General features: G+C 56.1%; 52 protein-coding genes, 1 tRNA gene and 1 pseudogene (1 of these 54 running past the window's edge). 24 read left to right on the top strand and 30 right to left on the bottom strand.

The features are described from left to right. Positions 1–44, bottom strand: partial view of a nitrate reductase gene (locus tag ENI00_RS05945; protein WP_304100287.1) — the start only. Its footprint begins 2632 nt before the window's first position; the window shows 44 of its 2676 coding nt (coding positions 1–44); it begins with the start codon at positions 42–44; its stop codon lies beyond the left edge, outside the window. Between the two features lie 432 nt (positions 45–476). Here ENI00_RS05945 and ENI00_RS05940 point away from each other — a divergent pair, with 432 nt between their 5' ends. The 3 genes from ENI00_RS05940 to ENI00_RS05930 are packed head-to-tail and all read left to right on the top strand — an operon-like array spanning position 477 to position 3763. Next, positions 477–1865: a CmpA/NrtA family ABC transporter substrate-binding protein gene (locus tag ENI00_RS05940; RefSeq protein ID WP_304100284.1), complete on the top strand. Its 1389-nt coding sequence runs from the start codon at positions 477–479 to the stop codon at positions 1863–1865. Positions 1866–1888: 23 nt separating this feature from the next. Next, a complete protein-coding gene (locus tag ENI00_RS05935; protein ID WP_304100281.1) occupies positions 1889–2884 on the top strand; it encodes an ABC transporter permease in 996 nt (331 codons plus the stop codon). A 12-nt stretch (positions 2885–2896) separates the two neighbouring features. Continuing rightward, positions 2897–3763, top strand: coding sequence for an ABC transporter ATP-binding protein (locus ENI00_RS05930; protein ID WP_304100278.1), 867 nt, complete (start codon positions 2897–2899; stop codon positions 3761–3763). 8 nt (positions 3764–3771) lie between these two features. Here the strand turns inward: ENI00_RS05930 and ENI00_RS05925 are convergent, their stop codons facing one another. Continuing rightward, complete coding sequence (locus ENI00_RS05925; RefSeq protein ID WP_304100276.1) at positions 3772–5076, bottom strand: nitrate regulatory protein; 1305 nt, start codon at positions 5074–5076, stop codon at positions 3772–3774. A gap of 335 nt (positions 5077–5411) precedes the next feature. On the opposite strand from ENI00_RS05925, the gene ENI00_RS05920 reads away from it, so the two are divergent. The 4 genes from ENI00_RS05920 (at position 5412) to ENI00_RS05905 (ending at position 11112) form a co-directional block, all read left to right on the top strand. Then, complete coding sequence (locus tag ENI00_RS05920) at positions 5412–6653, top strand: NAD(P)/FAD-dependent oxidoreductase (RefSeq protein ID WP_304100274.1); 1242 nt, start codon at positions 5412–5414, stop codon at positions 6651–6653. Between the two features lie 31 nt (positions 6654–6684). Then, complete coding sequence (nirB, locus tag ENI00_RS05915; protein ID WP_304100269.1) at positions 6685–9192, top strand: nitrite reductase large subunit NirB; 2508 nt, start codon at positions 6685–6687, stop codon at positions 9190–9192. Positions 9193–9232: 40 nt separating this feature from the next. Further along, positions 9233–9601, top strand: a complete 369-nt coding sequence (gene nirD, locus ENI00_RS05910; RefSeq protein WP_304100267.1) for a nitrite reductase small subunit NirD — start codon at positions 9233–9235, stop codon at positions 9599–9601. Between the two features lie 113 nt (positions 9602–9714). Continuing rightward, positions 9715–11112, top strand: coding sequence for a WS/DGAT/MGAT family O-acyltransferase (locus ENI00_RS05905; protein ID WP_304100264.1), 1398 nt, complete (start codon positions 9715–9717; stop codon positions 11110–11112). On the opposite strand, the gene ENI00_RS05900 is transcribed toward ENI00_RS05905, so the two are convergent. Then, a complete protein-coding gene (locus ENI00_RS05900; protein WP_304100261.1) occupies positions 11105–11512 on the bottom strand; it encodes an NINE protein in 408 nt (135 codons plus the stop codon). The genes ENI00_RS05905 and ENI00_RS05900 overlap by 8 nt on opposite strands. Positions 11513–11536: 24 nt before the next feature. Further along, positions 11537–12322, bottom strand: coding sequence for a class II glutamine amidotransferase (locus ENI00_RS05895; RefSeq protein ID WP_304100257.1), 786 nt, complete (start codon positions 12320–12322; stop codon positions 11537–11539). Positions 12323–12579: 257 nt separating this feature from the next. Between ENI00_RS05895 and ENI00_RS05890 the strand changes: the two genes are divergently transcribed. Both ENI00_RS05890 and ENI00_RS05885 read left to right on the top strand, forming a co-directional pair. Then, positions 12580–13038, top strand: coding sequence for an NfeD family protein (locus ENI00_RS05890; protein ID WP_304100255.1), 459 nt, complete (start codon positions 12580–12582; stop codon positions 13036–13038). 1 nt (position 13039) lies between these two features. Beyond that, complete coding sequence (locus ENI00_RS05885; protein ID WP_304100252.1) at positions 13040–14074, top strand: SPFH domain-containing protein; 1035 nt, start codon at positions 13040–13042, stop codon at positions 14072–14074. Positions 14075–14105: 31 nt separating this feature from the next. Here the strand turns inward: ENI00_RS05885 and yfbR are convergent, their stop codons facing one another. From yfbR to ENI00_RS05870, 3 genes are all read right to left on the bottom strand, one after another. Then, positions 14106–14699, bottom strand: a complete 594-nt coding sequence (gene yfbR, locus ENI00_RS05880) for a 5'-deoxynucleotidase (protein ID WP_304100249.1) — start codon at positions 14697–14699, stop codon at positions 14106–14108. 44 nt (positions 14700–14743) lie between these two features. Beyond that, positions 14744–17560 (bottom strand): DUF748 domain-containing protein, encoded by a 2817-nt coding sequence (locus ENI00_RS05875; RefSeq protein ID WP_304100247.1) that lies wholly within the window; start codon positions 17558–17560, stop codon positions 14744–14746. A 90-nt stretch (positions 17561–17650) separates the two neighbouring features. Further along, positions 17651–18937 carry an MHYT domain-containing protein gene (locus ENI00_RS05870; protein ID WP_304100244.1) on the bottom strand — a complete coding sequence of 429 codons (1287 nt, stop codon included), beginning with the start codon at positions 18935–18937 and terminating at the stop codon, positions 17651–17653. Between the two features lie 235 nt (positions 18938–19172). On the opposite strand from ENI00_RS05870, the gene pdxH reads away from it, so the two are divergent. The 5 genes from pdxH to ENI00_RS05845 are packed head-to-tail and all read left to right on the top strand — an operon-like array spanning position 19173 to position 22097. Beyond that, positions 19173–19808 carry a pyridoxamine 5'-phosphate oxidase gene (pdxH, locus tag ENI00_RS05865; RefSeq protein ID WP_304100241.1) on the top strand — a complete coding sequence of 212 codons (636 nt, stop codon included), beginning with the start codon at positions 19173–19175 and terminating at the stop codon, positions 19806–19808. Next, entirely contained in the window at positions 19777–20607 is an 831-nt protein-coding gene (locus ENI00_RS05860; RefSeq protein WP_304100239.1) for a 4'-phosphopantetheinyl transferase family protein, read from the top strand. The genes pdxH and ENI00_RS05860 overlap by 32 nt, the downstream gene beginning before the upstream one ends. Before the next feature lie 30 nt (positions 20608–20637). Continuing rightward, the gene (locus ENI00_RS05855) at positions 20638–21258 is read left to right on the top strand and encodes a DNA-3-methyladenine glycosylase I (RefSeq protein WP_304100236.1); all 621 of its coding nucleotides are present in this window, start codon (positions 20638–20640) and stop codon (positions 21256–21258) included. A gap of 57 nt (positions 21259–21315) precedes the next feature. Then, entirely contained in the window at positions 21316–21636 is a 321-nt protein-coding gene (locus ENI00_RS05850; protein WP_304100233.1) for a DUF6482 family protein, read from the top strand. After that, entirely contained in the window at positions 21633–22097 is a 465-nt protein-coding gene (locus ENI00_RS05845; protein ID WP_304100230.1) for a DUF3429 domain-containing protein, read from the top strand. The genes ENI00_RS05850 and ENI00_RS05845 overlap by 4 nt, the downstream gene beginning before the upstream one ends. A 222-nt stretch (positions 22098–22319) precedes the next feature. Here ENI00_RS05845 and ENI00_RS05840 read toward each other — a convergent pair whose 3' ends face one another. From ENI00_RS05840 to ENI00_RS05810, 7 genes are all read right to left on the bottom strand, one after another. Beyond that, positions 22320–23762 (bottom strand): aspartate kinase, encoded by a 1443-nt coding sequence (locus ENI00_RS05840; RefSeq protein ID WP_304100228.1) that lies wholly within the window; start codon positions 23760–23762, stop codon positions 22320–22322. A 51-nt stretch (positions 23763–23813) separates the two neighbouring features. Further along, complete coding sequence (ectB, locus tag ENI00_RS05835; protein WP_304100225.1) at positions 23814–25082, bottom strand: diaminobutyrate--2-oxoglutarate transaminase; 1269 nt, start codon at positions 25080–25082, stop codon at positions 23814–23816. A gap of 97 nt (positions 25083–25179) precedes the next feature. Then, positions 25180–25695 carry a diaminobutyrate acetyltransferase gene (gene ectA, locus ENI00_RS05830; RefSeq protein WP_304100222.1) on the bottom strand — a complete coding sequence of 172 codons (516 nt, stop codon included), beginning with the start codon at positions 25693–25695 and terminating at the stop codon, positions 25180–25182. Between the two features lie 149 nt (positions 25696–25844). Beyond that, positions 25845–26795: a hypothetical protein gene (locus ENI00_RS05825; RefSeq protein WP_304100219.1), complete on the bottom strand. Its 951-nt coding sequence runs from the start codon at positions 26793–26795 to the stop codon at positions 25845–25847. Next, complete coding sequence (locus ENI00_RS05820; protein WP_304100214.1) at positions 26792–28198, bottom strand: sodium:solute symporter family transporter; 1407 nt, start codon at positions 28196–28198, stop codon at positions 26792–26794. The genes ENI00_RS05825 and ENI00_RS05820 overlap by 4 nt, the downstream gene beginning before the upstream one ends. A gap of 37 nt (positions 28199–28235) precedes the next feature. Beyond that, the gene (locus tag ENI00_RS05815) at positions 28236–29207 is read right to left on the bottom strand and encodes a radical SAM protein (RefSeq protein ID WP_304100212.1); all 972 of its coding nucleotides are present in this window, start codon (positions 29205–29207) and stop codon (positions 28236–28238) included. A 22-nt stretch (positions 29208–29229) separates the two neighbouring features. Then, positions 29230–31422 (bottom strand): FAD-dependent oxidoreductase, encoded by a 2193-nt coding sequence (locus ENI00_RS05810; protein WP_304100209.1) that lies wholly within the window; start codon positions 31420–31422, stop codon positions 29230–29232. A gap of 343 nt (positions 31423–31765) precedes the next feature. On the opposite strand from ENI00_RS05810, the gene ENI00_RS05805 reads away from it, so the two are divergent. Beyond that, complete coding sequence (locus ENI00_RS05805; protein ID WP_304100206.1) at positions 31766–33406, top strand: acetolactate synthase large subunit; 1641 nt, start codon at positions 31766–31768, stop codon at positions 33404–33406. Positions 33407–33476: 70 nt separating this feature from the next. Here the strand turns inward: ENI00_RS05805 and ENI00_RS05800 are convergent, their stop codons facing one another. The 7 genes and pseudogenes from ENI00_RS05800 to ENI00_RS05770 form a co-directional block, all read right to left on the bottom strand. Beyond that, positions 33477–34034, bottom strand: a complete 558-nt coding sequence (locus tag ENI00_RS05800) for a peroxiredoxin-like family protein (protein ID WP_304100203.1) — start codon at positions 34032–34034, stop codon at positions 33477–33479. Next, positions 33968–34666 (bottom strand): SDR family NAD(P)-dependent oxidoreductase, encoded by a 699-nt coding sequence (locus ENI00_RS05795; protein WP_304100200.1) that lies wholly within the window; start codon positions 34664–34666, stop codon positions 33968–33970. Before ENI00_RS05795 ends, ENI00_RS05800 begins: the two co-directional genes overlap by 67 nt. A 301-nt stretch (positions 34667–34967) precedes the next feature. Continuing rightward, complete coding sequence (locus tag ENI00_RS05790; RefSeq protein ID WP_228704383.1) at positions 34968–35180, bottom strand: hypothetical protein; 213 nt, start codon at positions 35178–35180, stop codon at positions 34968–34970. Beyond that, on the bottom strand, positions 35180–36394 hold the full coding sequence (locus tag ENI00_RS05785) for a YeeE/YedE family protein (RefSeq protein ID WP_304100192.1): 1215 nt from the start codon (positions 36392–36394) through the stop codon (positions 35180–35182). The genes ENI00_RS05790 and ENI00_RS05785 overlap by 1 nt, the downstream gene beginning before the upstream one ends. Positions 36395–36405: 11 nt before the next feature. Continuing rightward, positions 36406–37365 (bottom strand): sulfurtransferase, encoded by a 960-nt coding sequence (locus ENI00_RS05780; protein WP_304100189.1) that lies wholly within the window; start codon positions 37363–37365, stop codon positions 36406–36408. A 325-nt stretch (positions 37366–37690) separates the two neighbouring features. Beyond that, positions 37691–37843, bottom strand: a pseudogene (locus tag ENI00_RS18620) (TVP38/TMEM64 family protein); the annotation flags it as partial. Between the two features lie 95 nt (positions 37844–37938). Then, positions 37939–38493 (bottom strand): carboxymuconolactone decarboxylase family protein, encoded by a 555-nt coding sequence (locus ENI00_RS05770; protein WP_304100186.1) that lies wholly within the window; start codon positions 38491–38493, stop codon positions 37939–37941. 117 nt (positions 38494–38610) lie between these two features. Here ENI00_RS05770 and ENI00_RS05765 point away from each other — a divergent pair, with 117 nt between their 5' ends. Together ENI00_RS05765 and ENI00_RS05760 are read left to right on the top strand one after the other, a co-directional pair. Continuing rightward, the gene (locus ENI00_RS05765; RefSeq protein WP_304100183.1) at positions 38611–39222 is read left to right on the top strand and encodes a TetR/AcrR family transcriptional regulator; all 612 of its coding nucleotides are present in this window, start codon (positions 38611–38613) and stop codon (positions 39220–39222) included. Continuing rightward, entirely contained in the window at positions 39213–39965 is a 753-nt protein-coding gene (locus ENI00_RS05760; protein WP_304100180.1) for a lipo-like protein, read from the top strand. The genes ENI00_RS05765 and ENI00_RS05760 overlap by 10 nt, the downstream gene beginning before the upstream one ends. A gap of 27 nt (positions 39966–39992) precedes the next feature. On the opposite strand, the gene ENI00_RS05755 is transcribed toward ENI00_RS05760, so the two are convergent. Continuing rightward, positions 39993–40616 carry a YbhB/YbcL family Raf kinase inhibitor-like protein gene (locus tag ENI00_RS05755; RefSeq protein ID WP_304100177.1) on the bottom strand — a complete coding sequence of 208 codons (624 nt, stop codon included), beginning with the start codon at positions 40614–40616 and terminating at the stop codon, positions 39993–39995. 139 nt (positions 40617–40755) lie between these two features. Here ENI00_RS05755 and ENI00_RS05750 point away from each other — a divergent pair, with 139 nt between their 5' ends. From ENI00_RS05750 to ENI00_RS05740, 3 genes are all read left to right on the top strand, one after another. Beyond that, positions 40756–41088 (top strand): ankyrin repeat domain-containing protein, encoded by a 333-nt coding sequence (locus tag ENI00_RS05750; RefSeq protein ID WP_304100175.1) that lies wholly within the window; start codon positions 40756–40758, stop codon positions 41086–41088. A 25-nt stretch (positions 41089–41113) separates the two neighbouring features. Further along, complete coding sequence (locus ENI00_RS05745; protein ID WP_304100173.1) at positions 41114–41854, top strand: spermidine synthase; 741 nt, start codon at positions 41114–41116, stop codon at positions 41852–41854. 462 nt (positions 41855–42316) lie between these two features. Continuing rightward, the gene (locus ENI00_RS05740; RefSeq protein WP_304100170.1) at positions 42317–43627 is read left to right on the top strand and encodes an NAD(P)/FAD-dependent oxidoreductase; all 1311 of its coding nucleotides are present in this window, start codon (positions 42317–42319) and stop codon (positions 43625–43627) included. Between the two features lie 118 nt (positions 43628–43745). Here the strand turns inward: ENI00_RS05740 and ENI00_RS05735 are convergent, their stop codons facing one another. The 6 genes from ENI00_RS05735 to ENI00_RS05710 all read right to left on the bottom strand — a co-directional run bounded on the left by ENI00_RS05735 (position 43746) and on the right by ENI00_RS05710 (position 51325). After that, positions 43746–45089: an HD-GYP domain-containing protein gene (locus tag ENI00_RS05735; protein ID WP_304100167.1), complete on the bottom strand. Its 1344-nt coding sequence runs from the start codon at positions 45087–45089 to the stop codon at positions 43746–43748. 83 nt (positions 45090–45172) lie between these two features. Beyond that, positions 45173–45424, bottom strand: coding sequence for a formate dehydrogenase subunit delta (locus ENI00_RS05730; protein WP_304100165.1), 252 nt, complete (start codon positions 45422–45424; stop codon positions 45173–45175). Then, on the bottom strand, positions 45421–46299 hold the full coding sequence (gene fdhD, locus ENI00_RS05725) for a formate dehydrogenase accessory sulfurtransferase FdhD (protein WP_304100161.1): 879 nt from the start codon (positions 46297–46299) through the stop codon (positions 45421–45423). Before fdhD ends, ENI00_RS05730 begins: the two co-directional genes overlap by 4 nt. Continuing rightward, positions 46280–49216: a formate dehydrogenase subunit alpha gene (gene fdhF, locus ENI00_RS05720; protein ID WP_414674217.1), complete on the bottom strand. Its 2937-nt coding sequence runs from the start codon at positions 49214–49216 to the stop codon at positions 46280–46282. The genes fdhD and fdhF overlap by 20 nt, the downstream gene beginning before the upstream one ends. A gap of 1 nt (position 49217) precedes the next feature. Beyond that, the gene (locus ENI00_RS05715; RefSeq protein WP_304100158.1) at positions 49218–50777 is read right to left on the bottom strand and encodes a formate dehydrogenase beta subunit; all 1560 of its coding nucleotides are present in this window, start codon (positions 50775–50777) and stop codon (positions 49218–49220) included. A gap of 17 nt (positions 50778–50794) precedes the next feature. After that, positions 50795–51325, bottom strand: a complete 531-nt coding sequence (locus tag ENI00_RS05710) for a formate dehydrogenase subunit gamma (protein ID WP_304100155.1) — start codon at positions 51323–51325, stop codon at positions 50795–50797. Positions 51326–51425: 100 nt separating this feature from the next. Here ENI00_RS05710 and ENI00_RS05705 point away from each other — a divergent pair, with 100 nt between their 5' ends. Further along, the gene (locus ENI00_RS05705; RefSeq protein ID WP_304100152.1) at positions 51426–52502 is read left to right on the top strand and encodes a substrate-binding domain-containing protein; all 1077 of its coding nucleotides are present in this window, start codon (positions 51426–51428) and stop codon (positions 52500–52502) included. A 7-nt stretch (positions 52503–52509) separates the two neighbouring features. Here ENI00_RS05705 and ENI00_RS05700 read toward each other — a convergent pair whose 3' ends face one another. Beyond that, complete coding sequence (locus ENI00_RS05700; RefSeq protein ID WP_304100148.1) at positions 52510–54174, bottom strand: L-lactate MFS transporter; 1665 nt, start codon at positions 54172–54174, stop codon at positions 52510–52512. Positions 54175–54426: 252 nt separating this feature from the next. After that, positions 54427–54500: transfer RNA gene (locus ENI00_RS05695), tRNA-Gly, on the bottom strand. Between the two features lie 73 nt (positions 54501–54573). On the opposite strand from ENI00_RS05695, the gene ENI00_RS05690 reads away from it, so the two are divergent. The 3 genes from ENI00_RS05690 to ENI00_RS05680 all read left to right on the top strand — a co-directional run bounded on the left by ENI00_RS05690 (position 54574) and on the right by ENI00_RS05680 (position 57475). Continuing rightward, positions 54574–56289, top strand: a complete 1716-nt coding sequence (locus tag ENI00_RS05690; protein WP_304100144.1) for a potassium/proton antiporter — start codon at positions 54574–54576, stop codon at positions 56287–56289. A gap of 117 nt (positions 56290–56406) precedes the next feature. Further along, on the top strand, positions 56407–56967 hold the full coding sequence (locus ENI00_RS05685) for a L,D-transpeptidase family protein (RefSeq protein WP_304100141.1): 561 nt from the start codon (positions 56407–56409) through the stop codon (positions 56965–56967). Positions 56968–57193: 226 nt separating this feature from the next. After that, positions 57194–57475 (top strand): Lpp/OprI family alanine-zipper lipoprotein, encoded by a 282-nt coding sequence (locus ENI00_RS05680; protein ID WP_304100138.1) that lies wholly within the window; start codon positions 57194–57196, stop codon positions 57473–57475. Positions 57476–57671 lie beyond the last annotated feature (196 nt).

Raw genomic sequence — 57671 nt, 5'->3', positions numbered from 1 at the left:
CAATAAGGGCAAGTGGTTTGCGTGCTGACAGTCGGTTTAACCATGGGATCCACGTCTTGCCCTCTTTGTCTGTGTTGGGTGGTTGTTCCGTTCATACCCGGGGCCGGCTGCAATAACAGGGCCAGCAGCGGCCTGCGGACAAGAAAATGGCTTTAAACGCGGTGCATGGCGCTCGTGGCCCGGCGACCAGGCTTTGACAACCGCTAAACCGATGTGCGGGGTTCGTTTCACAATGGTGCAAAAGACCGCCCGCCTGCACTAAAGCAATCCGGCAAGACCTGTAAAAACACCTTCTGGAACGGTGCATTTCCCCTTACGTGTTGTTTTAAAATGTTTTTTTATCACTGGCACACACTGTGCAATAGCTCAACCGAACATTCGGGACCATACAAATCAAACGGGCAAAGACGCCTGCCCTCCAACAGCGGAGGGCAGGCTTTTTTTTTGCACGAAGGAATGTCACGAGGTAAGAATTCATGAAAACACCCCTGAACATCATCACCGGAACATTCCACCAACTGGTTGGGCTGACCGCCGCGGTTTCCCTGATAACCGTCGCCGGCATCGCCCAGGCGGAGATCGGAGCGCCTGAAAAGCCGGATCTGAAACTTGGCTTTATCAAACTCACAGACATGGCGCCGCTGGCCGTCGCCTGGGAGCGCGGCTTCTTTCTGGATGAAGGTTTGTTCGTGGAGCTGGAAGCCCAGGCCAACTGGAAGGTCCTGCTGAACCGGGTTATTACCGGCGAGCTGGATGGCGCCCACATGCTGGCGGGCCAGCCCCTGGGTGCCTCCATCGGGTACGGCACCCAGGCCGATATCATTACTGCATTCAGCATGGACCTGAACGGCAACGGCATCACCGTCTCCAACGATGTCTGGGAGATCATGAGCCAACACATCCCGACGCAGAACGGCAAACCCGTGCACCCAATCAGCGCCAAATCGCTGAAACCGGCGGTTGAAGCGTCCCTTGCGAGGGGCGAACGCTTTCGCATGGGCATGGTCTTTCCGGTTTCGACCCACAATTACGAGTTGCGCTACTGGCTGGCGGCAGGTGGGCTGAACCCCGGCTATTACGCGCCCCAGCGAGGTGACACCAGCGGCACCCTGAAAGCGGACGTGCACCTGTCTGTCACACCGCCACCGCAGATGCCCGCCACCCTGGAAGCAGGCACCATTCAGGGCTACTGCGTGGGCGAACCCTGGAACCAGCAAGCCGTGTTCAAAGGTATAGGCGTTCCGGTCATCACCGACTACGAAATCTGGCCCAACAACCCGGAAAAAGTGTTCGGTGTCAGCCAGGCCTGGGCCGAGGAGAACCCCAATACCCATCTGCACCTCCTGCGCGCCCTGATCCGCGCCGCCCATTGGCTGGATGAGGACAACAATGCAAACCGGGAAGAGGCCGTCGAAATCCTCGCTCGCCCGAGCTACGTGGGGGCCGATACAGAAGTCATCGCCAACTCCATGACCGGCACCTTCGAGTATGAGAAAGGTGATATCCGCGAAGTGCCCGACTTCAATGTATTTTTCCGTTACCACGCCACTTATCCGTACCCGTCCGACGCCATCTGGTACCTCTCGCAAATGCGTCGATGGGGCCAGATCCCCGAGGCCAAGCCGGACGACTGGTATATGAAAACGGCCGCGCAGGTTTACCGCGGAGATATCTATGCCCAGGCCGCCAGATCCCTGATCGACGATGGCTTGATGGCGGCGGCGGATTTCCCCGACTTCAGCCAGGAAAATTTTACCCGCCCGCATCAAGGTGAGCTGATTGACGGCGTCGCGTTCACGCCACGCCAGCCCAACGCTTATATCGACCGTTTTGATATCGGCCTGAAAGGCGCCGACACACCGTAACCGGCAGTATCCAGGAGAACGACATGAGTACGCTAACCACCCCAAGAGCCGAAGCCGGCATTCGCGGCTGGTTGAAAGCCCTGACAGACCGATTGACGGGCATCGAACTGGCTCAGGCCGGAAAGCAGCTTTTGCTGCCAATGGTCGGCATCCTGATTTTCGTTGGCTTTTGGCACCTGGCCGCGCCCCAGGTGAACACCTCGCTGGGCACCTTTCCTGGCCCGGCGCAGGTTTGGGAGCAAAGTGGACAACTCTGGCAAGAACACGCCAACCAGCGGGAGCGGGCAGACAAGTTCGTGACCATGCAGGAGGAGCGGAACGCCGGCATTCTGGCGGACAACCCGGACGCCAAGGTGAAGATTCGCGGCTATCCCGGTGCCCCGACCTTTCCGGACCAGGTTGTCACCAGCCTGATCACTGTGCTGGCCGGCTTCGTTCTGGCGACGGTCATTGCCGTGCCGCTGGGCATCGTATTTGGCCTTAACCACTATTTTCAGGCGGCGGTTAACCCGCTGATCCAGATCTTCAAGCCGGTGTCGCCGCTGGCCTGGTTGCCGCTGGTCACCATGGTGGTTTCCGCCACTTACGTCAGTGACGATCCCATGTTCGAGAAATCGTTCCTCACGTCCATGATCACCGTCACTTTGTGCAGCCTGTGGCCTACGCTGATCAACACCAGCGTTGGCGTGGCGGCGGTGAACCCCGATCTGCTGAACGTATCCCGGGTTCTGCGATTGTCGTTCTGGACTCATGTGAGAAAGGTCGTGCTGCCATCATCCATACCCATGATATTTACCGGGCTTCGGGTTTCGCTGGGCATTGCCTGGATGGTGTTGATCGCCGCCGAAATGCTGGCTCAGAGCCCGGGGCTTGGCAAGTTTGTCTGGGATGAGTTCCAGAACGGCAGCAGCGAGTCACTCAGCCGGATCATGGTGGCCGTGCTGGCCATCGGTTTTATCGGCTTTCTGTTGGATCGCATCATGCTGATGATTCAGAAAAAAGTTGCGTGGAACGAATAAAAGGAGACGATCATGACGAAACCCCATTTGGAACTGACCGGCGTGGAAATGGCCTTTGAAACACCCAAAGGCTCCTTTGTCGCGTTGGACAACCTCAACCTGAAAATCAGAAAGGGCGAGTTTGTCTCCCTGATCGGCCATTCCGGTTGCGGCAAATCAACGGTCCTGAACATTGTCGCCGGTTTGCTACAGGCAACCAAAGGCGGCTGCATACTGGATGGCCACGAGATCAATTCTCCGGGCCCGGAACGGGCAGTGGTGTTCCAGAACCACGCCCTGATGCCCTGGCTGACGGTTTACGAGAACGTAGAACTGGCGGTACAGCAGGTATTTCGCAAAACCATGGCAAGGCAGGAACGCCGGGACTGGATTCAGCACAACCTGGAACTGGTGAACATGGCCCACGCCGCCAACAAACGGCCGGGCGAAATCTCGGGAGGTATGGCGCAGAGGGTGGGTATTGCGAGGGCACTGGCAATGAAGCCCAGCGTGTTGCTGATGGACGAGCCGTTCGGCGCCCTGGACGCACTGACCCGGGCCCAGCTGCAGGATTCTCTGATGGATATTCAGCAGGACCTGAACAACACCGTAATCATGATTACCCACGATGTGGATGAAGCCGTGCTGCTGTCTGACCGCATCATCATGATGACCAACGGACCCGCTGCTGCCGTTGGGGAAGACGTGCATATCGACCTGCAAAGGCCTCGTAACCGGGTCACTCTGGCCGACGATCCCGTGTATGTGTGCTACCGACAGAACGTTCTCAGGTTTCTCTACGAGAAACAACGCAAGCTGGAAAGCATCGCACCACGCCGGGTTGAAAAACCGGCTGAGACAAGCGCCGGGAAGAGCGCACGCCTCACCGCAGAGCGTTAACAGGTCGGTTACCTCAGCAAATCCGCCATGGACAACAGCGCCCGGGCAACCTCGGGCAGCTTTTTGCCCTGGTCCATGGCCAGCTTTCGCAAAACCCGGTGGGCTTCGTCGTTGTCAATTTTGCGGTGGCGCATCAGCAACAAGACCGCTTTTTCCTGGGTTTTTCGTTCTTCCAACGCTTCCTTGGCGCCCTGCAAATCCTCGTTCATTTGTTGAAGCCGACGTGACTGTGCCTGAACCAGGTCAAAAATCGATCGCCCGGACCGCTGCCCGATGCCATCACTGCCCCAGGCCTCCAAAGGCCGAGGCTCTTCACTACTGGCGAACTCACACAGAATCAGTTGGGGCCGGGCGGGATTCTCTGGTTGATCCAGTGAGGCAATCAGCGTCCCATGATGTGCCAATGAATTCCGTGCCTCGGCAAACCGTTCCACACAGCGCTCGTGAAATCGGCCCTCTACCGACTCTTCCACCTTTTTGAGTTCGTCCATACGTTCGCTCATCAACTTGAACCAGTGGTCGGGAAGCTCCGGGGCCAACCCCTTGTATCGGCCAACGGAGCATCCGAGTTCCCGCAGGCGCTGTATTTCCCGTTCGCGCTCATGGGCACGCAGATCCTCTAAAAGCCCGCGGCTCTGCGCGTCTGCAAACCCGAGAAACACCTCAAAACACCGCTCCTGTGCGTCAACAAGGTGCGTTATGCGCCGGGTCAGTGCGATATCAAAGCGCCCTTTGGCAAAGCCGGCGGAGCCTGCTGCTCGTTCCTGTCCGCAGAACTCTTTGCCATTCATCAGGTGCACCATGGCCACCAGCAAACGCGCAAGCGAGGGGTCAACGGCGGTGTCCGCCGCCTCAAACACCACGGTAATCAGGCGGTGAATGCGCGCGCTGTAGGCTGCGGTTGCATCAGACAAGGGTAATGCGCGGGTTTTTACCTCCTCGCGCAGGGCTGGCAGGCTCGAAAGTCCGTGGAGTGCGCTGGCGATGTGGGCCAGCAAGTGGCTGCTGACGGGGTGCGTCGTCAGCTCTTCGTGAATTTCGGCCAGAGCCCGCTCAAAAACGGTATACAGACACGCCGATTCCGCGATCATTGTCTGTCGCTCCAAGCCAAACCGTTCACCGTCCGATCCCAGAAAAATAGTGGACGCGCCGCGTTCCCGCTGCAGCCCGTGCACAAGATTGCTGATGCTTTGTATCAGTTTACCCATCTGCAAAAAATGCTGGAGGTTCATCAGTTCGCAGCGTCGGGATGCGATCAGGTACTGCTCAGCCGAGGGCTGACCCGGGTTGCGTTGACGTTTACGGCTATTCATTTCAAAGCTCCGAATGTGGTGACACGTTTGCGCTACCAAAACCGGAGCAATTACCGCGCCAGCGAAAGGCCTCAAAGTCGTGCAAGCCGCCCCGACAAAGGGCGTAAAATCCGTGCCTTTATGCAAAAAACGCATCAAAAAAATATAAAATACTGATATTAAAACACTTTTTAAGTTGGCACGAACATCGCTTATACAACTGCAAGGATGTGAATAGCGGCCAGGGACTCGGCCGGTTGACCAGAACACTGTATTGGCATTGGCGCCGGACATTGATTTCCCTCGGGAATGAGATGCTCCGGCTTTTTTTGGTTTGAAGAGGCAGAGGTGCTGAGATGATCCGGAAAATGCAACCTGCGCAACCTACGCTGATTGTCTGTGGCCACGGAATGGTGGCTCAGCGATTTCTGGAAGAGTTGGTGGGCAAGGCCCCGATACCCTACCGGAATATCATTGTCTTCAACGGCGAGACGTCTGCGGCCTATAACCGGATCCAGCTTTCCGCCCTTCTCAGCGGCGACACCGACGAACAGAGCCTGGCCCTGAAGCCTGATTCCTGGTTTGCCCGTCATGGGATTAAGATTCACCACGGCGAATCCGTCCGGGCTATTGCTCCAGCCAGTAAAACCGTGACAACGAGCACGGGCGAGGTTTACAGGTACGACGCACTGGTTATGGCAACCGGGGCCAACCCGACACGCCTTGGAATCCCGGGGGAAACCCTGAATGGCGTTATGAACTTCCGGGATTTGAACGATACCCGCTCCCTGATTGAACTGAGCCGGCGCCGGCAACGGGCCGTTGTGGTCGGTGGTGGTTTTCTGGGGCTTGAAGCCGCCGAGGGCCTGAAACGCCGGGGCATGGAAGTCACCGTTCTGCACCGCAGTGGCCACCTTCTGAACCGACAGCTGGATGCGGACAGCGGCAAGCTTCTGTGCGATGCACTGACCGCCCGCGGCATCAACATTCGAACATCGACGTCGCCAACCCGGTTGCTGGGGCGGGACAGTGTTCGCGCCGTCCAGCTCGATGACCAGACCCTGATCAGCACCGATCTGGTCATTATTGCCACGGGTATCACACCCAACCGCGAACTGGCACAAACCGCCGGGCTGGCCTGCGGCCGGGGCATTCAAGTCAACGCGCAACTGCAAACCAGCGCGCCGGGCATATTTGCCCTTGGCGAGTGCTGTGAGTTCAACGGCGAAACCTTCGGACTTGTGGAGCCGGGCTATCAGCACGCGAAAACTCTGGCAACCGTGCTTGCCGGGGCAACCGAGGGTGCCGCATACGAGCCATCCGTCACTGCCACAAGACTGAAAATCAGCGGCATACCCGTTTTTTCCTGTGGCCAGCAAGCACCCGATCAACACACCGAATCCCTGGTCTGGCAGGACTTTGCCACAGGCAGCTACAGCCACCTGCTGGTTCGTGATAACCAGCTCGTCGGCGCCATCCTGGTGGGCAACACCAGCCAGGGTCCCTGGTATCAAGAGCTGATTATCGGCAAAGCGAACATCGACCCGTTCCGGGCCCAACTGCCTTTTGGCAAGCCGTTTTGTCAGGCGGCGGCGTGAACCGTTGTCTACAAGAGTGGAGGACACTGCAATGAGCAAGAAAACCCTGATCGTGATTGGCAACGGCATGGTCGGCCATCACTTCCTGGAACAGTTCGTCGCCAGCCCCGGCGCCGCTGAATACGACATACTCGTTTTCGGGGAAGAAAAACAGCTGGCCTACGACCGGGTGCACCTGTCGGAATATTTCACCGGCTCCACGCACGCAGATCTCGCCATGGGCACGGCCGATTGGTACTCCGCCCAGGGCGTTGAGCTGCGGTTGGATGAGTCGGTAACCACCCTGAATCGTGACCGGAAAAGGGTGACCACACCAAAAGGCGAATACGGCTACGACGAGCTGGTGCTGGCCACCGGCTCCTTTCCGTTCGTGCCGCCGATCGAGGGTCGCGAGCACCCCCACTGTTTTGTGTATCGCACCCTGGACGACCTCGACGCCATTCGCGCCAGCGCCCGGGAAGGCAAATCCGGCGTTGTTGTGGGCGGTGGCCTGCTGGGCCTGGAGGCCGCCAACGCGCTAACAAATCTTGGCCTGCAGGCGCACGTGGTGGAATTCGCGCCCCGCCTGATGCCGGTGCAGCTGGATACCGACGGCGGCGCTCTGTTGCGCCACAAGATCGAAGAACTGGGTGTTCAGGTGCACACCGAAAAAGCCACGACCGCTATCGTTGAAGGCGAAAACGCGCGCCTGCGCATGAACTTCAGCGATGACAGCCACCTGGAAACCGATCTGATCGTGTTTTCGGCCGGTATTCGCCCGCAGGATGCTCTGGCTCGTTCCAGCGACCTTGAGATAGGTGAGCGCGGTGGCGTCGTGGTCAACGACCAGTGCACCACCTCAGACCCGCACATTCATGCCATTGGCGAGTGCGCGCTTTGGGACCAACGGATTTTCGGGCTGGTGGCCCCCGGCTATACCATGGCCCGCACTTTGTCGGCGGTTCTGAACCGTGATCGCGACGCCGCTTTTACCGGCGCGGATATGAGCACCAAGCTGAAACTGCTGGGCGTGGACGTCGGCTCGATCGGCGATGCCCACGGCCAAACCCCCGGCGCCCGCAACATACGTTTTAACGATGAGCAGGCCGGTCATTACCGTCGCATGGTGATCAGCGAAGACGGCAAGACGTTACTGGGCGCCATTCTGGTGGGCGACAACAGTCATTACGACACCTTGCTGCAATACGCCCTGAACGGCATCGCCCTGCCAACCAACCCGGAAACCCTGATCCTGCCGGAAGGCCAGGGTGGCGCTCCGGCCCTGGGCCCGGATGCGCTGCCGGAAACGGCGTCTATCTGTTCTTGCCACAACGTTACCAAAGGCGATATTTGCAACGTGATCGACGCAGGCTGCGGCGATCTTGCCAGCGTCAAGGCCGAGACCAAGGCCAGCACCGGCTGCGGTGGTTGTACGGCTCTGCTCAAGAACGTGGTCGACAGTGAGCTTGAAAAGCGTGGCGTCGAGGTCAACACCGATCTGTGCGAGCACTTTCCGTACAGCCGACAGGACCTGTTCCATCTGGTGAAGGTTAATGGCATTCGCACCTTCCGCACGCTGATCAGCCAGCACGGCAGGGGCCAGGGTTGCGATATCTGCAAGCCGGCCGTCGGCTCCATTCTGGCGACCTGCTGGAACGAACACATTCTGGCCACCGATCACGTGCCGCTGCAGGACACCAACGACACCTTCATGGCCAACATGCAGAAAAACGGCACCTACTCCATCGTGCCGCGCATTCCCGGTGGCGAGATCACGCCAGATAAGCTGATTGTGCTGGGCGAGGTGGCCAAACAATACAACCTGTATACCAAGATCACCGGCGGCCAGCGGGTTGATCTGTTCGGCGCCACCTTGAGTGAGCTGCCGGAGATTTGGGAGCAGCTTATTGCGGCGGGCTTCGAGACCGGCCACGCCTACGGCAAGTCCCTGCGCACGGTAAAATCCTGCGTGGGCAATACCTGGTGCCGCTATGGGGTGCAGGACAGCGTGGGCATGGCCATTCACCTGGAGAATCGCTACAAGGGCCTGCGGGCGCCGCACAAGGTCAAGATGGCGGTGTCTGGCTGCACGCGCGAGTGTGCGGAGGCTCAAAGCAAGGATTTCGGGGTGATTGCTACTGAGAATGGCTGGAACCTTTTTGTTTGCGGGAACGGTGGTATGCGACCGCGCCACGGTGATCTGTTTGCCACCGATCTGTCTGATGAAGCATTAATCCGCACTATTGATCGGGTGGTGATGTTTTACGTGCGCACGGCCGACCGGCTGCAGCGCACCAGTGTCTGGATGGAGAATCTGGAGGGTGGTCTGGACTATCTGAAGCAGGTGGTTCTGGAAGACAGCCTGGGCATTTGTGCGGAGCTGGAGGAGCACATGAATAACATTGCAGGCACTTATCAGTGTGAGTGGAAAACGGCGGTGGAAGACCCGGAGAAGCGCAAGCGGTTCCGGGAGTTTGTGAACTTGCCCCAGCAGATAGATCCGGTGCAGGAGTGGACAACCGAACGAGGGCAGAGGCGGCCTGTTTCGGAATCTGCGTAGCGTTTGGTTATCGAAAGTTAAAAACTCAAGGAGAACACAGATGAAAGCTCGTACTTGTTGGAATGCGGTTTGTACGGTTGAAGATCTTGTGCCGGAATCCGGCATTGCCGTCTGGACGGAAGATGGGCCGGTGGCGGTGTTTTATCTGCCACACCGGCTGCCGGCGCTCTTTGCCATCAGCCACACCGACCCGTTCAGCGGCGCTAATGTTCTGGCGCGCGGCATCACGGGGGACCTTAAAGGAGAGCCCATCGTAGCCTCGCCGCTGTATAAGCAACACTTCAATCTGAACACCGGTGTCTGTCTGGAAGACGATTCGGTCAGGGTCAAAACCTACGCCGTTCTGCTGGACGGTAACCGAATCCTTCTGGAAACCGCCCATAAGCAGCGGGAAGCCGTGGCTGCCTGACCGGTCAGGAAGCTGAATCCGGGCACTTTGACGGGCCGGAATCCACCGGAGGACCAACACTCCCGGGTAACCTGAGCTACTATCAGGAAAACGCCCATAAAAGGATGTCGCCCGTGAAGCCTCTCAGCCCCACCGACCAGCTTTTCCTCTGGTTGGAGAAGCGCCAGCAACCCATGCATGTGGGCGGGCTACAGATTTTTTCGTTTCCCGAGGATGCACCGGACGATTATGTGACCCGGCTGGCCGAGCAGCTTCGCAAGGATACCGACGTGACGGCGCCCTTTGATCGTCGTCTCGACAGCCGGTTCGCACAACCGGTTTGGGTACACGACAAACATCTGGACCTGGAGCACCACGTCCGGTTTGAAGCTCTGCCTACTCCGGGCCGCATCCGTGAACTGCTGGGGTTTGTCTCTGCGGAACACTCACACCTGATGGACCGTGAGCGGCCGCTGTGGGAGTTCCATCTTTTAGAGGGGCTGGGCGAAAGGCAGTTTGCGATTTACACCAAGGTGCACCACTCCCTGATGGATGGCGTGTCTGCAATGCGGATGTTTCAGAGAATGCTGTCCGCGGACCCCGCAAAGCGCAATATGCCTCCCATCTGGAACTTATCGGCGCGACCCCGGAGGGATGAGGATAGTAGCGGCTCTTCGCTATGGCGCAGTATCAGCCATTTGCTGGGGGCATCGGGAAAACAACTGGGCACTGTGCCGGCTGTCGCGAAGGAGCTGTTGCGCACCATAAACACCGCCCGCAAAGACCCGGCCTACAACTCCATTTTTCACGCACCGCACAGCCTGCTGAATCAGAAAATTACCGGTTCCCGGCGTTTCGCGGCCCAATCGTATTGTCTAAAACGGATAAAAACGGTGTGCCAGGCCTACGGCACTACCGTGAATGACGTGGTTACGGCCATGTGCGCCAGTGCTTTGCGCACCTACCTCATGAATCAGGACGCGCTCCCCGATAAACCATTGATCGCGATGGTTCCGGTATCGCTGCGCAAGTATGAAAAGTCTGCCGGCGATAAAGCGGATGGCAGCCAGGCCGAGGGCAATCAGGTGGGCGTTATCCTGGCCAACCTGTATACGGATGAAAGCCATGCCGGCACGCGACTGCGGAAAATCCATCAAAGCATGCAGGAAGGGAAAGACCGTTACGCGCACATGTCGCCGGAAGAAATCGTCAACTACACCGCACTGACTCTGGCGCCGGCGGCGTTTCATCTGCTCACCGGGGTGGCCCCGAAGTGGCAGACATTCAATGTGGTGATATCCAACGTGCCCGGGCCGAAAGAGACCCGTTACTGGAACGGCGCCAAACTGGAGGGCATGTACCCTGTGTCCATCGCTATGGACCGGCTGGCCCTGAACATGACACTAACCAGCTACAAGGACCAGATCGAATTCGGGCTGATTGGCTGCCGCCGCACGCTTCCAAGCCTGCAGCGGATGCTGGACTACCTCGAAGACGGCCTTGTGGAGCTGGAGCAGGGCAACCTCAGTTAAATGTCACTTCGCCGTTACGCTCCGAAATCTGGTCGTTCAATGTCCAGAAATCGTAAAGCACGCCCAGCAGAAACAGGCCGCCGGTCAGAAAGTAAATAATCGCGCTGATCCACTTGCCCATATACAGCCGGTGGAGCCCAAACACGCCGGTGAACGTGAGTAGCAACCAGCCAATGTTGTAATTGACCTCGCCGCCACGGAACCGGTTATCTGCCTCCTTATCCATGGAAGGAATGAGAAACAGGTCGATAATCCAGCCAATAAAGAACAGACCGAACGTAAAGAACCAGATGGTTCCGGTAATCGGTTTGCCGTAATAAAAGCGGTGGGCACCCAAAAATCCGAAAATCCAGAGCAAATAACCAAACAACATGCTGTGCGTATTCGGTCGATCAATCATAGTGGTTTCCGGCAACAGTGGAATTCAACTCTTTATATGGGGCTGCCCTCTGAGTTCCACAACCCCCTTGCGCCACAACCGCCACTCGCCGGGTTGATATGTATCCCACTCTTCATCGGTGGTCAGCGGCTCGGTTACGATCACGCTGACAATGTCGTTGTGCGTGGTTTCAGACTCAAAATCCACGATCACGTCTGCGTCTTTGAGCCTTGCCGGGCCGAAAGGCGCGCGGCGCGTGATACTCGCCATTTTGGTGGTGCAGTAGGTGAACAGCCAGTCGCCGTTGCTGAGCAACAAATTGAAAACACCCTGGCGGGCATAGGCGTTTGAAAGCTTGACCAACCGCTCCGCAATGATTTCTGCCGAATCGTTTCTGTCACAGTGGTGGCGCAGGTGGTTAAGAATGTCGCAGAACAGCGCCTCGCTGTCGGTGCCGCCTACAGGCTCATAAAACCCCGGCGAAGCCCGAAAATCCGAAAGCTGTCCGTTATGGGCAAACACCCAGTACCGGCCCCAGAGTTCGCGCATGAAAGGATGGGTGTTGGCCAGGCAGATTTCGCCCACGTTAGCCTGGCGAATATGGCAAATCGCCACCTCGCTCTTGATGGGATGCGTTTGCACCACTTCGGCAAGCCGTGAGTTGGCGCTGGCATCCACGTCGTGAAAGGCGCGCACGCCCTTGCCCTCGTAAAACGCCACGCCCCAGCCATCCTTGTGCGGCCCGGTATCGCCGCCTCTGCGGGTCAGCCCGGTAAAGCTGAAGCACAGATCGGTTGGTGTGTTAGCACTCATGGCCAGCAGTTCACACATAAAGCGATGCGGCTCCTTGCCGTAACGACGTCAGAGATAAAGTCGTGTGGAACAGGCACTTCAACCTGCCTTTTATCGCACCGATGATCAAGATCGCTTTGTTTTTCAAGTCTTTCACGGCCAAAGGCCTCTTGTTGTGTGTTGTGTTCCTTAAAACAGATACTCTAGCACCTACTGGCGACTACGTGAGCTTGGAATATGGCTGTGAGGGCGGCCCCTCGCAGATTTCTTGAACCCTGAACCTGCGGATTTTCTGTATGGAATGGAGTCTTACGCATTTCTGGCTGATTCTGGCCCTTGTGCTGGGCCTGGCTGAGCTGACATCCGGCGTGCTTGTGTTGCTGGCACTGGCAATCGCTTCTGCTCTGACCGGCGTGCTGGCGTTCGTCGGCTTGTCGTTCGAATGGCAGCTGGTGGGTATGGGCGTGCTGTCGGGCCTGCTGGTGCCCATCGCTATCCGCTGGCTACGACCGCGCTTTTCACCCAAGGGTGTGGCTTATGGCACCACCGGAACCGGCGTCGAGCAGGGCCAGCGCTATCGCACACTGAAGCGGGATTTTGACGGTGCGACCGGTATAAAGGTCAACGGCGACTTTTATCGTCTCAAAGACGACTCAACCGGCACCACCGATTTTCCCGAAGGAACCCACGTCGTTTTCAAACAGTTCGACGGCACCACCGCCGTTGTTCAAACGGTCACACATAAGGAGCAGTAGTATGGAATCCTATCTTTCACCCGGGCTGATTATCAGCTTGATTGTTGTCGTCATCGGTATTTTCATCATCGCCAAAGGGCTGGTAATCATCCGGCAGTCGGAAGTGATGGTCATTGAGCGCCTGGGCTCGTTTAATCGCGTTCTGGAAAGCGGTGTTAATATCATCATTCCGTTTATCGAACGGCCCCGCCCCATCACCATGATCCGCTATTTGCGCGCCGGTTCGGAATATCAGGCCATGATGACCGATGAAACCCGCATTGACCGCCGCGAAACGGTCATGGATTTTCCCGGCCAGCCGGTCGTGACCACCGATAACGTTACGGTATCCATCAACGGCGCCCTGTATTACCAGATTATCGATCCGCGCCGTGCCGTTTACGAAGTCGCCAATATGAGCCAGGCGGTGGAAGTACTGGCTAAAACCACGCTGCGCTCGGTGGTGGGTAAAATGGAGCTGGACAAGCTGTTTGAATCCCGCGCCGAGGTGAACAACGCCATTCAGGCCGAAATGGAAGAGCCGGCTTCAAAATGGGGTGTAAAACTGACCCGGGTGGAAGTTCAGGACATCAGCATGCCGGAAGAAGTGGAAGAGGCCATGCGCTTGCAAATGGCCGCTGAGCGTAAGCGCCGGGCGACCGTAACCGAAGCCGAGGGTGAAAAGACTGCGGCTATTGCCAAGGCACAGGGCCAGCGCGAATCCGCCATTCTCAACGCCCAGGGCGACAAGGAATCGGCCATTCTGCGCGCTCAGGGCGAGCAGGAATCCATTCGTCTGGTGCTCAGCGCCATCGGCGACTCTGAAGACAACAAGCAAACGGTTATCGGCTATTTGCTGGGGCAGAGCTACATCAAGGTGCTGCCGAACATGGCAAAAGACGGCGAACGAGTGTTTGTACCCTACGAGTCGTCTGCTCTGCTGGGTTCCATGGGCATGTTCCGGGATCTGGCCGGCAGCCCTGAAGATGCGGTTCGTCAATCACTGCAAAAAGACGGTCTGCGCGGCGGTCTCGTAGGCGGCGCTGGCAACATCTGATCCTTACGAACCCACGGACAACCCGTTGGGCTTAGCCCAGCAGGTTGTCCAGAGGCTCTTCATAGCTGGGTGCAAACACGTCCATAAAGTAGGTCACTTCCGGCAATCCCTCCTGCTCAAGCTTTTGCCGGATCTGTTTCTCCGCCGGCTCGAACTCACGATTCCCCGCGCGCACTTCTGCCTGACACTTCAGCCACGCCGACAGGCGATCCGCCGCCTTGATCAGCTCACGATCTTCCGCGGGGAGTTGAGATTCCCGCAGATAGGGCGAAAAATCCTCGCGCAAATCCTCCGGCAACAAGGCCAGTAACTCTGCCTCCGCCTTGTGTTCAATGTCGCCAAACGCCTCTCGCATCACTTTGGAGTGATATTTTACAGGCGTGGGCATATCGCCGGTTATCACCTCGGTCGCATCGTGATACAGCGCTGCTGCAGCGATTTTATCGGCGTTCACCTGCCCGCCAAAATGCCGGTTGCGAATGAGGGCCAGCGCGTGGGCCAGGGTGGCTACCTCCCACGAATGGGTTGCTACGTTTTCTTCAATGGCATTGCGCATCAACCCCCAGCGCTTGATCCAGCGCAGCCGGGAAACGTAAGCAAAAAAATGACTACTGGCCTTTGGCACTCGCTTTCTTCCTCTTTAGCATCATGGTGTCATCTGTGCTTTGCTTAGCGGATATCCAGCGTAAAGCCATTGATGACCTTGCCATCATCCGACAGCTTGGCATCGCGTGAAGGGTCGAGCATGAACAGTTGGTCAGCCGGAACCTTGTGGGTGTTTCGCAGCATTTCCTCCAGCTCAGAAGCCCTCGCATTGGCAAGGTTGTTGAGCGCCTCGGGCGCCAATGCCCGCTCTCCTGCCAGATAGGCCTTACGGGCCTTTTCCCAATCCTGCTCGGAAAGCTTGCCATTCTGGCCGGCGGCCAACTGATTACGCAGAAGCACAAGCCCATCGGCAGAGGGCGCAACACCACCACGGATGTTCAGCAACAGATCCGGGCGGTCAAGCAGCGCGTCTGCCAAAGCGGCGAGCTTCTCCGCCTCACCCGGTGCCAGCTTGATCTTGCCGGGCTCAAAGTTCACCTGACCCAGCTCTTCACCGCTCAAGCCAGCCAGCTCAGCGATCGACCCAAGCACGCTGAACGGAGACGTCGCCGCTTTGGCAAGCAGGTTCACAAATGCCCGCATAACCACCTGGCCAACGCTGAAATCAGGGCTTCCCATATCCCCGCTGATGGGCAGATTCACTTCGATCACTCCCGCACTGTTTCGAAGCAGAGCCAACCCAAGTTTCACTGGCGCATCTACAGCTTGCTTGCTGGCAATCGCCCGCCCAAGCTCGAGGCGATCCATAACAATTTGGTTCGATGCGTCAATCCGGCTGCCGGTAATTTTATAATCAAGATTCAGCGCAAGTTTGCCGCTGTCGACGCCGTAGCCTAGATAGCGCCCGAAGTAAGGCGAAAGCACCGGCAGTGACAGATCTTTCATGGTCAGTTTCAAATCGCTGGTTTCTTCCGTTCCCAAGGTGCCAATCGTGCCATCAAACTCGACGCTGGCACCGCGACCCATACGCCCCTTTACGGAGACTTTTCCTTGTTGGGGTGAAATATTGCTGAGGCCGGTTACTGTGCCATTGAGCTGATCGAGTGTGGTTGTAAAAGCCGGATCCAGAGTACGGTCTGTGTAATCGAGTTCCCCTTTTTCGACCATCAACTGGCCAATGCGGAAGATAAATTGCGCGTCTTCGCTGGCATCCTTTTTTGGCTGCGTCGCGTTGCCGACAGCCTCGGACCGCCGGATAATCTGCTCCACGTTGTAAACACTGTTGGTGTTGCGAACCAGATTGATGGCCGGCTGGGAAAAAGTCACGGTACTAATTTCCAACCTGGCAGGATTCACGTTGTACTCAATCGGCGCCAGGCGCAGGGTTTGCCACGAGACCAGCGGTTCGCGGCTGTCTGGCAACTTGAGGTTCAGCCCGGAAACCTCTGCTGTGCCGCTGAACGTGCCGGTTAGCGGGTCCTGTTGGCTGTCCAGGTTGAGATTTCCGTCCAGCGCCAGGGTGCCACTTGCAACGGCAAGATTGGCCGATTCCTGTAAATACGGCTCAAATGCTGCAAGCAGAATTCCGGAGCCGGCAATAGCCGCTTCCAGTGTAAACGGTTGAGGTGTCACCTGGCCGTTCAGAGAAAACTTGCCACCGGTGCCCAGCGCTGTCTGCAGTTGGTACGACACCGGATCGTCCATTGTGCTGTTAATCTTACCGGTGGTCAGTGATAGCTGTTCCAACGTCAGATCGGCGGGCGAGTCCGGTTGCTGGTCCTGCCAGCGCACATTGCCATCGGAAACACGGATGCCCTCCAGCGACCAGCGCAAAGGCCGCCCGGCCCCGGCGGAATCCAGCGCCTCCGGCTCCTTTTTCTCGCTGTCCTTGCTAAATGCGCCAAGCGACGCAATCCAGTCGATGTCCCCCGCTTTGTTACGCGCCAGCACAATATCAGGTTTTTCGACGGAAATTTGTCCCAAGCGCAGTTCACGGGCATTGAGATCAAACCCGATATCATCAATGGCAATGGATGCCGTGGTCAGTTTTGGCTGCTCGCTCTGCGTATCCGGAGCAACGGCCAGATCGTCCACAGACAACCGGCCGTTGCTGGTGGAAAGGTACAGGGAGTCGTCTGCCTGCACCTCATAATCCGAGCGCACCGTTACCTTGCCACCGCGCAAATCATAGGGAAGATAAGGCGCAAGAAAGTGCCGGAGGGTTTTGTGATCAACACCGGAAATAGCCAGGTTTCCGCTGGAATAAAGTGGCGTTACGCTGAGATTCCCCTGCCATTCGACGGTCTGACTGCCAAGGGCTGCCTGCAAATGATAGTCGCTGCTGCGATCGTCCCTTTGCCAGGTGGCAAAATCGCTCAGGGTGAGATCCAGCGGTGTAATCCGGAACTCTGCCATCTCGGGCTGAGTAAAATCCCGGAACAGCAGCTCGCCACCGTTTACCGTGAACTGCCGAACATAAAGCGAGAGCGGCGCCTGATCGTCTGCCGGCTTGCTGTTTTTGTCTTCTCGGTTGCTGTTTTTGTCCTCTCGAAAGTCCCGCGCGAAGTTCACATTGTAATCTTCAAGCAGATCGAGGCGAATGAACGGCTCATCAATCTCAACCGCTTCAAAACCGACAATACCCTGAATCAAATCGAAAAAATTCAGATTGATATACAGGCGATCAAACCCGACAACCTTTACCTTGTCGCTGTCTTCGGCAGACAGATTCAGTGCTTCAACACTGAGCGCAAACGGATTGCTGCTGATGTCACCCACATCCGCCTGCCACCCCATGCGCTGTTCCAACTGATCGGGCAGGGCACGCTTGAGCCACCACGGCAATAACAGAAAGCCTGCGAGGCTGTATAACACGATAAGCACGAGCAGGCCGATGACCAGATTTCTGGGGAGGCGACTGCGCTGACGGCTTTGAGCCACTGACTTCTCCTTTCGGGTGTTTATGGCTGATTAAAGAGCCTTTACCTAAGGATAGTCGGCCAAGTGGCTCTTTGTCAGCCCGCTTGTGTGTCAGCCACTCAAGTTCTGACTGGGCAAGACCTGTTCCCGATCTGCGGCCATGTCTGTGAATTGGCCAATCTGGCCCGGGTCGCGCGGCACCATCGCCGCCCGTATAAGCTTGCGCGTTGAATTGCCCGTTACCGGATAAACGGATTGGCCGATGCGCCAGTTTGCCGGCATGGCAGTCATGCCACTACGCTCACCCATCATCCGGATTCGCTTGTACATAAAGGCATGGTGGGTGCTCTCATGTTCCGGCACCAACGCAAAGAAACCGCTGGCTGAGTAACGTGCCAGAAATACATCCTCGGACATCTGCCCCCTAAGCGACTGGCTAATTTCATTTACCATCACGTTAGCCGATTCATCGCTCATGCCGGAGGACAGTTCCCGGAAATTGGCAACCTCCATGTAGATCAGCGCAAACGGGTTTTTACGGGCATCGTTCCGGGCAAAAATATCCAGCATCCGCTGTTCGAGAGCCGAACGATTTGGCAGGCCTGTAACGGCGTCGGAGAACGCCAGTTTCGCCACTCGCGCCTCATCTTCAGCCTTGCGTTCGGCCAATTCCTGGCGATAACGAACGTCCCGCACAGTCACGTTCAGGGCAACGGCAAGCAGGGTGATGCAGGAGATTGCCAGCGGGATGCCCATCCAATCCCCACGCAAACCATTATCAGCCGCTGGAACAGCACCCTCGGGGAAGGTCATCGCCAACATTCCGGTGTAGTGCATGCCGCAGATGGCAGCCGCCATCACCAACGCAGCCACAAACTGAACCGCCAGCGCACTGGAACCTTCTGTTCCTTGCAGTTTCCGGCACAAGGCCAGAGCGGTACCGGACGCAATCACGGCAATCGCAATGGACAGCACCAGCAGACCCACATTAAATTCCGGTGGTGCAGACATCCTCATGGCGTACATGCCAAGGTAGTGCATGACCACGATACCGCTTGCCATGGAGAGGGTTGCACCGGTGAACAGTGCACTGCCCAGGCGTTTGCGGCCAATAATGTGCAGGGCAACGCCAGAGGCAAACACCGCGGCAAACCACGAAACAATGGTCATCGTGATGTCAAACGACATGGAGACTTTCATGGGCATCGCCCGCATCCCCACGAAGTGCATGGCCCAGACGCCGGTACCCATCAAAAGCGCGCCCGCAAACAGCCAACGGCGGCGCTCGCCATCAGCGGCACTGGCCAGCCTGGCGCCGAAATACAGGGCCGCGTAGGCCGCCAGCACAGCGACCAGGAACGAAGACACCACGAGGGATAGATCATATTCGGTTATCATCTTAATCGACTCTTCTTTTCGTGAGCATGAATTGGCCAGTTCGGACACCTGGGGTGTTGCTGGCCTGAGGCAACGCGCCCAGTAGTACGAATTGAATGTGAACCGGTTTTCATTTTATTGTTGGGTTTGTGTAAACGGATACGACATAAGGATTGCTGACAGGTGTCCCTGAACCCTATAGGCTCAGCCGTCGTATCCATCCCGTGTTTTTGACACGCGCGTGCGAGGGAAATTTATGGACATTGGCGATATGCGTCGCGATTTTGAAAGTGAAGGGCTTGATCGCGAGGCGCTGAGCAGCGACCCGGTCAGGCAATTCGAGACCTGGTTCAGCGATGCCCGGGAAGCCAGTATTCTCGAGCCCAACGCCATGTCCCTGGCGACCACCGGTGCCGACAACATGCCGGATATACGCACGGTTCTGCTGAAGTACTTCGATGAGCGCGGGTTCGTGTTTTACACCAATTACGGAAGCCGCAAGGCCCATGAAATTGAGCAGAACCCCCGCGCTGCGCTGCTTTTCCCCTGGATTGGGCTAAACCGGCAAGTGCGCATTCAGGGCCGGGTTGAAAAGATCAGCAAAACCGAATCCCTGAAATACTTTGCCTCGCGCCCGAGAGGCAGCCAGATTGGCGCCTGGGTATCAGAGCAGAGTAAAGCCATCACCTCCCGAGGCTTGCTCGAACAGAAGGTGGCGGAAATTAAACGTAAATTTGGCGAAGGCGACGTACCGTTGCCCGGCTTTTGGGGCGGTTACCGCGTTGTTCCTGAACGCATCGAGTTCTGGCAAGGCCGCCCCAGCCGCCTTCACGACCGGTTTGAATACGTAAAGGAAAGTGATGACTGGCACATCCAACGACTCCAGCCCTGATCTGGCCGGCATTCGGCATAAACCGACGATCAAACTGTGCCATCAAACCGGACAAGTGCCCGATGCTGCGCCCCAGTGGCTAACCCCCCATGAACGCGAACGGTTCGCCGGGTTCAGCGGCACGCATGCGTCGGAGTTCCTCACCAGCAGATGGTTGATACGCCAGGCGTTAAGCCGAGCCAGCGCTTTGGAGCCAAGCCAGTGCTGGCCAGCTGAAGGTCGCCCGACAACGTCGGCCAGCCCGGCGGGCTGGCACCTTTCCCTGAGCCATAGCCACGGGCTGTCGGCTTGCAGCACCCAATTTGGGTCTGCGCTGGGAATAGACATTGAACCCAGCAAGCGGCACCCGCAATGGCAAAAGGTGGTCAAGCGCTGGTTCTCCCCCATTGAGCAGGAATGGCTGTTTCAGGAAGATGACCCTCACATGTTTCTCCGGGCCTGGACATTGAAGGAAGCCTGGCTGAAAGCGACTGGTCGAGGTATCGCAGGCAACCTGCAAACCCTGGAAGTGCGTCGGGGTTTTGAGCTCTACGGCGACCAGCCAGACGACCAATGGCAAGCCTGCTGCTTTTATATAGAAGGGTTTCTGGGCACACTGGTTTATCGGCAAACCGCAGATGGCTCTTTAGATGGCTCGCCAGACGGCTCTCCAAATGGTTCTCCAGACGACGCTCCGCGCCCATGGCCCCGCATTACGCTGCTGGAGCCGCCTCCTGAAGATTACAGCCTGAGTGAAACCGAACCCATGGATGTTCACTGGGAACCCATGTTTCAACGGAAGATACACGCAAAGTGCTGATCGCTGATAAAAGCACCGGGAGTTTGCCACATGCCTGTTACAGGATTAGATAACAGACCCGCCGAAGCTTCCGCCTCTGACCAGCGTTGTTCATGGTGCGGCACAGATCCCCTCTATGTTCACTACCATGACACGGTTTGGGGCCGGCCCGAATACGACGACCTGGCGTTATTCGAAAAACTCTGCCTGGACGGACAGCAGGCAGGCCTGAGCTGGATTACCATCCTGCGAAAACAGGAGAATTATCGGGCCGCCTATGATGACTTCAAGCCGGAGAAAATCATTCATTATGACGATGCCAAGGTTGCCGACCTGTTGGCAAATCCGGGCATCGTTCGCAACAAACTAAAAGTTCGGTCGATTATCAAGAACGCCAGGGGTTTCCTGGAGTTGCAGTCGCAAGACGGCGGGTTTTCCGGGTTTCTCTGGTCGTTTGTGAACAACAAACCCATGCAAAACAGCTGGCGCAGCTTTGGTGAAGTACCGGTTACCACACCGGAATCCGAGGCCATGTCCCGGGCTCTCAAGCGCGCAGGGTTTACGTTTGTAGGCCCTACCATTGTTTACGCGTTCATGCAGGCCACCGGGATGGTCAACGATCACATGATTTTTTGCCCGCAGCACACACAGTGCCGTTCGCTGGCCCAATGATCTTAAATGCCAGCCGCCTCGTAAGTTCTCAAGAATCAGGCATTCTGGAGCGTCACTTTGAGAATTACCCAGGAACAACTCGCAATTCAGCCAAAACAGGTCATTGATCTGCTTGAAATTATCTCCATTGAAGGCCAGCAATACATGGCCAGGTTGAGTCTAGGCGATGACCAGTTCCTGCTGTCTGACAAGAAAGGGGTTACCCGCCTTTTCCCCAGCGCCTGGACGCTTCAAGACACTCTCGCCTCCTTTGCCATCCGGGAAACTCAAGTGGTTCATCCCTCTGCCTACCACGAGATGATCGGCATGGAGCCTGCAAATATCGAACCTTTGAGAATCAGCGTTCAGAAACAATGGACTCAGAGGCAAAAAACGTGATTTCAGTCGCAAGACTAGCGTTTCTGGTGGGGTTAGGCGGGTTAATACCGTTCATTGCCTGCGTCGCCGCACTGTTTGCCATGCCGCAACACAGCGTCTCAGTTCTGGGTTATTTTTATCTCTACAGCGCAGGCATTCTGGCCTTTATGGCGGGTGTTTACTGGCCCATCGCCATGCAGCTCGAAAATCGCTGCTATCCGCTGTCACCGTTGGTAACCGTGCTGCTAAGCCAGGTGTTCTTTATTACGGCGGGGGTCGGTCTTTTATTGAATACACAGGCGCAGATTGTGCTCTACACGCTTGCGTATCTCAGCCTGTATGCCGTCGATGCCCGTTGGATGAAGGTATACTGGCCAGCCTGGTATCTACGCTTGCGCCTTGTTCTGACCCTTGTCGCAGTTGCCTGTCAGTTGACGGTGGGCGCCTGGTTCTTCCTGCTTCATGCAGGCCAGGGCCTTTAAAGCCTGAACGATTTTCCGCAATATGAACGGCCAGGCGCAGGTTGCTCTGCATGATTTTACGGCGGCAGGCATTAGCAAGGCGGAGCGTTTGCGGGGTGTCATCAGGCAGAGTCATTCTGCACAAATGACGCGATAGCAAAGGATTAGCTTACGTGACAGACGGCCCCAGCATGCCGGCCTTTGCCGCAAATCCACCCGGGGCCTTGTCCATTCAGGGTCCATTCAGGCCGCCGCGATAGCGTACTCATGATTGAGGGGTTCGATGAGAACACCGTGCAACGCAATGATCGTTTTCTCGTAGTTGTCTTCATCGATCACAAACTGGATATCAACCTGACGCATGCACTGATGCATAGCCAACACGCTGATTTCCTCATCAGCCAGCGCCTTGACCGACCGCGCGAGAACGCCCGGCACTTTCAGATCACTGCCAATGGCTGAAACTATTGCCACTTTACGGGTACTGATCTCACCGTTGGGAAACTCATCTTTCAACGCACTCACCACGCGTTTGACGTGCTTGAGCGTGCTGCCAACGTAGTGGGTAATCGTATTGGCATTGGTATCCTTGGCCATGAAGCGCACTTTGTAGCGGCTCAGAATATCCAGAATGCGACGATCCGAACCCGGCTCGCCCTGCATGTCCTGATCAAACACTTCGATGGCAAATACACCCTTGGCGCCGGCAACAATCTCAACCTGTGGCTTTTCGCTCACGTAGCCCCGAGTGATCAGGGTGCCAGTGTGCTCGGGCTCAAAGGTATTCATCACCCTCAGCGGAATCTCCGCTTGGCGTAGGCCCTTGCCAGCACGGGGATGAATCGCTTCCATGCCCAGGTTTGCCAACTGGTCAGCCACGTCGTAGTTGGTGCGTCCCAGAGGAACCACTTTGTCGGCACCCACAATGTTGGGATCTGCGGAGCTCAGGTGGTATTCCTTGTGAATAACCGCTTCACGGGCCTCGGTAATAACCGCCACACGGCTGAATGTCATCTCACTGTAGCCCCGGTCGAAAGAGCGCATCAGGCCTTCCCTGCACTGGGCATAACCGGTAACGATTGGCAGCTCACGGGTGAGATCAACGGCATCGAACGCCTGCTTCAGCTTTTCATCCAGCGGCAACAGTTCGGCGTCGCGCCAACCGGTTAAATCCACAAACCGCGCATTGATCCCTTCCTGTTGGAGCTTCAAGGTGGTGTTGAAAGCACTGTGGGCTTCACCAATACCTGCAAGCATTTCACGAACGGTCAGCAGATGTTCTTCGAGCTGGAACTGCCCGTATGAACACAGGCGCTGGAGATCAATCAGGCATCCGCGAACGCCTTCAATACGATCGGTAATGAACTGATCTGCCTGTTGCTTAAGCATCGAGTCTTCAAACAGCTCACCGTTGATGTCCGTAATAAACTTTATCAACTTGGTGAGGTCATCGCCCCAGGCCCAGTCAGATTCCGCATCCGCGAACAGCGCGTATACGCCCGGCTCGCCCGTTTTCTTATGCTCTAATAACTCGTTGGTTACGCCGGCGTAGGCAGACACCACAAAAATACGCTGGTAAAGATCTTCCTTGCTACGATTCGCGACAATGATGTTATCGCGTACGGCTTCGTAGTTGCTCATCGAAGTACCACCGATTTTCTCGACGGTATGTAATTGATTTGTCATAGTTTTACCTTGCCTTACCTGCAGAATGAATATACCGGGTTGCGGAGCGTCTTACGACGCCTCGCTGATTCCTTCCTGCATGATTTCATCCACACTCTTTGCCAGCAGTTCGGCGCCCAGTTTCAGATCTTCCTTGCTGGTTGTCAGCGGCATCAGGCATTTGATGACTTCATCATTCGGACCACTGGTCTCGATGATCAGGCCGTGCTCAAAAGCGCGCTGGGTAATCAGACCGGTAATATCAGCGTTGGCTGATTCGATGCCCCGCATCAAACCGCGTCCTTTCAGTTTGAACTGCCCCGGATACTTGTTGCAAATCGCTTGCAAACCGTCACCCAGAACCTGAGTTTTTTCCTTCACCTCATTGGCAAACGTGTCGTCTTTCCAATAGGTATCCACAGCGGCACGCGCGGTGATGAACGCCATGTTATTACCCCGGAAGGTGCCGTTGTGCTCGCCCGGATCCCAAACGTCCAGCTCCGGCTTGAACAATACCAGCGCCATGGGCAGGCCGTAGCCGCTCAGGGACTTGGACACCGTCACAATATCCGGCTTGATGTCGGCAAACTCAAAGCTGAAGAACTCCCCGGTACGGCCATTACCGGCCTGGATATCGTCCAGAATCAGCAGAATGTCGTGCTTCTTGCACAGAGTCTCCAGCCCCTTCAACCACTCGGCACGGGCCGCGTTCAAACCACCTTCGCCCTGAACCGCCTCCACGATTACTGCAGCCGGCAGCTCAATACCGGAGGAGCTATCGGACAGCAGCTTGTCCATAACGGCCAGGGTATCAACGTCTTCCCCCAGGTAGCCGTCGTAGAACATGAAATCTACCCCGGTCAGGGGAATACCAGCACCACCGCGGTGATGCTTGTTACCGGTTGCGGCAACGGCACCCATGGTCACACCGTGAAAACCGTTGGTGAACGAGATAATACCGGTACGGCCTTTTACTTTACGGGCCAGCTTCAGGGCCGCTTCCACGCAATTGGTGCCGGTAGGGCCAGTGAACTGCATTTTATAGTCCAGGCCGCGAGGATCCAGAATATGTGTCTTGTACGACTCGATAAAGTCGTGCTTGGCCGTTGTGAACAGGTCCAGGCCCTGGCTTACGCCATCTGCTTCGATGTATTCAAGCAGTGATTTTTTCAGGATATCGTTGTTGTGGCCGTAGTTCAGTGAGCCGGCACCGGCCAGAAAGTCCAGGTACTGTTTGCCGTCTTCTGTATACAGGTGCGCGTTTTTGGCGCGATTAAAAATCACTGGAAAAGCACGGCTATAAACACGCACTTCGGATTCAGTGGAATTGAAAATATCCATGATATTACCTCTCGACCATATGGCCTATTCAGTAGAATTCTTTAACGATGAATCTGGCGCTGGGGCGCTTGAGCAGGCGGGGAGCCTGCAAAAATTCTCAGGGCTTTTGGGTAAACGGCCCTATGCGCAACAGAAATTCAGAATCGTGCTTGCCGCCGAAGTGCGTGTCTTTCTCAAAGTGCTCGTGGTGCTCAATCTCGGCGCCCATGTCCCGAGCAAACGAGCGAAACAGCGCCCATGAGGCTTCGTTATCGGCGGTGATGGTGGTTTCCATATGCGTCACGTTTTCGCACGCATCTCGCGCCACAATGGCTTTGAGCATCCGCTTGGCCAGACCCTGTCCACGACCTTTCTCGTGAACCGCAACCTGCCAGACAAAAACGGTTTCAGCCTTGCCGGGGGGGATATAACCGGAAATAAAGCCGACCAGATCGCCATCTTTCTCCGCCGCCACGCCGGTCTCGGCAAAATGGCTGCACTGCAACAGGTTGCAGTAAATCGAGTTGGCGTCCAGGGGTGGGCATTCGGCCACCAATTGGTGGAGCCTGAAGCCATCGTCCTTAACGGGTGTACGCAGGGCGATGGCGGTGGTATTCGATCCTTCTGATGTCATAACGTGAGTCGTTCGCCTTAAAAAAGTTAGGGTTAAATTATATAGACCACAAAATATATTTCAAGTCGAACCCATAAGCAGTTCCCCGGGGCAACCAGCGCACCTTAGTATAATAGACCCGATCACAGCATTCGTCAGGGACAGAAAGATTAAAAAGCAGAAGGAAATACAAGATCGTCTGGAGCGAGGGCACTGCCTTCAAGAAGGCGTGTGCGGTATGAAACGGCGGCAGGTGAACCTGCAGGCCAAAGGCCGTCAAACTCTGCAAGCCAGGCCTTTACATCGTAAGCAACCGGCATAAGATCCACGTGCAAACCGTGACTGACTATCCCGGCGACAGGCTCAGTCGCCGGGGCTATGCGGCTTATGCGAGTAACCAATCCGCGGGGGTCGGCGCGCAGGTTGCCCATACCCGATGAGCCATTATTGGCCACCATACGAGGGCGTCCATCTACCTCTCCCGACCAGAGCACAGGCAGGCAGGTATGGGTTGAAACCAGCAGGTCCGCCCCGGATGCCCGGAACCACTCTTCAAGACTCTGCCTGTTCCCTGCAACGACGGATTCATGGGCCAAACCCCAACCGGCCAGAGACTCAGGATCGCCGTGCAACACCGAAATCTTTAGGCCTCCAAATAACAAGCACCGATATTGCGGAAGAGCGGCCAGCCGCGCCTGAATATCCGGATGTTTTTCGGCGAGTTCCTGAAGCCTGATCATTATCTGATTGGAGCGTTCAACCACGCCCTGATCAACAAAATCCGGGTAGGCACAACCGCATCCGGCACCGGTGCTTGGAGCTGCCAGTTCATAGTCCACATTGCCCAAAATGGCGGTGTGGCTCAGCACCCGTTTATTGATGTCACGGAACCGTTGGTCACTGGCATTGAACCAGTTGAAGTCACCGTTGAAAACCAGCTTTACGCTGCGCCCCTGCCGTTCTTCCGCCAGCGCCATGCTTTCAATTTCATCGAGCGCAAACGGATTGCCGTAAAGCCCGCCAATAATGTACAGAACATCGTCGGCAACCGGTGTTATCTCGTGGCATAAAGACGCTGGCCGATAACGGTAAGCCAAGGGACAGCTGCGACCCTCGCTCACCGTGCTTCACCCGCCGCCCACGATTTTCCGGCGAGGCGGCGCGCAACAAGCGGCAAGAAAAAGCCGGCGGTGCAGATAAGGAACCCATAGGCGTTGACGCCCAGCAGCGTGGCGTACGCGCCATCCCCGATGGCCCAGCTCACCGGAATCAACCCGGCCGCCATCAAAACGCCGAGTGCCAGGCCCGTCCAGAAGCTCAGATGAAAACTCCACGGCGACCAGCGGGTGAAACCGTAGAACAGAAACACCGGCCCCAGCCCCATAACCATGGTGCCGGAAACGGTGGTGGCTTTGAGGATATCCGTTCCGGCAAACATCGGCAGGTTGCCAATCACCGCGAATACAATCATCACGATCGCGCCCACTCGCACGCTCGGCAGCCGGTCTTTTGCCCGCTGCGCCAAACGCGGCAGATCGACCGCCAACGATTTAGCCAGCGACGTAAACGTGGAATCCAGCGTTGAGCCGGCCGAGGTCATCATCACTACGCTCATGAAAAACAGCGCGGCCAGACCCAACGATTGCCCTACCGCTGCCGGCGCATTGCCCATGGGATCAATATCGTTCAAACGCGCGTGAACCCCCACCAGGCTGAACAAAAACACCGCCACAAAGCCCAGCAACCCGGCCACCACAAAGCTCTTGAGCATGGTTTTTTCATTGTTCACAAAACCCCGATCCGTGAGTACCGGATCGTGAAACGGGTAGCTGAACATTTGCAACAGGGCCACCAGCAGCAGGTCAAACCCTGCGTTCAACCGGAACTCACCCTCGCTCAGCAACGCGGAGGTATCGTTAGCCGGGACAATCATGAACAAAACGGCACCCAGAAAAAACACGAATACGAAAGTCTGGATAACATCGGTGAAAATCGAAGAACGCAGCCCGCCTTTAAGGCTGTAGGCCAGCGTAAACGCGGTGAACACCATCGCAGCCACGTAGTATTCCCACTCACCGGGCAACCCGAAGTAACCGCCCACCACGGCCGTATTGCTCCACACTTCGTTGTAAAGCCGGATCAGAATGGCGGCCGCAAACGCCACCCCCGCAAATCGGCCAAACCGTGAGGTCAGGAAATCCTGCAGGCTGCGCGCACCGGTCTGCGTGCGGATCAGGTAAATAACGTAACCCGCCACCGGAATGGAAAGCCAATAGCTGGCATAGGCCAGGCCTCCGGTCACCCCGTATGCCGCCCCCAGGTTCGCCGCGTTGGTCACCGACTTGGCAAAAATCCAGCTGATAAAAATACTGGCCGTGAGCGACCACTGACTAACCGGGTTACCCTGATCATCTGCGCCTTTGTAAAAAGACTTCGAATTCCTGCTTTTCGGCGACAACACATACATAACCACGCCATAAACCAGCAAGAACCCCCAAAAAAGCGACGCTTCCGTGATACTCATTGTTGTTTATTCCCCCGATTCATCGTGCCCCGACAGACTAGGCAGGCGCCGAACAACTGGCGCCATAGCGATAGCACGAGAAGCATCGGTGGTGTCGCAACATCACCCGCTCCTCCATGCTTTCCGCCAGCGTACCGCCCAGATCGTATTCCGGGTCGTCGTCCACCAGCGTGCACGCATAAACCCGCACCGCATCGCCTTTCTTCACCAGCATGCGGGTGTACGTGCACATGAAATGCGCACGACTATCGACGGTGGGGTACTTCTCCATACAGTTCTCGGTAATCTCAGGGCTGCCGTCCTCCGAGCCCGGCGTACCCAGATCAGGAAACGCCGTAAACGCCAGGCTCTCCGGAATTTTCCATTCCCGGAAGATCCCGCGAAACGCCGTTTCTACCTCTGCCGGCACTTCATCAGGATCGGTCTGGCGGGCAATAGACACCTTGAAACCCTGTTCAATCAGCCAGTGAATGCCTTCCAGCGCCTGCTCAAAACTGCCGTCGCCGCGATCCTTGTCGTGGCGGGCGCGGTCAGGGAAATCCAGGCTTACACGGAAGTGAATCGGATAGGGGTTGTCCAGCAATGGCAACACCTGATGCCGACGCTTCAGCAGCGGCTCGGTGGCGTTGGTCAACACAAAACAGGGGCGATGATGGCTTGCGTAATCCAGAATGTTCACAAAATCACGAATCACGAACGGTTCGCCACCGGTGAAGGAAAACTGCTCCACGCCCATATCCATGGCCTCGTGGATAAACGGCTTCACATCGCTCAGTTTCATCCCGGGAATGCGGCCATCGCCAGGATGGCTGCCTTCCAGACAAAACGGGCAGGCCAGATTGCAGGCGGTACCGGTGTGGATCCACAGCTCTTTGAGCGTATTCGCGTCAATATAGCCGCGGGGATCGCCGTTGCGGGTGCGGGTCCAGCTGTCGCGAGCTCTGGGCTCAAGCACTTCCACGGCCGGAATGCGTTTACTACGGGCCGGTCTGGTTTCGGTCAGGGGCATAGATGCTCCTAGGTGTGTGATATTAATGCGTCACGTTTGTGGTAGCGGATGAACGGCGCTGGTTTTTGCCGCGCCGCCAACCGTGCAACTTTTCCAGTAGTTTGAGAATGCCCTCAGGGGCATGGGCGCGCTTCCACTCACCGGCCGCAAACTTGGCCGATTCGTTCCAGGTGGGGTACGGATGAATGGTACCCAGAATCTTGTTCAGGCCCAGGCCGTGCTTCATGGCCAGCGTAAACTCCGCCAGAATTTCAGCGGCGTGGGCGCCCACAACCACGGCGCCGAGGATTTTGTCCTTGCCCGGCGGCGTGAGCACCTTGATGAAACCATAGTTGTCGCTGTCTGCAATGGCGCGGTCGAGATCATCCAGACCGTAACGGGTAAGCTCGTACGCGACGCCCTGTTCTTTCGCTTCCGCTTCGCTCAGGCCCACACGGGCCACTTCGGGCGAGGTGAACGTTACCCAAGGCATAACCCGGTAGTCCACATTGAAGCGTTTGAACTGACCGAACAGACCGTTCACAGCGGCATACCAGGCCTGATGCGACGCAGCGTGGGTAAACTGGTAAGGCCCTGCCACATCGCCGCACGCGAACACATTGGGGTACCGCAAGCTCATGTCGTCATCCACCGGCACTGTGCCATTGGGCCGGGTTTCAACGCCTATCCGGTTAAGATTGAGGCCGGCGGTATTCGCCGCCCGACCAACAGCCACGAGCACCTGATCAAACGGGATACGCGCCCGCTCGCCTTTGTGATCGCAATAGACCACCTTCTCGCCATCTTCCATGCAGAATTTCGCAGCGGCATGGTTCAAGCGCAAATCAATACCATCGGCCTCAAACTGCTTCTTCACCAGGGCGGACACATCGTCGTCTTCTTTAGCCAACAACCGGTCACCCATTTCGACCTGGATAACCTTGCTGCCCAGGCGCACAAAAGCCTGGGCCAACTCCGACCCGATGGGTCCGCCGCCCAGAACCAACAACCGTTCTGGCTGCTCGTCCAGTTCCCACAAGTTGTCTGAGCTCAACGGATTCATATCTTGAAGGCCGGGTATCGGAGGCATGGCCGGCTTGCCGCCGGTTGCCACCACAATGCTACGCGCGGTCAGGCGCTCCGTGCGCCCGTCGTTGTGTTTCACTTCCAGTTCCCAGGGAGATACGAAGCTGGCCTCGCCGAAGATGCAGTCCACACCCAGCTTTTGGTAGCGTTCGGGAGAATCGTGGGGTTCCACCTTTGCAATCACGTCGCGAACCCGGTTCATGATGTTTTTGAAGGAACCCTTTACCGGCACAGATTCCAGCCCGTAACGGTTGGCATGGCGCATTGTGTCTGCCGCTTTGGCACTGCGAATCAACGCTTTCGAAGGGATGCAACCGGTGTTGAGGCAGTCGCCCCCCAGCTTGTGCTTTTCAATCAGCGCTACCTTCGCCTTGACGGCAGCCGCGATGTAGGCAGCGACCAGACCGGCCGAGCCGCCACCGATCACCAGCAGGTTGTAATCAAAGCTCTCAGGCTTCTGCCAGCCCGCGTACACCCTGCGACGGCGTATAAAGCCCACCACAACCTTGGCAATCAGCGGGAACAGCCCAAGCAACGCAAAGGAAATCAGCAGATCGGCGGAAACGATGTCGCCGGTGGACTGGATCTGGCCCAACTGGGTGCCGGCATTGACATAAACAAAGGTCCCCGGAAGCATGGCGATCCAGCTGACCAGTGCGTAGGTCCGCAACTTCATCGCTGTAAGACCCATGGCCAAGTTGATCAGAAAGAACGGGAATACCGGCACAAGTCGCAGGGTTGCCAGGTAGAAAGCGCCGTCCTTTTCAATGCCCCGGTCCATTTTCGCCACCGTCTCGGCATAGCGTCGGCGCAAGGTATCGCGCATCAGGAAGCGGGCGACCAGAAACGCCAGAGAAGCACCGATGGTGGAGGCAACCGACACCGCCGCCAAGCCGTACAAGTTACCGAAAAAAGCACCGCCAGCGAGGGTCATGATCGTCGCCCCTGGGAGCGACAGCGCTGTGACCACAACATAGATAGCCACAAAGCCGAGCACCGCTACCACCAGATTCTGCCCAATCCAGCTCTCCAAAAGCTGCTGGTTATCCTTGAGATTCTGTAACGTCAGCAGGTCATTACCACCGCTGGCGATAAAGCCGATGATCACTGCCACGATCAACCCGACCAGAATCCATTTTTTCGATGTCATGAAATAATCCTTATTATCATTAACGTGATACCGCAAAGACACGCCAGTCGCGAAAGTGTTGAATCGGCCGCTTCCGTTTTGTTTCCTTCAACGGTTTCTTCATGTTGTACGTTGTTCAGCCCGGCATTGTGTCAACGATTGCTCATGAATATCTAACAATTTGGTCACGGCCCCGGTGGATGACCCGCCGGGGGCTTTTCGCCAGCTTTCCAAACTTACTGCTATTCTTGAACAATTGCTCATAAGAAAAAACAGCACAGCTGGCGCCAGGCGGGCACTTCCTTGAATGCCAATGACCAACAACCGAAGATAGCTCCCAACCAAAACGGAGAACGCGAGACCGATGAAAGCATCTGACTTATTCGTAAAAGCGTTGGAAAATGAGGGAGTCCAGTACATTTTTGGCGTTCCCGGCGAAGAAAATCTCGATTTACTGAATTCATTAAAAAACTCGAGTATCCGATTGATTCTCACCCGTCACGAACAAGGCGCGGGGTTCATGGCCGCCACCTATGGCCGTTTAACGGGTCAGCCCGGCGTCTGCCTGGCAACGCTTGGTCCTGGCGCAGCCAATCTGATCACGCCTGCGGCTTTCGCCCAGTTGGGCGCCATGCCGATGCTCATGATTACCGGGCAAAAACCGATCAAAACAAGCAAGCAAGGTCGCTTTCAAATCCTCGACGTGGTGGATGTGATGCGCTCGGTTACTAAATTTACCAAGCAGATCGTCAATGGCAACACCATCGCCTCATTGGTGCGCGAGTCGTTTCGCCTGGCCATCGAAGAAAGGCCAGGGGCGGTGCACCTGGAATTACCGGAGGACATCGCAGACGAGGAGTGCGCGGAGATGGTTTTTCCGCCCATTGGTCATCGCCGCCCCTACGCCACGGACGACGTGCTGCACAAGGCAACCCGCATGATCGAGGCGGCAAAAAGCCCACTACTGCTGATCGGGGCAGGTGCCAACCGCAAACGTGTCAGCAAGGCATTGACGGATTTCGTCGAGGCCACCGGCATTCCGTTTTTCACCACCCAAATGGGCAAGGGAGTTGTCGACGAACGCCACCCTCTTTACCTGGGGTCAGCCGCCTTGTCCGACCACGATTTTATACATTGCGCCATTGACCGGGCGGATCTGATTATCAATGTGGGTCACGATGTCGTGGAAAAGCCACCGTTCTTTATGGAACATGGTGGCACGCAAGTCATTCATGTGAATTTCTCACCCGCCGAGGTGGACGCGGTGTACTTCCCCCAGCTCAACGTGGTGGGGGATATCGCTTTTTCCGTGCAACAACTGGCGAAGCTTATTGAAAAAAAACAACATTGGGACCTGTCCTTTTTCAAAACCATCAAAACAGAAATAGACCAGCATCTGTCAAAGTATTTTCACGACACCCGGTTCCCGATGCTGCCGCAACGCCTGGTACATTTGCTGCGGGAAACTCTGGCGGAGGATGCGATTCTCTGTCTGGACAACGGCGTGTACAAAATATGGTTTGCCCGCAACTACAAATGTTACTCCGCCAATACCATGCTGCTGGATAATGCACTGGCCACCATGGGCGCGGGCTTGTCCAGCGCCATCATGGCCAAGATACTGTACCCCGATACCCCAGTCGTCGCTGTCTGTGGTGATGGCGGCTTCATGATGAATTCACAGGAACTGGAAACCGCGGTCCGCCTGAAGCTGAACCTCGTGGTGATCATTGTCAACGACAACGCCTTTGGCATGATCAAATGGAAGCAGCAAGCCATGGGTTTTGACCCATTCAGCCTGGAGTACGCCAACCCGGATTTTGTTACTTACGCCCAAAGTTACGGTGCCCACGGCTACCGGATACAAAACGACGAGCACTTTCAGCAAACCCTGGACACCTGCTTGACGTCTAGTGGCGTTCACGTCATCGAGCTGCCCGTGGATTACTCACTCAATCACGAAATTCTCAACGTCATGCTCAAGGAGAAAACATGCCAGCTGTGAACACAGCCACAGTTTGAAAGTGTTGCGGCCTTGTGATCTTAGAACCACTTCCTGAACCCGGAATACGGATCTACGCAAGGCCCCGGGGCGGGTAGTCCTGCTTCTGAATGAATTCTATGCCGGATTTCAGCATCCGCAGGTCCGGCCTTGAAAAGGGGGCATTGGCGACATCCATAATCTCGAGCGTGCCGTCCGGGCGAATCAGATAAGTGCCGGGCTCGGCAAAAGGTTGGTCAGTCTCGGCACTGCTCAAAGGATCCGAAATGAACAAACCCAAGGCACGGGCATCACGGATCGACAGCCCGTAACCTACGGCGAAGCTCAGGTCATTATCGTCTCGGAACTGTCTGGCTTTTTCCTCCGGATCCGTGGAAATGGCAATGATATCCACATTGATCCCGTCAAACTCGTTCTTGACGGTTTCTATCTGGCTCAGGTAGGCCTTACAGATAGGACAATGCAGACCACGATAGACTACAACCAGTTGCCACCGGCCATCATCCGGACGTCCAGGCTCGATGGCCTGATCATCCAGTATCTTCAGACGGCAATTTGCAGCCGTTACCAGATTTCCCCGAATGGCCGGACATCCAGCTCGAAGGTCCAGGCTGACGGATCCTGATGACACAGAGTCCAGATGGCATCCGCCACGGCAGAGGGCTTGACGAAAAAATCATCCGGTTTGTCATGCAGCCACTCACGGGTGCGCGGCAAATCCACCACGCCGTCGATCACCACACTGGCCACATGAATTCTTTCTGGCCCCAACTGCCGGGCCATTGACTGCGCCAGGCTGCGCTGGGCCGCCTTGGCCGAAGCGAAAGGCGCGGAATTCGCCCGACCCCGGGTCGCCGCAGACGCACTGGTCACCACAATACTGGCCGTGTCGTGCTGGCGCAGCTGCGGCAAAACCGCCTTGGTCGCCGCTACGAGGCCCTGGACGTTGGTGCGCCAGTTGGCCTCGAAATCGTCGAAGCTAGCCTCCTCCACATTCTTGAAAACACCAGCCCCGGCATTGTAGAGCAGCACCGATACCGGGCCGAGTTTCTGCTCAATCGCCTGGAACGTTGAATCCACGCTATCAATCTCTGTGGCATCGTACTCGTAGGCATGGGTATTCGGAATCTGTTGCACCAAGGATTCAAGGTAGTCCCGGCTGCGCGCCAGCATCGCCACCTGGAAGCCTCCCTCACTGAAACGGCGGGCCAATGCTTCACCGTTACCGGGACCTACACCAATGATCACGCACACTTTGTTCATTGAACGCTCCTTTTTTTAACCATCTCGGACATCCTTTCATTTCAAATAACAGATAACGACTCGACCAGGCCGGCCAGTTTGGCCCCTTGCGGATTTTAAAACTCAACCTTTGATCTGCTCATCGCTTTTTCCCTTTGTCACCTATTAATCTACTCTTACCTGACCGCCAGACGACCCCGGTCGGTTCCGGCGTCAGTATCATCCGGTCTTGTCGATAGCCTCGGACCAGGCATGTTGCGCTCAGTCTCTTACAGAACGTCCCCAATGCGTTGGCACGCTGCCAACATCGCATCCCACATGCTCAATTCCGTGTTGACGGACAAGGCGCACCGCAAGGCGCGCAGGCTGTTTCATCCCGCTGGCTCAGTGCGGTTTCCACATTTCCCTGCCCGGAATTGAATGCAAAGGTTGGGCTGTTCAAATGATCCACCAGGATCAGTGCCAGAATAAATCCCAGCATCACCAGGATACGGGTGCGGCTGTAAGCTCGCTCCATGGTTTCAGACCCCTTCATCAGTTTGGCAGCCGGAACCAGGACCGTAGCCGGATACCAATCAGCGAGCCGGCGAATGCGCAGGCAAACCACACCCAGGCGTGCAGACTGGCTGAGGCAATGCCGGAAAACAGCGCCCCGATGTTGCAGCCAAAGCCCAGCCTGGCGCCATAACCGAGCAGCAATCCTCCGACCACCGCCGCCAGAAACTGTCGGCCTTCGGGCTTGTTGCGACTGGCTTCATTGAACCGATTGGCCAAGCCCGCCGCGAGCATGGCGCCGAGCAGCAACCCGAAGTTCATCACTGAAGGGATGTTGGTGAGCACCGAATCCTTCAGAGCCATGGCGGGATAATCCCATTGCCAGAACTCGAACTGGGACATATTTACCCCCACTACCTCGAGGGCCTTGGCGCCCCAGACGTTAAACGCAAAGGTGATGCTCCAGGGTGCGCCACCGATGGCCAGAGTGAGGGCATTGCCGGCGGCCAGAATCAGAATTGCCCAGGTGAATGGCCAGCGGCCGCTGATCAAAGTACGCAATACCCCGTGCCCCTGGTTTTTCCAGAGCAGTTCATCCCGTTCAACATTGCCATGGGCCTTGCGCTCAATGCGGTTGACCCACCAGGCAATCAGCCCCAGGCCGACAAGCTGGGCAAGGATGGCACCGCTAATGCCGAAGGTGTTGACCAGTGGCACCGGATCGAACCCGGGCCGATCCAGCCACCAGGGCAGATGAATGGAGCCAAGAACCGCACCAGCGATAAAGAACACCAGTGTCACCACCATCCGTATATTACCGGCACCGACGGTAAAAAGGGTGCCAGAGCCACAGCCACCACCCAGTTGCATGCCCAGCCCGAACAGGAAGGAACCCAACACCAGAGAGGTGCCTACCGGGGCCACCGCACCCACCAGGCCTTCCTGGCCACTGTGCAGCATGGGCACCATGATCAGTGAGGTCACACCGAATAGCAGCAACTGGGCCCGCATGCCGGCACCGCGCTTTTTGACCACCAGGTTGCGCCAGCCGGCAGTGAAGCCGAAAGCTCCGTGGTAAAGCGCCATGCCAAGCACCGTGCCCACCACAAACAGCGCCACCATGAACGGTGCTGTTTCCAGCCAGATCAGACCACCCAACAGGGCAAGGCCAAACAGGGCGGTTGATACAATAAAACGGTCCACCTCCCAACCTGGCTGTTGCAGACCAGGCTGGAGAACTGCGGAATCAGTCATTACGTCCCCACTCAGTTAAAAAGGTCCAGGAGTTTGCTCAATCCTTTTTGGGCAACCTGCAGCGGACGGTTGCTGTCTTGAGACCATTCCGCCATGGAGCCGTCATAAAGCGCAACCTCCTGAAAGCCCGCCAGTTCGCTCAGAACGAACCAGTCCGTGGCTGCCCAGTGGCCGGTATTGCAAAAGGCAATTGTCCGGGCCTGAGGGTTCAGTTCAGCGGTGTTGACCTTATCGCTAATGGCATCCTGGTCCAGATAAAACACCTGGTTTTGCTGTTTGATGAACGAGTGGTGAGGCAGGTTTATTGACCCGGGAATGGTGCCGGGGGCCTTAGCGGCCGGAGACTTGGTTTCGCCACGAAAATAGTCCACGGGGCGGGCATCGACCAGTTGGGCCTGGGTGTCCCGGGCGGCCTGAACTTCTTCCAGACTGGCAATCAGGTGCTCCTGAAGTTCAGCGTTAAATTGCGCCACCGGCAAGCGGGCGCCCTCTCCCTCGGCATCCTCGTAGCCTGCGGCTTTCCAACCGGCAAGACCGCCATTAAGAATGGTCACTGACTCATGACCCAGTACCTTGAAAGTCCAATATACCCGTGCGGCGCTGCCGAAATCGGTCGGGCCGGTGCCGGCCGGAACCAGAACCACTGTATTCCCGTTGGCGATCCCCAGACTGCCAATCAGGCGTTCCAGGGAGCGGACCGGAGGCATCAAACCGGCCACACCGTCGCGGGTTTCCCGCCAACCATCATTGGTGTAATTGCTGTAAACCGAACCGGGAATATGGCTTTTCTGGAAGCTGCTCCGATCGCCGCCGTTATCGATGCCCGAGCGCACATCCAGCACAACAAGCTTCTCCTCATTCAGGCGCTCATTCAGCCATTGGGCATCCACCAGGGCAGGCACTCCCGGCTCTGCTCCGTAGGAAAACGCACTAAGCAGCATCAGTACAAGCAATGTCGTTAAACGATTCATCGAACCACCTCCAACTTGGAGTTCATTTTTGAACGATCATTATGGATTTTTACGTTCGTTATGCATAGGCGCGCCCCTATTCTCTTTTGGTCTATGCAAATGGAGAATATTTCCATCATTTTTTCCACGTCACTCGAAACCTGCCACCCCCACGTTGGACGGCAGATTAAGAGACCAGTCATAGTCGATGTAATCCAGCGCCGACGTCCCGGCCGCCGTAATCCCAGACGGATGCCACGAGCTGACCATCCGGACGCTCGGTAAGAATCTGTTCGAGCATGAAAAAATTGTAGGCATTAACCCAGAAGGCTACGGACTCTTTCTGAGCCTCGATGGATCCCGCGAGGGCGCCCAACACCGCAATCGCGGTTCCGGTGAACATGCCGTAAACAAGCCCCGCGGCAGCACTGATAGGCAGTGTTGGAATCGGCCCGACAACCACTGCGAGGATCATCAACAGCATCAGCAACAAAGGCCCCCATCAAGAGTGCGACAATGATCAGAAGAGTGAGGCGGGAAGGATTTTCGAAAATTTTCAGGCCACGCGGAACGGTAGCGCGACCTGAAGAGTTCTTACTGGCTCTTACTCCAGGCATATTTCTTGACCGGCTCGTCTAAGGGCGTGTCGGCAATATGGTTGATGTAGTTGCTCATCACTTTCTGTGCCAGCACCAGAATCACCTCCAGCACCTGACGGTTCTTATAACCGGCCGCGAGGAATGCCCCCAGATCATCCTGGCTGACATTGCCCTGTTTATGCATAACAGCCAGTGTGAAAATGCGCAATGCTTCCAGTTTATCGCTGGGCAGCGGCGTTTCATCCCGCAGGGCGTTGGTGATGTCGTCGGACACTTTCATCATTTTGGCGATGCCAGTGTGCGCCGGCACGCAGTAATGACAGGCATTCTCAACGTTGATGGTTTGCCAGACCACGGTTTTCTCGTCGTTGTCGAAGCTGCTGTCCAGGACCAGCTGATGCAGCTTCTGATAACCTTCAATAACCTGGGGTGATTCCGCCATTACCCCATGAAGTCCTGGAATCCTGCCCATGTTCTTCTGTGAGTTTTCCAGAAACGGCCTGGCTTCTTCCGGTGCACTGTCCAAATCGTGCTTTTTAAAAACTATCATGTTCACCTCCAGATTCATGAGTGATCGTTCAAAAACATCCTTACCGTAACTGTTACTGAACGATCATTCAAGATATAATTGAGCAAGCATTCAAAATCGCAATTAACGGTGATATCCATGGCGAGAAGTCCCAGTTTTGATCGGGAGGCGGCCCTTGGCCAAGCCATTGGCCTGTTCTGGAAGAGGGGCTATCACGGCAGCTCCATGAAGCAGATTGAACATGCTCTGGATATGCGTCCCGGCAGCATCTACGCAGCTTTTGGTAGCAAAGATGGCCTCTATTCTGAAGCTCTGGCCCGCTATGCTGAGGCTGGCGGTGCGGAGCTGGCCAGGCATATGGCCGGCTACGATTCCATTGTGGACGGGCTCAAAGGCTACCTGCGGAAAATCGCAAGCGGCTGTGTCAATAAGGACGAAGTACCCTCCCGGGCCTGCCTCATCGTTAAAACGCTGCTGGAGGCGAGCAACACACACACGGGGCATTCAGGCCAAGCACGGGAAATCCTCGAAGCTATCGAGCAATCTTTCTCGGAATTGCTGGTGAATGCTAAACAGCGGGGCGAACTGAAAGACTCAACAGATTGCGCCCGTCTGGCCCGACTGATGCAGAGTCAGATCATGGGTCTGCGCTCTATTGCAGAGCGGAACCTCTGTGCCGGGGATCTGGAGGCTTTGGGGGACGATATGGCGCATATTCTTGACGCTTACCGGAGTGAAGAATGTTCCTGAACTGGCTTGCGAAGCATCTCGCCGCTTACCTTTCCAAACAAGTTTCACAGAATTCTGTGCGCACCTCGACCTACGAAGCGTTGGAAAAAACACTCAAACCCGGAGATGTTCTGCTGATTGACGGTGAGACACGCATCAGTGTGGCCATAAAGTACCTGACCCAATCTACCTGGTCCCACGCCGTTCTCTATCTGGGGCCGGAGGCCGGGCTGGGAACAACGCCAGACGGCGAGCCGTATACGCTGATCGAGGCGGATCTGGAGTTTGGCATTCGCACCTTGCCACTGTCCTTTTACCGGCACAGCCACATGCGCATTTGTCGCCCCGTGGGGCTGAATGACAATGACATCCGTTTGCTCACTGACTATTCGCTGAGCAGACTGGGCAACCAGTATGATCTGAAAAACGTGTTTGACCTGGCGCGCTATCTGATTCAGACACCCCCGGTTCCCTCGCGACACCGGCACAAACTGCTGACATTCGGCAGCGGCGACCCAACACGGACTATCTGTTCAACGTTTATTGCCGAAGGGTTCCAGCGTTTGCGCTACCCGATACTCCCAACGGTTCAAACGTTGCCGTCAAACGATCCGCACTGCGCGAATTGTATCCGCGAGCACTTTCGAATCCGGCAAACGTCTTTGTTTACACCGCGGGATTTCGACGCATCTCCTTATTTCAAAATCGTTAAGCCAACGCTGGAGGGCAACTTCGATTTCAGAGCTTTGGACTGGACAGACTAATAATCCGCCCAGCAAGACCCGGTGCCCCTAACGCAGATCAGGATTTAACGAATAGGTTCCGGTCACGCGTCCACTGGCTAACACGTGGCCATCCATAGCGTTGCGCACGGCCTCGCCATCAAATTCCCGCGGCAGGCCAAGCGACTCCACATCCAGCGCATGCACCTCGTAGTGATAGTGGTGCAAAAGCTCATCATTCCAGGGCGGGCAAGGGCCGTCATAACCGCTATAAGTGCCTGCCATGTCGGGATTTCCAGCCAGGAACTGGGTAAAATTATTGACCCCGCGCAGGCCTACCGGGCCGGGACCGCCCTCTTTGCCTTTGGGTGTAACGCCATCGCTGTCTTCACCCTCCGGAATGCGGCTGACATTCGCAGGGATATCCACCAGCAACCAGTGAAAGAAATCCACCCTCGGAAGGTCTTTGGAAATCGTTTTACCTTCCTGATTTGCATCCTCCGCCACACTGGGCACATCCGGATCAAACATCATCACAACGAAGCTCTTTGTGCCTTCCGGTGCGTCTTCCCAGAACATTTCCGGGTTACGGTTGGCACCAAAGCTCATGTGATCTTCCGGGCTGAACACGCCGAACGCGAATATTTCCGGGACCGGCTTGCCCTCTTCAATACCCTCAACGTTCAGTTTCATAGCAGCTTCTCCTGTCGATTATTGCAGTTAACAACGGGGCTTTATCTGTGTGATTGTGCCAGAGACCAGCCCATTCTGTGCTAAAACGTCGTATCAACGGTATCGTACTATATTCAGCCAACGTATAAACGGAGACCAGATGAGCGAGCACAAGCCCGGCCAGCCCCAACAACCACAGAACCAGCTGGATGAAGACGCCATCGCCTTCGCACAGGGCATTTTTGAACTGGCGCGCAACGGCGGCACCAACATGCTGCGCCCTATGCTGGAAGCCGGCGTGCCCGTAAACATGCGCACCAGCAGTGGCGAAAGCCTGCTGATGCTCGCCGCCTCGAATGGCCATGCTGATACCGTGCAACTGCTGCTGGAAAAAGGCGCCAATCCGGAACTGCAGGATACAGATGGCAATACGGCACTGAGCCTTGCCCGCGCAACAGGCGCGCAGGACGCGATCAAACACCTGGAGCGTTAGCCCCGAATTTCTCAAAGAGCAGCACATGTTCAACAATGGCGAAATTATTCATCACAGCCGGGACAAACTCGGCAGCATTCTGGTGATCGACTACCGAAAACACCGGGTACTGACCTTCAACTCGATGTTCGAGCAAAGCAAAATCGACCGGCGATACCCGCACCTTCCAATACACGAATACAGCCGGGCCATGCTGCTGCCCGCCGCCTTTAGCAGTCCGCAACACGTCACCATACTGGGGTTAGGCGGCGGCGTGATGGCCAGCGCCTTTCACCACCTTTATCCGGAGTGCCACGTGCACGCGGTGGAACTGCGCCAGGCGGTACTGGATGTAGCCAGGGAATACTTCGGACTGCCCGACAGCGAACGCCTCAGCGTTACCATTGCCGATGCCCGCAATGCGCTGAACAGTATTCCCGGTGCCAGTACCGACATAATTCTGGCCGACTTGTACAACGCAGACCGAATGAGCCCGGCACAGGCGCAGCGCCAGTTTATAGAAGGCTGCAGTCGGGCATTGAGCCCCGATGGCTGGCTGGTTCTGAACTACCACCGCACTCCCGACCCCGATGGCCCCTACTTCCGCCAGTTAAAGAAACACTTTGCCGCGCTGTTGGTATTCCAAAGCAAAACCAACAACACCATTGTGTACGCAAGCAAACAGCCGTTCGCAGACATTCACCCAAAAGATCCGTCACTTGCCAGGCTTGAGAAGCGACTGCCGATCGACTGGAGCCGGCTAATGAGCAGGGTTAGCAGGTTTTGAGTCCAGCCGGAGAAAGAGGCTGCCTCAAGCCCACTTTTCCCGCGGCGCTGTGTAGCGCCTGAACCCATCAACCAGTTCTGTTGGTGTTTTTGCCTGCACCACCATGTCGAGACTTGGCTGTTTCGCTTTTGATGAAAACCGATCTGCGCCCAGGTCCACACCTCGAATACTTCCTCCCGCGTGCAGACACCGCATCGGCAATTATCCCCATGAGGCCAACGTTGCCTGAGCGGGAACCACCGTAAACTGCTACCCTCATACTTTAATGTCTCTTGCTGTATGTTGAATGGTGAATACGTGTTCCGACCAATTGTACTGCCTGCCCGCAGCGCGTTAGAATAATTTCCGCAGTGTTAGCAGTACCCTGGTCAGTACCCTACCTTGCAAGCAATCCCCAGTGACGACAGCCAAGCGCTTTTCTGAAAGAGCGCTTGGCTTTCTTTACTTACAGGTCTGATTACTATGGATAGTCCTCATCATATTGTTGTCGTCGGCGGCGGTGCCGGCGGTCTTGAGCTTGTTACCCGCCTGGGTAGAAAGCTTGGAAAAAAGGGCAAAGCACGCATTACCCTCGTGGATGCTGGCCTTACCCACGTGTGGAAACCCCTGCTGCACGAGGTTGCATCTGGCTCTCTGGATGCCAATTCCAATGAAGTGAACTACAGAGCCCACGCCCGCCAGCACCACTATGAGTTCCAGCTTGGGCGAATGAGCGATATTAACCGCGAAACCAAAACACTGACGATATCGCCCTTCCTCGATGGAGACGGCAATGAGGTGGTACCCGAGCGTAATCTTCGGTACGACACTCTGGTTATCGCAGTCGGCAGTACCGCCAATGATTTCGGCACGCCCGGCGCGCAGGATAACTGCCTGTTTCTGGACAGCCTGAAGCAGGCCCGGCGCTTCCACGACCTGATGCTGAACGCCTTCTTGCGCAAAAACCACGAAGGCCGACAAGGCCGGGAGCATATGCTGAACATCAGCATTATAGGTGCCGGGGCCACCGGCGTTGAGCTGGCCGCAGAGTTGCGGCTGGCTTCCCGTGAGTTGCCGGTGTACGGCATGAACTACCTGAAAGATTCCGATGTGTGCATCACCGTGATCGAGGCGGCCAACCGGATTTTGCCCGCACTCCCTGAACGGCTATCGGCGGCGGCCGCCAAAGAATTAGCAAACCAGCACGTGAAGGTTCTGAATGGCCAACCCGTAAGCGAAATTCGCCCCGGCCTTGTGGTGCTGAAAGATGGCACAGAACTGCCCTCGGAAATGACCATTTGGGCTGCTGGCATCAAGGCGCCCGTTTTTCTGGCCGATCTGGACGGGCTGGAATCCAACCGGGGCAATCAACTGGTTGTGCACCAAACGCTGGAAACCACCCGCGACGCCAACATATTCGCCTTCGGTGACTGTGCTGCCTGCCCGCAACCAAATTCAGAACGTCCCGTGGCACCCCGAGCGCAAGCCGCTCACCAGCAAGCCAACACACTGTTTAAAACCCTGCGTAACCGGCTGGAAAACGAAGACGCTGTGCCCTTTGTTTACAGCGATTACGGCTCGCTGATCAACTTCAGCCACTACACCACCGTTGGCAACCTGATGGGCAGCCTCTCAGGCCGCAGCATGTATATTGAAGGCAAGGTAGCGCGGATGTTTTATGTGTCGCTGTACCGCATGCACCAGGTAGCGCTGCACGGGTTTTTCCGCACGGGCGTGATCTGGTTTATGGATAAAATCGGCCGGGCGATGCATCCGAGGATGAAGTTGCATTGATGGGCTAATGGCCGGCCGATTGGCGAAAAGTTTGTTCTCCGGGCTGGTCTTATCTTGGCTTTGCCAACGAAATTGCTGCCCGTCTATCCAGTGGTCCACATAGCGATGGTTATCTGCTCTACCTTGTTTGTTCAATGTGGGCGTTCTCGGGCAAAGGCGTTGTTACAATCAAACCGTCCCTCACAAAGTCCTGCAACACAATATCGTAAGTCCCGTCTGGAACCTCTTTGGCGATTTGATAAACCATTCCGCTATCGTCTTTTAAAGCCACCTGTAAATCCAATACTCTGGAATAGCATATTGGTGCTTTATTCGCATCCCGAACCATTAACACCTTCGGCTTGAGTTTGTGCTGGGCATGGCTTTCGACCACGATACCCACTTCTCCGTTCACCATTTCGACAATGGATCCGGGTGGATAAATGCCCACCATCTGGATAAACGCATCAGCCAGCTCGGTGTCAAACTGGGTTCCGCGATTATTGTAGATGATGTCCAGAGCATGCATGGACGCCAGGGCTTTTTGATAAACACGCTTGCTGGTAATTGCATCATAGGTATCCACCAGCGCGATGATCTTCGCAAAGTAGGGTATGTTTTCCGCCGGGAGTCCCCTGGGGTAGCCTTTCCCGTCGACCCGTTCGTGATGACAAAACGCCACATCCACTGCGGTTTTCAGGGGGGCGCCAGTGCTCATAAGAATGGCACGCCCATGAACCGTATGGTTTCGCATTAACGCAAACTCTTCGTCAGTCAGGCTGGATGGTTTATTCAACACCTCGTTCGGAATTCTGACTTTACCAACATCGTGCAGCAGGCCGCATAGCGCCAAATTCTGAATCTCACCCTTCATTAAGCCCAGAGACTTTCCAAACGCGGCGGCCAGAATGGAAACGTTGATGCAATGCTCGGCGGTATACTCATCCTGATTCTTGATCTTGGTGAGCAGCATCAAGGCATTCTCATTGCGCAGCACACTCTCTACACAGCTATTAACGACCGTTCGGGCGTTGTTAATATCCAACGTGCGGCTAATACGCAAGCCAGACATGATCGACTTGGCCGTGCTCTGAGCCTCTTCAAAGCGCATAGTGGCCGTTTGCATTTCGCGGCCCACGCTTACCTGATTCATGTAGGAAACGCGCTTTCGGGACGCAGGCCGAGTTGCACCGGGTTTAGGCGCTTGCGCATCCGTCTGTTTGCGCTTGAACATCCCCGCGAGACGACCCGGGCCTGCAGCTTTCTTGCCGGATTCCCTCTGTTTTTTGACCACACCCTGTACAACAACGACATCACACTGACGACGCAGCGCATGAATTTCTGACATATGATTGATAACAAATCCCTGCACGAGAAAGTCTGTTTCCTCCCAGGATCTATCCAAGCGGGTCACATGCATGCCAATTTCCAGATCGGCCACATCGATCTGGGTTTCAATAAGCTCACTGTACGTGCCGCGCATCGCTCTCGCCTAAAAATGAAAAGCCCTAACTTGATCATCCCACGAATTTAGTACAAAAAAAGCATGCGCTCTGTTAAATACGGTTAAACCCTGTTCGATGCCGTGTTTTCCGGCACGGCCTCAAGTTTGGAAATAGTCGCTCGGGCCAATGCAGACAGCTCTGCCGGGTTTTCGTTAGCGTAGGCAATGATTTGTTGCTTCATGCTGCGGGCCCAGAACTTATGCAGATGATCGGCAGCCACGTCGGTTACCTTGTCGTCATCACCGTGATGCCGATTATTGGCGATAATCTGGTCGATCATTTTGATCAGGTTGTTTAATTGCTGGTCACTCACAACGCATTCTCCTGAGCAGTTTCATTACCGCGTGCGTAAATAACGTGGCGGCCGGGGCGAGCGAAGCCGATAAGGTTCATGCCGCTTTTGCGCGCATCACGAATGGCAAGAGCGGTAGGTGCAGACACGGCCACCAGCGTTCCTATGCCTACGCTGGCGCTTTTTTGTACCATTTCAAAACTGGCCCGGCTGGAGATCAGCGCGAAGCCATTGATAAAGGCCTGATCACCCTGTTCACGCAGGCGGGCGCCTATGAGCTTGTCCAGCGCATTGTGGCGGCCCACGTCTTCCCGGGCCTGAACAATGCGGCCCTGGGCATCGCACCAGGCGGCGCCGTGCGTGGCGCCCGTTTGCTGCTGCAGCGGCTGATGCTGTTTCAGATCTTGCAATGCAATCTGCACGGCCCCATCGTCAGGCAGCGGCTGTGACACTACTCGGCCAAGGGTTCGAACCACATGGGCCAGGGATTCGGTGCCACATAAGCCGCAACCGGTTCGGCCGGTCATGTTGCGGCGCTGCTCCCGCAACCGTGCGTAACAATCGCCGGCGATGTGCATGTCTACTTCTATGCCCTCTTCGCCCGGCCTTATCTCTACGCTGAACAACTGGTCCGGCCTCTGCAAAATGCCTTCGCTTATGCTGAACCCCAGAGCAAAATCTTCAAGATCACAGGGCGACGCCATCATTACGGCGTGGGATACGCCGTTATAGACCATGGCAACTGGAATTTCTTCCGCAACCAGATCGTGTGACTGGGCGCCCTCAACACCACCTCGCACGCTCACCCAGACTTCACTCACGGTGGGTGGCGAAGCACTGGAGGTTGAATCATCAGCCACGGCAACTGCCCTCTGGCTACTTGAGTGCGTGTGCATGGCTGTTGTCCTGCTCATCCATGGCCGGTTTCAACAATGCCTGCTGGCGCTTGTCGAAATCGACAAAGTTGCGCTGCCAGTCGGATGGCTGAGACACTTTTTCCACCTGCACCGCCGTTACCTTGTATTCCGGGCAGTTGGTTGCCCAGTCCGAGTTGTCGGTGGTGATAACGTTGGCGCCGCTTCCAGGGTGATGGAAGGTGGTGTAAACCACGCCGGGCAACATGCGGGTGCTGAGTTTTGCACGCAGCACGGTGTGGCCCACGCGGCTGCTGATACCCAACCAGTCACCGTCTTTCACGCCGCGCAATTCTGCATCGCTGGGATGCAGTTCCAGCAAATCTTCCTCGTGCCAGTCGCTATTGCTGGTACGGCGGGTCTGCGCGCCCACGTTGTACTGGGACAATATGCGTCCGGTGGTCAGCAACAGCGGGAAGCGACGTGTAGCTCGCTCCTCAGAAGCCAGGTATTCGGTTACCGCAAAACGACCTTTACCGATCGGGAAGTCAACGGTATGCATGGTCGGCGTGCCATCGGGATGCTCGTCGTTACACGGCCACTGTATGCTGCCTTGCTGCTCCAGCTTGTCGTAACTGACGCCGGTGAATGTGGGGGTCAACAGCGCAATCTCTTCCATGATTTCAGAGGGATGGTTGTAACTCATCGGGTAACCCAACGCATTCGAAAGCGCCACGGTCACTTCCCAGTCTTCCATGCCGGCAACGGGTTCCATCACTTTACGCACGCGGTTGATGCGGCGCTCCGCGTTGGTGAAGGTGCCGTTCTTTTCCAGGAAGGTAGAGCCTGGCAACAATACATGAGCGAACTTGGCGGTTTCGTTAAGGAAGATATCCTGCACGATCACGCAGTCCATAGCTCTCAGTGCCGCTTCCACGTGCTGAAGGTTGGGATCCGACTGGGCAATGTCCTCACCCTGCACATACAGCGCCTTGAAGGTTCCGGCGATGGCTGCGTCAAACATGTTGGGAATACGCAGGCCCGGCTCACTGTCGATGGGTACGCCCCACACAGCTTCGAAGCGTCCACGCACGGCGGGATCGTTCACATGTTGGTAACCGGGTAGCTCATGGGGAAACGATCCCATGTCGCAGGAGCCCTGCACGTTGTTCTGGCCGCGCAACGGGTTTACACCGCCACCTTCGCGGCCAATGTTACCGGTCGCCAGCGCCAGGTTGGCGATGCCCATCACCATGGTGGACCCCTGGCTGTGCTCGGTCACGCCCAAACCGTAATAAATAGCACCGTTCCCGGCCTTGGCGTATTCCCGGGCCGCTTCGCGTACCTTGGCAGCCGACACCCCGGTCACTTCTTCCATGGCTTCCGGAGAGTTGCGTTCTTGGGCAATAAAGGTGCGCCAGGTGCTGTAAGCCTCGGTGTCGCAGCGGCTGTTGATAAAGTCTGTGTCTTCCAGGCCCTCGTTCACAATGACGTGGGCCATGGCGTTCACCATGGCCACGTTGGTACCCGGGCGCAATGGAAGATGCAGGCCTTCGCTGGCATGGGGTGTATTCAGTATGTCGATTTGACGTGGATCAATTACGATCAGCTTCGCACCCTGGCGCAAACGCTTACGCATCAGCGAACCAAACACCGGGTGAGCGTCGGTGGGGTTGGCACCAATAACCACAATGGTGTCGGCTTTCATAACCGAATCAAAGGTTTGGGTGCCCGCCGATTCGCCCAGCGTGGTTTTGAGGCCATAACCGGTGGGGGAGTGGCACACACGCGCACAGGTGTCGGTGTTGTTGTTGCCGAAGGCTGCGCGCACCATCTTCTGTACCAGATAGGTTTCTTCGTTGGTGCAGCGCGAGGAGGTAATACCGCCAATGCTTTCACGGCCGTATTGGGCCTGAATACCTTTGAGCTTGCTGGCGGAGAACGCCAGCGCTTCGTCCCAGGACACAACCTTCCACGGGTCGTTGATGGAATCCCGAATCATCGGTTCTTTAATGCGGTCTTTGTGCGTGGCATAGCCAAAAGCAAACCGGCCCTTCACACAGGAATGTCCATGGTTCGCGTCGCCGCCCTTATAAGGCACCATGCGCACCAACTGGTCGCCCTTCATCTCCGCTTTGAACGAACAGCCCACGCCGCAATACGCGCAGGTTGTCACCACGCTGTGCTCTGGCTGGCCGGCGTCAATCACGGTCTTTTCCATCAGCGTGGACGTCGGGCAAGCCTGTACACAGGCGCCGCAGGATACGCACTCGGAATCCATGAACGGGTCGTTCTGGCTGGCGACCACTTTGGAATCGAAACCCCGGCCTTCAATGGTCAGTGCAAAGGTGCCCTGAACCTCTTCGCAGGCTCGCACACAGCGTGAACATACAATGCACTTGCTCGGATCGAAGCTGAAATACGGGTTGGAATCGTCAATTTCGGCATCCAGGTGATTCTCGCCTTCAAAACCGTAACGCACTTCACGCAGGCCGACCGCACCGGCAACGTCCTGCAATTCACAATCACCATTCGCCGGACAGGTCAGGCAATCGAGCGGATGATCAGAAATGTACAGCTCCATGATATTGCGACGCAGTTTTGCCAGTTTTCCGTTCTGGGTGGTTACGTCCATGCCCTCGGCCACGGGCGTGGTGCAGGAGGCCGGATAACCTCGGCGACCCTCAATTTCGACCGCGCACAGACGACACGAGCCAAAAGGCTCCAGGTTGTCAGACGCGCACAGTTTGGGAATATTGATGCCTGCCAACGCGGCGGCACGCAACACAGAGGTGCCCTCCGGCACGGTGATCTCACGGCCATCAATAGACATGGACACCAGGTTTTCGGACACGCTAGCCGGGGTTCCCAGATCTAGGGAAAAACGGTCAAAATCGGGGTTCAGACCGTTCTTGCCGGGCTCGTAGCTTTGGGTGCTCGGATCGTAATAGTGCAACATGTCATGCCTCCACTGGGCGCGGGCTGGCCATCAGGTCTTCAGGGAAATATTTCATAACGCTCTGTACCGGAAAAGGCGTCATGCCGCCCATAGCACAAAGAGAACCGTCCACCATGGTTTCGCACAGTTCTTCCAGCAAAACCAGATTGTTATCACGATCGTCACCGGCGCGGATTCGATCAATCACTTCTACACCACGCACCGAACCAATTCGGCACGGCGTGCATTTACCACAGGATTCCACTGCGCAGAACTCCATGGCAAAACGCGCCTGTTCGGCCATATCCACGGTGTCGTCAAACACCACCACGCCACCGTGGCCGATGCCGGCGCCGAGTTTGGCGAAGGCTTCATAATCCATCGGCGTGTCCCACTGATCTTCTGGCATATACGCCATCAACGGTCCGCCTACCTGCACGGCTTTCATGGGCCGACCGGTGAATGTGCCGGCACCAAAATCGTCCAGTATCTTGCGCAGGGTAACGCCAAACGCCAACTCAATCAGGCCGCCCTGTTTGATATTGCCGGCTAGCTGAATGGGCAGGGTGCCCAGCGAGCGCCCCATGCCGTAATCGGCATAAGCTTTGCCACCGTGGGCGAGGATGTAAGGCACGGCTGCCAGTGACAGCACGTTATTCACCACGGTGGGCTGGCCAAACAAGCCCTTGATGGCAGGTAAGGGCGGTTTGGACCGTACCAGCCCACGTTTGCCTTCGAGGCTTTCCAGCAAGGAGGTTTCCTCACCGCAAATATAGGCGCCGGCACCAAGCCGTACGTCAAGGCGGAAGGCGCGACCCGTGCCACACACGTTATCGCCCAGATAGCCTTGCGCTTCGGCCCTGCGAATGGCTTCATCCAATAACTTTTGCGACAGCAAATATTCCGAACGTACGTAAATAAAACCCTGGGTTGCCCCGACAGCAAGGCCTGCGACGGTCATGCCTTCAATCAGCATGTACGGATCGCATTCCATTACCAGGCGGTCGGCAAAGGTGCCGGAATCGCCTTCGTCGGCGTTGCAAACGATGTATTTTTGCTGGTTTTGAGGCTCATCCAGCACGGTCTGCCATTTAATACCTGCCGGGAAGGCGGCGCCGCCACGGCCGCGCAGGCCAGAGGTTTTCACTTCGTCTACAATCTCTTGCGGCGTCATCACTGCGGCCTGTTTCAGGCCGGCAAAACCACCGTGAGCGATGTAATCGTCAATACAAATGGGGTCTGTGATGCCAATGCGCGCAAAAGTAAGGCGCTGCTGCTGTTTCAGGTAGGGGTGCTGCGCAATATCACCCAGATACAATGGGTGTTCGGCGTTGCCATCCAATAAACCGCCAGCGACCAAAGCTTCTATCTGATCCGGTTCCACCGGGCCGTAAGCCACGCGGCCATGGGGTGTCTCCACCTCAACCAGCGGCTCCAGCCAGAACAGTCCACGAGAGCCGTTGCGCACCAGGCGGATATCCCGGCTTTGCGCGGCGGCCGCAAGCTGCAACTCTTGCGCCACACGGTCGGCGCCCAGAGAGAGAGCAGTGGTATCGCAGGGCACATAAATTGTTGTTGTCATCGGACTTGCTCCTGCTTTTATTTTAGCTGCAAAACGGACGTTGTCAGTTTGTCCGCAAGCTGATCAAATTTCTGTGGGGTCATTCGTCCGATAATGTCGTTATTCACCCGGATAGAGGGGCCGCACGCACAGTTGCCAAGGCAATAGACCGGTTCGAGCGTAAATTCATTATCGGCGGTGGTATCGTGATAGCCCACGCCCAGCCTTTCCTGAACATGGCGCTCAAAGGCGCGGCCGCCGCGGGCCTGGCAAGCTTCGGCTCGGCAGACCTCCAGCACGTTGCTGCCCGTTGGACGAGTACGAAAATGATGATAGAAGCTGATCACCCCGTGTATATCAGCCCGGGTCTGCTGCAGCATGTCAGCAATAATAGGTATGGCCGCCTCTGGCACGTAGCCAATGCGGTCTTGGATGGCGTGCAAAATGGGTAACAGCGCCCCTGGCTCGTGCTGCAGGGCTGCGACTTCTTCACGGATGGTGTCGGTGTTCCAGTCGCCGGCATTGGGCAACGTTGTGTCTGTCGTTTTGGGGTCAGCTCTCTCTGACATATGCATAACTGTTCCTACCTGTTTTTATTCTGATACAGTAGCGAAGCTATCAACTACGCCAAATTAGCACTCCAAACACCACCACGGAATATGAATAAAAATGCATAATAAAAAATTGACCATATCCCCTGCGTGGGTCTTTCGTACCGACACCGACGAACTCTTTGAACCGGTTCTGTTTCGGCTGCTGGAAAGCATCCGTGATACCGGCAAACTTACCGTTGCCGCCGCCGCGGCCGGCATTTCCTACCGCCACGCCTGGAACCTTCTTAATCGTGGCGCCGATATTCTGGGCTTACCACTGGTGATTATGCGCAAAGGCCATGGTAGCCAGCTCTCTGCCTTGGGCGAAAAATTGCTGTGGGCGGAACACCGGGTAAAAGCCCGCCTGGGCCCACAGATCGACAGCATGGCCGCAGAACTAAACGACCAGATACAGCAGCTGCTGTCCGGTGCGCATCCTACTTTGCGCCTGCATGCCAGCCACGGCTATGCCGTTGCTTTGCTGCCGGAGTTCTCCGAACAGATAAATATAAACCTGCAGTACCGCAATCCCGAAGAAGCACTGTCTGCACTCAATCGCGGCGAGTGCGATGTTGCAAGCTTTCACTTGCCGACCTGCCCGAGACTCGCCCGACAGATCATCAGCCACTATCAGCACCACCTCGACGACGACAATCACCGGCTGATTCGCTTTGTTATCCGTCGCGAAGGTCTGATGATGCGTAAAGGCGAGCATGACAACATTCGCACTTTGCATGACCTGAGCGCTTCCGGGCTAAGCTTCGTCAGCCGTGACCGCCATTCCGGTACTCGAATCCTCCTCAACCTACTGCTGAAGCAACAAGGCCTCGCTGAGGACAGCATCAATCGAACCTTCCAACCTGAATTCACTCATACCGCCATCGCGGCTTTCGTGGCTTCGGGTATGGCAGAAATCGGTTTTGGCGTGCAGGCAGCGGCAGAGCAGTTCAATCTGAATTTTATTGAAATGGCCAGCGAGCACTACATGCTGATATACCGCCAGGATCGTATGCCTCCTGCCACACTCCGCTATCTGACAACGCTTCTGCAATCACCAACTCTGGTAGATCGCATCACTGGTGTGTCGGGTTACGAGCCAGACAGACCCGGCGAGATCACCACGTTTGACGCGCTGACTGCCGGGACCACCTGAACCTCACTCAAAACAATGCAGAAGCCTTTGCGATGGCAATGTAGAGCCCGATCAGGAAGGGCACGCCCACTGCCAACCAGGCCAGCACTCCGGTAATCCCGAAAGCGCCGCGTGCGGCCGTCTGGGCGTCTGCAGAAACACCGTTATCCCTCTGCAGCATGCGCTCCTTAGCCAACTCGTCATCGGTCATGTGCAATGATGAATCGACCGGCTTGATCAAGCTGTTGCAGATCAAACCAAGCACCAACAACCCAACCATGATGTAGAGCGTGCGATCGTATACGAGCGCAGGCTCAATGCCCGCTTTAAGCTGTACTTCTCGAATCAGCGCAATCACCACCGGCCCAACCAGGCCTGCTGCGGTCCACGCTGTCAGGAGGCGGCCGTGGATAGCACCCACCATCTGAGTGCCGAAAATATCAGCAAGATACGCCGGCACGGTCGAAAAGCCACCGCCATACATACTCAGGATTATGCAGATGGATATCACAAACATGCCGGCCATTCCGAGGTGTCCCCAGGTAGGCAACAGGCCGTACAACGCAATGCCAAGCACAAAGAATGTGAGGTACGTGTTTTTGCGACCCAACTTGTCAGAAAGCGATGCCCAGAACAGGCGTCCAACGCTGTTAAACAGGCTGATCAGCCCAACCAAGCCGGCTGCAGCGGCTACAACGGCCGTTTTCTGAGCTGCGGTGAGCGCCACTGCCGAATCCTGGATGCCCACAAGAGCGCCACCAAACACGTCCTGCAGCATTGGACTGGCCATGGAGATTACTGCAATGCCCGCCGTTACGTTGAGGAACAACGCGCTCCAGATCAGCCAGAACTGTTTTGTTTTCCAGGCGCGGTTCAGGTGCACATGCCCATGAGTGATCATGGTATTGGCTTGTTGACCCTTAGCCGGCTCCCAGCCTTGTGGCTTCCAGCCGTTGGGAGGTACCCGAAAGCCCAGCGCGCCGGCCATCATTATGAAGAAATAAATCACACCCATGACCATCAACGTGCTGGCAACACCCTTACCACCGTCAGACGAGAAATTACCCATCAACCAAACGGCCAAAGGCGCGCCCACCATGGCGCCGCCGCCATAACCCATAATCGCAAAACCGGTTGCCATACCGCGACGATCCGGGAACCACTTGATCAACGTCGACACAGGCGTGATGTAACCAAGCCCCTGGCCAACGCCGCCCAGCACGCCGACGCCAAGATAAAGCAGCCAGAGTTGATGCATCATCACACCCACGCCGCCCAGAATCATACCGCCGCCCCAGCACAGTGCTGCGATAGCACCGGCTTTACGCGGGCCAGCATGCTCAAGCCAAGCGCCCCAAAGCGCCGCCGAGATGCCCAGCATGGCAATAAATATACCGAAGGTGTAAGTAACGTGGCTAACCGCCCAGTTACAGGACGTGGTGGTCAGCGCCTGAAAAAAGCCGACATCCGCGCAGGCAACCGGGTCTGCGCCGGCTACAAGATTGGCCATAGGCAACCAGAATACCGAAAAGCCGTAGGCCATGCCGATACACAGGTGAATCGCGAGTGCCGCCGTGGGTACAAGCCAGCGGTTGAAGTCCGGGCCGGCAACGGTATTTTCCCGGTCGAAAAAGCCAGGCTTAGCGCGCGAGGTATCGCCGCTGAACGAGCGGTCTTCGGCTATCCCATCCATAAACAAACCCTTTTGTTTTTGTCATATTGTTATTGGTTTCATTGAGGTTGTGGTCCATCTGTCAGCTTATATATGTACTACTGTGCATATATGACTAATTGATAAACGTCAAAATCCTCTGAAATGATTTGATTCTCTGCCATGAAAAACATCAATTAGCTAAAAGTATTATGAATTTCTATGCTTATATGTAAAACAGAGAATACGCTTGCTTGTCTACTTGGCCCGCGATGGGCAAACTTGGGGAAACGATGGAGCGGGTGATGGGAATCGAACCCACGTGTGCAGCTTGGGAAGCTGCCGTTCTACCATTGAACTACACCCGCCAGAAGGCGTGACTACCCGCGCAATATAAGCGCTTCGACCGGCCCCCGGCAAGCATTCTCTTATGGAGTTCTGATGGATCCAACGCTCACCCTGGTAGGTGCCCTGATGATTGTCATCAGCATCGTACTGAGCCCACTATCCAGCCGGGTTGGCATGCCGGTACTGCTGATTTTCCTGGCGGTGGGCATGATGATGGGCAAGGACGGCCCGGGCGGCATTCAATTCGACGACTTCCAACTCTCTTTCCTGGTTGCCAATCTGGCACTGGGCGTCATTCTGCTTGACGGCGGCATGCGCACCCGCGCAGAAACGTTCCGGGTTGGTTTGAAACCAGCGCTGGTTTTGGCAACGGTGGGTGTTGCCATGACGGCGCTGGGGGCAGCATTCGTTGCCTGGCTGGTTTTCGACCTGCGCTGGATGACCGCCCTGCTCATTGGCGCCATCATCTCTTCTACCGACGCAGCGGCCGTATTTTCCCTGCTGCAGGGTCGCGGATTGCACCTGAATGAGCGTGTAAGCGCCACGCTGGAAATTGAATCCGGCAGTAACGACCCTATGGCCATATTCCTGACGCTGATGATGGTCACCCTGATCGGCAGCGGCGGTGAACACGCCATCCAGGATTCGCTGATTCTGCTGTTCAAGCAGTTCAGCATTGGCGGCGTTGGCGGTATTGTGGGCGGCTTTCTTATTGCCGAACTTGCCAATCGCATTCGCCTGACTCCGTCTCTTTACCCACTGCTGGTCGTCGCCGCCGGCATTCTGGTGTTTTCTGCCATCAACGCCCTCGGTGGCAGCGGATTTCTGGCCATCTATCTGTGTGGCGTTGTGATTGGTAACCGCCAGGTAAGGATGATGCCGATGATCCTTCAGGTACACGACGGCCTGGCGTGGCTGGCACAGCTGTGCCTGTTTCTGATTCTCGGCTTGCTGGTTAACCCCTCCGATCTGTTGCCACTGGCAGGAAGCGGCCTTGTTTTGGCGCTGGCGCTGATTTTTGTGATTCGTCCGCTCACGGTCATGCTTACCATCTGGCCTTTCGGTTTTAATCGCCGGGAACTGGCCTTTATCAGCTGGGTTGGGCTCCGGGGCGCTGTACCGATTGTTCTGGCCTTGTTTCCGATTATCGCCAACCTGCCCGAAGCACAGTTGGTTTTTCACGCCGCTTTCTTCATTGTGCTGGTTTCGTTGTTGGTTCAGGGCACGTCAATTACTCCGCTTGCGCGCTTACTGCGCCTTGAAATACCGGCTAACGACGAGCCTTTCCGCCGCTTGCCGCTGGACGCGCCCGCGGCGGGCGACCATGAGCTGATGCTGTTCCCTTTGAGAGGCGAAAACTGGGAAATCCCCCGAGTGCTGGGTCAGCTTCGCTTCCCGGAAAACACCGCCGTGGCCGGGGTGTTCCGCAATCGGGTTTGCCTGCAACCCAAGGCGGACCTGGAAGTATCCAGCGGCGATATGGTTGCCATGTTTGCCACGCCCAGCGTGCTAAAAGAGCTAGGTAAGTCGCTGAGTGGCCGCCATGCACCGAAATATCTCGCGGAAAGGGCTTTCTTCGGCGATTTTGTGCTGAACGGAGATGCCCTGCTCGGTGACGTGGAGCAGGTTTACGGCATAGAGTTCAATGAATTGCCACCGGAATTGTCGCTTACGGAATGCTTCGCCCGGCGCACCAAAGGCCACCCGGTTGTTGGCGACATCGTGGTTTTAGGACCCGTTACCTTGGTAGCCAGGGCCACAGAGGCAGATCAGGTTACCAAGGTTGGCCTGAGAATGGACAAATCATAAAATGTTCGGCAGCTGCAACGGATAACTGTAAAAGTTAACAAAACCCTTTAACGTCTGGTTGATGGGTTATGTTATAAACGGTCATGTACAAAGATTAATCATTGGTAAGTTAAGGCTATGGCTATTTCCCGTTTATTAACCCCGTGCGTTCTGGCTCTGTTTTTTGCCGCAAGCTTGCCCGCCTGCGGCTCAGACTTGCTGGCGAAAGTAGACTCTCGCATGCCTGCAATGGAGAATTCGCCAGGCGAATCTCTGGTGATTAACAAGGTATTGGTAAAAAAAGGACAACGCCGTCTTTATTTGATGAACGGGGAAAAGGTGATCCGGAGTTATCGTATTTCGCTCGGCGATAATCCCGAAGGGCACAAGCTCTTTGAGGGCGACGAACGCACGCCGGAAGGCGACTACACGCTGGATTGGCGCAATTCCGGCAGCGATTTTTACAAGTCCATTCATATCTCTTATCCCAGCGGCAATGACCGTGAAATGGCGCAAAACTGGGGCCTCGACCCAGGTGGCAGCATTATGATTCACGGCCTGCCCAATGGTTCAGGCGACATGGCGTTCGCTTATACGGGTCTGGACTGGACCAACGGTTGTATAGCCGTTAACAACCAGGAAATGGACGAAATCTGGCAACTGGTGAACGACGGCACGCCAATACGCATCGTTCCCTGAACACCTTCCCACGGCGCAAGCATTAAGTTGTCGTCATGACCTGAAAAAATTCACGTACACTTAGTTAACATTTCCGTCCAGAGTGTTTTACACTGGTCTACGACTCCGATAGTTGTTAGACAACGATAATTGTTGGTCAATGTCTATCGGGCCGAAGCGGACAGGAAGTCGTCTGAACTGACTTTCGGATAAACAGGAAATAACTCGACCAATAAGGGGATTTACAATGCGTAAACTGACGATCGCTGGAATCGCACTGGCTACTGCTCTGACTGCAGGCTGTGCAACTACCGACCAGGGCGCTCTTGACGAAGCCAATGCGAGTGCTAACTCTGCTGAAATGAGTGCAGACAAAGCAATGAACACCGCTAACGGCGCTGCAAGCACCGCACGTTCTGCACAGAACACTGCAGACCGTGCTCTGGCCGCAGCGAAAGCAGCTCAGAAGTCTGCTGACGAAGCAAACGAGCGCGCTAAGCGTATGCTCGATCGTGCAAGCATGAAGTAAAGCTTCACGCTTAAGCACTGCGAAAAGGCCGGGGTTCCCGGCCTTTTTTTATGGTGCGCCAGGCATGGCGCGCAGCGCCTTGATGGCGCTATTCCCTGAGCTGTGGTGGCAATGGGATGACTTGGCGGTGCAAGTCCGCTACCGACCCGGCAAGGGGAACGGTTAGCCGAACGGCAAGGGTGTCCACCGCGAGGTG

Source organism: Marinobacter antarcticus (assembly GCF_011049865.1).
Lineage (GTDB): Bacteria > Pseudomonadota > Gammaproteobacteria > Pseudomonadales > Oleiphilaceae > Marinobacter > Marinobacter antarcticus_A.
The sequence above is the reverse complement of the archived record's forward strand: the minus strand, read 5'-3'. Positions and strand labels throughout refer to the sequence as shown.

Bases quoted from the DNA above. Each gene is read 5' to 3' on its own strand.
- ectA (WP_304100222.1), bottom strand. From the start codon at position 25,695: ATGACATCAGAAGGATCGAATACCACCGCCATCGCCCTGCGTACACCC.
- ENI00_RS05820 (WP_304100214.1), bottom strand. From the start codon at position 28,198: ATGAGTATCACGGAAGCGTCGCTTTTTTGGGGGTTCTTGCTGGTTTAT.
- ENI00_RS05765 (WP_304100183.1), top strand. From the start codon at position 38,611: ATGGCGAGAAGTCCCAGTTTTGATCGGGAGGCGGCCCTTGGCCAAGCC.
- ENI00_RS05860 (WP_304100239.1), top strand. From the start codon at position 19,777: ATGACTGGCACATCCAACGACTCCAGCCCTGATCTGGCCGGCATTCGG.
- ENI00_RS05935 (WP_304100281.1), top strand. From the start codon at position 1,889: ATGAGTACGCTAACCACCCCAAGAGCCGAAGCCGGCATTCGCGGCTGG.
- ENI00_RS05940 (WP_304100284.1), top strand. From the start codon at position 477: ATGAAAACACCCCTGAACATCATCACCGGAACATTCCACCAACTGGTT.
- ENI00_RS05930 (WP_304100278.1), top strand. From the start codon at position 2,897: ATGACGAAACCCCATTTGGAACTGACCGGCGTGGAAATGGCCTTTGAA.
- ENI00_RS05715 (WP_304100158.1), bottom strand. From the start codon at position 50,777: ATGACAACAACAATTTATGTGCCCTGCGATACCACTGCTCTCTCTCTG.
- ENI00_RS05705 (WP_304100152.1), top strand. From the start codon at position 51,426: ATGCATAATAAAAAATTGACCATATCCCCTGCGTGGGTCTTTCGTACC.
- ENI00_RS05740 (WP_304100170.1), top strand. From the start codon at position 42,317: ATGGATAGTCCTCATCATATTGTTGTCGTCGGCGGCGGTGCCGGCGGT.
- ectB (WP_304100225.1), bottom strand. From the start codon at position 25,082: ATGGATATTTTCAATTCCACTGAATCCGAAGTGCGTGTTTATAGCCGT.
- ENI00_RS05685 (WP_304100141.1), top strand. From the start codon at position 56,407: ATGGCTATTTCCCGTTTATTAACCCCGTGCGTTCTGGCTCTGTTTTTT.
- nirD (WP_304100267.1), top strand. From the start codon at position 9,233: ATGAAAGCTCGTACTTGTTGGAATGCGGTTTGTACGGTTGAAGATCTT.
- ENI00_RS05760 (WP_304100180.1), top strand. From the start codon at position 39,213: ATGTTCCTGAACTGGCTTGCGAAGCATCTCGCCGCTTACCTTTCCAAA.
- ENI00_RS05870 (WP_304100244.1), bottom strand. From the start codon at position 18,937: ATGATAACCGAATATGATCTATCCCTCGTGGTGTCTTCGTTCCTGGTC.
- fdhF (WP_414674217.1), bottom strand. From the start codon at position 49,216: ATGTTGCACTATTACGATCCGAGCACCCAAAGCTACGAGCCCGGCAAG.
- ENI00_RS05700 (WP_304100148.1), bottom strand. From the start codon at position 54,174: ATGGATGGGATAGCCGAAGACCGCTCGTTCAGCGGCGATACCTCGCGC.
- ENI00_RS05735 (WP_304100167.1), bottom strand. From the start codon at position 45,089: ATGCGCGGCACGTACAGTGAGCTTATTGAAACCCAGATCGATGTGGCC.
- ENI00_RS05770 (WP_304100186.1), bottom strand. From the start codon at position 38,493: ATGATAGTTTTTAAAAAGCACGATTTGGACAGTGCACCGGAAGAAGCC.
- ENI00_RS05920 (WP_304100274.1), top strand. From the start codon at position 5,412: ATGATCCGGAAAATGCAACCTGCGCAACCTACGCTGATTGTCTGTGGC.
- ENI00_RS05750 (WP_304100175.1), top strand. From the start codon at position 40,756: ATGAGCGAGCACAAGCCCGGCCAGCCCCAACAACCACAGAACCAGCTG.
- ENI00_RS05885 (WP_304100252.1), top strand. From the start codon at position 13,040: ATGGAATCCTATCTTTCACCCGGGCTGATTATCAGCTTGATTGTTGTC.
- ENI00_RS05890 (WP_304100255.1), top strand. From the start codon at position 12,580: ATGGAATGGAGTCTTACGCATTTCTGGCTGATTCTGGCCCTTGTGCTG.
- ENI00_RS05680 (WP_304100138.1), top strand. From the start codon at position 57,194: ATGCGTAAACTGACGATCGCTGGAATCGCACTGGCTACTGCTCTGACT.
- ENI00_RS05855 (WP_304100236.1), top strand. From the start codon at position 20,638: ATGCCTGTTACAGGATTAGATAACAGACCCGCCGAAGCTTCCGCCTCT.
- ENI00_RS05805 (WP_304100206.1), top strand. From the start codon at position 31,766: ATGAAAGCATCTGACTTATTCGTAAAAGCGTTGGAAAATGAGGGAGTC.
- ENI00_RS05925 (WP_304100276.1), bottom strand. From the start codon at position 5,076: ATGAATAGCCGTAAACGTCAACGCAACCCGGGTCAGCCCTCGGCTGAG.
- ENI00_RS05840 (WP_304100228.1), bottom strand. From the start codon at position 23,762: ATGACAAATCAATTACATACCGTCGAGAAAATCGGTGGTACTTCGATG.
- ENI00_RS05780 (WP_304100189.1), bottom strand. From the start codon at position 37,365: ATGAATCGTTTAACGACATTGCTTGTACTGATGCTGCTTAGTGCGTTT.
- ENI00_RS05815 (WP_304100212.1), bottom strand. From the start codon at position 29,207: ATGCCCCTGACCGAAACCAGACCGGCCCGTAGTAAACGCATTCCGGCC.
- pdxH (WP_304100241.1), top strand. From the start codon at position 19,173: ATGGACATTGGCGATATGCGTCGCGATTTTGAAAGTGAAGGGCTTGAT.
- ENI00_RS05755 (WP_304100177.1), bottom strand. From the start codon at position 40,616: ATGAAACTGAACGTTGAGGGTATTGAAGAGGGCAAGCCGGTCCCGGAA.
- ENI00_RS05690 (WP_304100144.1), top strand. From the start codon at position 54,574: ATGGATCCAACGCTCACCCTGGTAGGTGCCCTGATGATTGTCATCAGC.
- ENI00_RS05710 (WP_304100155.1), bottom strand. From the start codon at position 51,325: ATGTCAGAGAGAGCTGACCCCAAAACGACAGACACAACGTTGCCCAAT.
- fdhD (WP_304100161.1), bottom strand. From the start codon at position 46,299: ATGCACACGCACTCAAGTAGCCAGAGGGCAGTTGCCGTGGCTGATGAT.
- ENI00_RS05785 (WP_304100192.1), bottom strand. From the start codon at position 36,394: ATGACTGATTCCGCAGTTCTCCAGCCTGGTCTGCAACAGCCAGGTTGG.
- ENI00_RS05895 (WP_304100257.1), bottom strand. From the start codon at position 12,322: ATGTGTGAACTGCTGGCCATGAGTGCTAACACACCAACCGATCTGTGC.
- ENI00_RS05795 (WP_304100200.1), bottom strand. From the start codon at position 34,666: ATGAACAAAGTGTGCGTGATCATTGGTGTAGGTCCCGGTAACGGTGAA.
- ENI00_RS05790 (WP_228704383.1), bottom strand. From the start codon at position 35,180: ATGAAGGGGTCTGAAACCATGGAGCGAGCTTACAGCCGCACCCGTATC.
- ENI00_RS05900 (WP_304100261.1), bottom strand. From the start codon at position 11,512: ATGATTGATCGACCGAATACGCACAGCATGTTGTTTGGTTATTTGCTC.
- ENI00_RS05745 (WP_304100173.1), top strand. From the start codon at position 41,114: ATGTTCAACAATGGCGAAATTATTCATCACAGCCGGGACAAACTCGGC.
- ENI00_RS05810 (WP_304100209.1), bottom strand. From the start codon at position 31,422: ATGACATCGAAAAAATGGATTCTGGTCGGGTTGATCGTGGCAGTGATC.
- nirB (WP_304100269.1), top strand. From the start codon at position 6,685: ATGAGCAAGAAAACCCTGATCGTGATTGGCAACGGCATGGTCGGCCAT.